Raw genomic sequence first — 56,809 nt, 5'->3', positions numbered from 1 at the left:
GGCGCCTTCTCGCTGACGCGCCAGGCCATCCAGCTGGGCTATGTGCCGCGTATGTTCATCCAGCACACCTCCAGCGAGGAGCAGGGGCAGATCTATATCGGTACGGTGAACTGGGCATTGATGGTCGGCGTGGTACTGCTGGTGATCGGCTTCGAGTCCTCGGGCGCACTGGCGGCGGCCTACGGTGTGGCCGTAACGGGCACCATGCTGATCACCACGCTGCTGTCGTCCGCGGTGGTGCTGCTGGCCTGGAAAACCCCGCGCTGGCTGGCCATTCCCATGTTGCTGGGCTTCCTGCTGGTCGACAGCCTGTATTTCGCCGCCAATGCGCCGAAGATCCTCCAGGGCGGTGCATTTCCGGTTGTCGCCGGGGTGGCGCTGTTCATCCTGATGACCACCTGGAAGCGCGGGCGCAAGATCATCGTCGAGCGCCTGGACGAAGCGGCGTTGCCGCTGGATTTGTTCATCGCCAGCCTGCAGGCCCAGCCGCCCCATCGTGTGCAGGGCACGGCGGTGTTCCTGTGTGCCCGTACCGATGCCGTGCCGCATGCGTTGCTGCACAACCTGTTGCACAACCAGGTACTGCACGAGCAGGTGGTGGTGCTGACCGTGGTGTCGGAGGACGAGCCACGGGTCAGTGCCGACAGACGCTGTCAGGTCGAAGCCTTCGGCGAAGGGTTCTTCCGTGTCACCTTGCATTTCGGCTTCATCGAGGAGCCCGATGTACCACTGGCCTTGAGCCTGTGCCAGCGTGAAGGATTGGACTTCAGCCCAATGCGCACCACCTATTTCCTCAGCCGCGAGACGGTGATCGCCACCCGGCGTATGGGCATGGCGCGGTGGCGCGAGCAATTGTTCGCGTTCTTGTTGAAGAATGCCAACAGCAACCTGAAGTACTTTCAGTTGCCGCTCAACCGGGTGATCGAATTGGGTACCCAGGTCGAGATGTGACGTGAGTACCGCTTAGGTTGGTGCGCATGAAGGCGATGGTCCGTTGTACCCAGCCATTCTGGGGCAGGCTGTCGTTCGAGGCTGTGTTTCAGTGGCCAGCCAACGTGCGCAACAGGAAGTCGGCGCGTTCGGCGACAGGGGTTTTGGGCAGCAGCGATACCTGGTAGCCGAGGGCAGGATAGACGCCCTGCAACTGCTCGTATTCCTCCAGCGCAGCCTGTATGCCGTGGCGCCGCTCTGCATCCTGCACATAGATCTCTGGCCAAGGCGGCGTGAGGAATACCTGCCGGTGATAACGGCAGGACTCGGCCACGGCCGCCAGCACGGGCTCGCCCGTAAGGCGCTCCAGGGCCGCGGCGGCATCGATCACGCCACGGTCGAAGAACACCCACTGCGTATTGTTCTGCGCAGCCGACCTGTAGTCGGCCAGGGCCATGTCCATGACCCTGCGCAGGAAGCCGACCAAGTCGAGCCAGGGCAGCGCCTGGCCCTGGTCGCGAACTTGCTGCTGCACCACGCGCCGTCCGGGCTCTTCGATCACAGCATGGCCGCGTCGCTTGAGCTGCGCCAGCAGCGTGGACTTGCCGCCACCCGAGCAGCCGGAAATAATCACGAAATTGTCCATGGACCACAGACTCCAGGGGATCTGAACCGAACCTTATACCGTTTCCTGGTTCCAGCGCCCGGCATAGTCCCGTGCGAACTGCGCGGCGATGCGCCCGGAACGGGAGCCGCGCTGGGTGGCCCAGCGGGTCGCCTGCAGGTGGGCCTGTTCCAGTGCATGCTCTGGAACGCCATAGGCGCCCAGCCATTGATCGACAGCGTTCAGGTACTCGTCCGGCGAGAAGCCATAGAACGAAATCCAGAGCCCGAAACGCTCCGACAACGACACCTTTTCCTCTACTTCCTCGCCAGGGTGCAGGGCGCCGTTTTCCCCGCGGGTCATGGATAGGTTGTCCGAGGCCCGTTCGGCGATCAGGTGCCGGCGGTTGGACGTGGCATAGATCAGCACGTTCGACGAGTGCTCCGCCACCGACCCGTCCAGCGCGGTCTTCAGGCGCTTGTAGCCGATATCGCCTTCTTCGAACGAGAGGTCGTCGCAGAACAGGATGAAATACCCGGGCTGTTGGCTGACGAGCTCGATGACTTCGGGCAGGTCGCCGATGTGCTCTTTGTCGATCTCCACCAGTTTGAGCCCCCGGGCATGAAACTCGTTCAGGCACGCCTTGACCAGGGAGGACTTGCCCGTGCCCCTGGCGCCGGTCAGCAACACATTGTTGGCCGGCTTGCCGTCCAGGAACTGCTGGGTGTTCTGGCGGATCAACGCCTTCTGGCGGTCGACGTTCTGCAACTGCTCGAAGGCGATGAGCGTCGGGCGCCTGACCGGCACCAGCTGGGCCCGCATCCTCCCCTGGCTGGCACGGTACTGCCATTGGTAGGCGATCGCGCCGGCATCGAAGGCCGGACCTGTTGCTGGTGGGAATGCACGCTCCAGCGAGTCGGCAATACGCTTGAGCTGTGCAACGGCCTCGAGGGTGAGTTCGGTGGAGGTGGCTAACGAGCTGGTCATGGTGGGCGGCACATCAGGTAGAGGAGGGAGGCAGCCATGATGCTAAGCTGGGGCATTTTCCGTCTAACGACTGATGGACGTTGATCGTCGAATCATGGACATCCTTGCAGGCAGCCCATCGCGGCGCTCCGGCGATCCGAAATACGCGCTTACCTTCAGGCTTACCTCAATGATCGCCACCGAACACTTCCTGCCGCCCGACCGGGAGATTGCCACGCTGGCCCTGGACCTGGCTGACGGGACTCACATCGACACCCATCGCCACACCCACGGCCAGTTGCTCTACACGACCCAGGGCACTCTGGTGGTCAATACCAACCAGGGCTGCTGGGTCGTGCCGTGCAACCATGGATTGTGGATTCCGGCAGAGATCGCCCATTGGACCCGCACCCTCGGCGCCACGCGCATCCGCACGCTCTATTTCAAGCCCCAGCGCACCCCGGGCATGCCAGGCGAATGCACGGTGTACAGGATTTCCAACCTGGTGAGGGAACTGATCATCGAGGCATCGACCATCGGGGTCGAGATTGCACAGGGGAGCCGCAATGCGCGGCTGATCGAGCTGTTGCTCGAGGAGCTGGCAGGGGCAGGGACCTCGGCCATCTACCTGCCGCGCCCGAAGGGACAGCGATTGCAAGCCTTGTGTCGGGACCTGGTGCAGAACCGAACACTCGACTGGGGCCTGGCCGAATGTGCCGAGGCACTCGGCGTCACCATCAAGACCGTGCAGCGCTGGTTCCACGAAGACGTCGGGATGAGCTTCGGGACCTGGCGCAAGCAGGCACGCCTGCTCATCGCCCTGGACAGGTTGGCCCAAGGCCATAACATCCTCGAGGTTTCGCTCGATGCCGGCTATTCGACGCCCAGCGCCTTCACCGCCATGTTCAAGCGCGAGTTCGGGTTACCGCCGCGCACCTTCCAGCAACCGCGTCGGTAGGCCTGGGCTGGCGCTGCGAGCATAAAGTTGGGCAGGGTTGGTATATTCGTTCTAGGTTTACTGGCGCAGGAAAACAACAATAAAAGGAGATTCCTTGCCATGAAACGAGCCCTCCGGCTGGCCCTGGCCAGCACCGCACTGACCGTCTGCGCCAACCTGCAGGCCGCGCCGACCTTCATCAATATCCTTACCGGTGGTACCAGCGGTGTCTATTACCCGATCGGGGTGGGCATATCGCAGATCTATGGTCATGGCATCGAGGGCAGCAAGGTATCGGTGCAGGCCACCAAGGCTTCGGTGGAGAACCTCAACCTGTTGCAGGCCGGCCGTGGCGAGCTGGCATTCGCGTTGGGCGATTCGGTGGCCGATGCCTGGAAAGGGGACGCTGAGGCGGGCTTCAAGACCCCTTTGAAAAAACTGCGAGCCATTGCCGGCACCTACCCTAACTACATCCAGGTCGTCGCCAGCAAGGAATCTGGCATCCGGTCACTGGATGACCTCAAAGGCAAGCGCATTTCAGTGGGGGCACCCAAGTCCGGAACCGAACTCAACGCCCGTGCGATTTTCAAGGCGGCGGGGTTGACCTACCAGGACATGGGCAAGGTCGAGTACTTGCCTTATGCCGAATCCGTCGAGCTGATCAAGAACCGCCAGCTCGACGCCACGTTGCAATCCTCGGGGCTGGGGCAGGCGGCCATTCGTGACCTGGCCGCGACCTTGCCGGTGGTGTTCGTGCCTATCCCTGCGCAGGTCGTGGCCAAGATCGGGAACGATGCCTACCAGCAAGCGACCATCCCTGCCGGGACATACGATGGACAGGAGGCAGAGGTGCCGACGGCGGCAATCATCAATGTCCTGGTCACCCGCCAGGATGTCAGTGATGAACTGGCCTACCAGATGACCCGCCTGCTGTTCGACAACCTCCCGCGGCTGGTCAATGCCCATGCCGCGGCAAAGGACATCCGAGCGGAAAACGCCGCCAAGCATTTGCCCATACCCCTGCACCCAGGCGCCGAGCGGTATTACAAGGAAAACCAGTTGCTGCCTTGAACACCTTGCCCAGCCCAGCAGGAGGCTCAGATGAGCGAAACCGCCCAAGGCCTGCAGGCCGCTACCGATCGATGGCCGACCTCGCTGTTCGTCGTGGCCTTGTCCTTCTCCATATTCCAGATCGCCACGGCGGCTTTTCCGTTGATATCGACACAGGTCCTGCGGGCGGTGCATGTGGGGTTCCTGTTGTTGGTGGTGTACCTGAGCTATGGCGGCCTCGGTCATCGCAGGCCTTGGCAGCCATTGGCCTGGGTGATAGGCCTGGTGGGCATGGGCACGGCGGTGTATCAATGGTATTTCGAAGGGGAGTTGATCCAGCGCTCCGGTGAGCTGACCACGGACGATCTGGTCGTCGGGTTGGTGGTGATCGGGCTGGTCTTCGAGGCCGCCCGCCGGGTCATGGGTGTTGCCTTACCGATCATCTGCGCGGCGTTCCTGGCCTATGGGCTGTACGGCCAGTACCTGCCGGGCGACCTGGCCCATCGTGGCTATGGCCTTGACCAGATCGTCAACCAGCTGGCCTTCGGAACCGAAGGGTTGTACGGCACGCCTACCTATGTGTCAGCCACCTACATCTACTTGTTCATCTTGTTCGGGGCCTTTCTCGAACAGGCCGGCATGATTCGCCTGTTCACCGATTTCGCCATGGGCCTGTTCGGGCATCGCAGCGGCGGGCCGGCCAAGGTGTCGGTGTTTTCTTCTGCGCTGATGGGCACCATCACCGGCTCCGGCGTGGCGAACGTGGTCACCACCGGGCAGTTCACCATCCCGTTGATGAAGCGCTTCGGCTACGCGCCAGCGTTCGCTGGGGGTGTTGAAGCGACATCCAGCATGGGCAGCCAGTTGATGCCACCGGTGATGGGGGCAGTGGCTTTCATCATGGCCGAGACGATCAACGTACCCTATGCCGAGGTGGCGAAGGCGGCCTTGATCCCGGCCTTGCTGTATTTCGGTTCGGTCTACTGGATGGTCCATCTGGAGGCGCGGCGCAGCCGCCTTCATGGGCTTCCCCGTGAACAGTGCCCAAGCGCCTGGGAGGCATTGCGCCAACGCTGGTTTCTGCTGGTGCCGCTGGTCGTACTGGTCGCGTTGCTGTTCTCCGGGCGTACACCCCTGTATTCGGGAATGGTCGGCCTTGCTCTCACGGCCATAGTCATCCTCGGGTCGGCGATTGTCCTGCGCGCTGGCAGCGGCTGGATGCGGGTGGCGTTCTGGGTCGCCTTGGGCATCCTTTGCTCGGGCTTTTTCCGTATGGGCATCGGCATCATCCTGTTGGTGATCGCAGCGCTGGCCATCGTCTGTTTCTTCATCCAGGGTGGCCGTGCGACACTTCGTGCCTGCGTCATGGCACTGGCCGAGGGAGCCCGTCACGCGGTGCCTGTGGGAATCGCCTGTGCGTTGGTCGGGGTGATCATCGGCATCATTTCGCTGACCGGCCTGGCGACGACTTTCGCCGGCTACATCCTCGATCTTGGGCGCGACAACCTGTTCCTGTCGTTGCTGCTGACCATGTTGACCTGCCTCGTGCTGGGCATGGGCATCCCGACCATCCCCAACTACATCATCACCAGCTCCATCGCCGCACCTGCCTTGCTTGAATTGGGCGTTCCGTTGATCGTTTCGCACATGTTCGTGTTCTACTTCGGCATCCTTGCCGACCTGACGCCACCGGTCGCCCTGGCATGCTTCGCGGCGGCTCCGATCGCGAGGGAAAAGGGCTTGCTGATCAGCTTCTGGGCCGTACGTATTGCATTGGCCGGTTTCGTGGTGCCGTTCATGGCCGTGTACGACCCGGCGCTGATGATGCAGGGCGACGACTGGAGCGGCACGCTCTACATGCTGGTCAAGGCGCTGCTCGCCGTGGCGCTCTGGGGCTGTGCCTCTATCGGCTACCTGCAGGCACCCATGCCATGGTGGGAGCGGTTGCTGGCGTTCCTGGCAGGCGTATCGCTGATCCTTGCATTGCCCATCAGCGATGAAATCGGCTTCCTGCTGGGCATTGGTGTGTTGGCCTGGCACGCCTGGCGGCATCGGGCACAGGCTCGGCAGCCGGCATGATCGGCCTTTGCCTTGGGCTTGCCGGGACGGTGTGGGTGCAACTGCCGGTGTCGACATTCACGTTGGCCTGGCAACACAGCGTCGAGAAAGTCCGGTGGGAGGAGGATTACCAGCTGACGCCGGCGGGCTTGGTGTTGACGCAAGCCAGAGTGCGCGGCAGCGGTGCTGGCATGGAGATCCCGGACGATGCCAGGCTGCAGGACGGCAGCTGGCACTACCAGCGTCGTTTGCCGCCCTTGCAGCCACTGCATGCCGGACGCACGCCTGAGGCTGGGGACTACCAGCTATGCGTCGCGGGTCGATGCCGAACGCTGTCGTATTGGTTGGGGCCACCGGACACGCGTGTTGCAGCCGTGGACTTCTGGGCCTGCGACACCACCGCAGGCAATGCTCGGAAGGCCGCAGCGCCCTGATCGACCTCAAGGCGCGGCGAGCCGGGCCTCACCTGACCACGTGCAGGTAATGCAGGTGACGCTCGTACTGGTCGAGAATATCGCCGATCACATCGTCACGGCCCCAACCCATGATGTCGTAGTCCTGGCCGCCTTCGCGCAGGTGCACTTCGGCGCGGAAGTACTTGCGCGCATCGGTTGCGTCCTCGGTATCACGCATGACGAAGCTGGGTGTGTTGAAGGCACGCGGGCGTACTTCATACAGGAATCGCCCCTCGCCGGCATGGGACAGTTCGAGGGTCACACGCCCGTCCTCGCGTTCGTTCACCGTTACCTCATAGCCTTGCTTGCGCAGCTCGACGGCCACCTCTTCGCAGGCGGGCTTGACCACCTCGGCGATGAAGCGGGTGACATGGGCCCGGCGCGGCATCATGGCGATATTGCGCAGGCGCCGCTGCCAGCCTCCGTGAGGCTGACGGGTGTGCCGAGGTGCAGGCAACGCCTGGTTGCGCAGGCCGCGGCGTGTCGCGTCCAGGTTCAAGGCCTTGAACAAGCCCCAGATCGCGGTCAGCAGGATGACCGCGAAGGGCAGCGCACTGGCGATGGTCGCCGTCTGCAGCGCCTTGAGCCCATTGGCCAGCAGCAGCGCGATGGCGACCGCACCGATGCTTACCGACCAGAAGATGCGTTGCCACAGCGGCGAATGGCCTTGCCCGGAGGAGGCCAGCATATCCACCACCAGCGCGCCGGAGTCGGCCGATGTGACGAAGAACACCACGACCATCAGCACGGCGATCAGTGAAACGATGCTGGAAAACGGGAACCGCTCGAGAAACACGAACAGTGCCAGGGAGCTGTCCTGGCCGACCACCGTCGACAACGCCTTCACGCCGTCGTTGAGGATCATGTGGATCGCCGAGTCGCCGAATACGGTCATCCACAGCAGGGTGAAACCTGCCGGCACGAACAATACGCCGCAGACGAACTCACGGATGGTCCGGCCGCGGGAAATGCGCGCGATGAACAGGCCGACGAAGGGCGACCAGGACAACCACCAGCCCCAATACAGCAAGGTCCAGCCGCCGATCCAGTCGGTGGGCTCGTAGGCGTAGAGGTTGAATGTCTTGTTGACGATATCCGAGAGGTAGGCCCCCGTGTTCTGGACGTAGGTCTGCAGCAGGAACACGGTCGGCCCGAGCAGCAGCACGAACAGCATCAGCACCACGGCCAGGCCCAGGTTGAGCTCGGAGAGGATGCGGATGCCCTTGTCCAGCCCGCTGGCCACCGACAGCGTGGCCAGGGCGCAGGTGGCGGTGATCAGGATCACCTGGACCGTCGGGTTCACCGGCAGGCCGAACACATGGTGAAAACCGCTGTTGATCTGCAGCACACCATAGCCCAGCGAGGTCGCCACGCCGAATACGGTGCCGAGGATGGCGAAGACATCCACGGCATGGCCGATCGGCCCGTGGATCCGCTCGCCGATCAATGGGTAGAGTGCCGAGCGCAAGGTCAGGGGCAGGCCGTTGCGAAAGCTGAAGTAGGCCAGGATCAGGGCGACGATGGCATAGATCGCCCAGGCGTGAAGCCCCCAGTGGAAGAAGGTGATCTTCATGGCTTCGCGCGCGGCGGCCACGGTACCGGGGTCACCTACCGGGGGGCTGGTGAAATGCATGACCGGTTCGGCCACGCCGAAGAACATGAGGCCGATGCCCATGCCGGCGGAAAAGAGCATGGCGAACCAGGTGCTCTTGCGGTAGTCCGGTTCGCTGTGGTCGGGGCCCAGCTTGATGTCGCCATAGCGGCTGACGGCGAGGAACACCACGCTGATCAATACCAGCGCCACGGTGAGGATGTAGAACCAGCTGGCATTGGTGACGATCCAGGCCTGGACGTGTTCGAACAGTGTTTGGGCATGTTCCTGGAATGCCGTGGCATACAGAACGAGCAGAAAGATGAGGATGGCGCTGCTGTAGAAGACGGGAGGGTTGAGGGTGCTCCTGGGTTTGGCGGCTGCAGTCATTGCGGCAGTTTTCTCCTTTTAAAACAGTGAGCATCGCGCACCTGGGCACGTAGGCATTTTCCAAGGCTAGCACCTTGAATGAACGCCGTTGCCAAGGCTGGCGAGCTCGAAGGAAGCAGAAACCGTACCTTCCATGGCGAAATTTCTCAAATGCCTTTCCCCTTCGGGGGACGAAAGACGCCCGGCTCTGGGGCCATTTTGGCGTTGCAGGGATGGCTGTGCCTGCTTTACTTCAAACGGGCTTCGCTTGTAATCGAGGCTGCCGGAAAGCCGTGTCCGGGGGCCCCGGCCTCGCCCTGTTTCTGAACGCTGGAGTAGCAGCATGTGGGCCAAGACACCTTCTGAAGTCGCCTCATGGGGCCTGTGTGCCTTGCTCATCATCAGCCTGGCCAGCACCGCCGGCTGTACTCGAAAAGCGAGCACTACGCGTTACGTCGCCGCCACCCAAGGTTCGAACTGCTTCGCCAAGGCATTGCCGACGACAGGCGAGGGCGGCCTGGCCTGGGGCGCGAGCCTTGGCATCGCCCGGCAGAAATCCCTCAACAATTGCATCCGCTACGCCGGCCGTTCCGGCGGTACGCCCAACACCTGCCAAGTGGTATTGGCGCGGTGCAAGCGCTAGCCGCTAGCCCCGCCGCGCCTCGGCGCGACAGCAAAGGCGCGACAAGTTGCCCGCTTGACTTTGCCAGGCGAGCGGTGAGTGCGTTAAACTTGACGCCGAGGTCAGTTTTTGTGGTCCCCACTCCGACCTTGCTTTCGGAACGTCAATGATTCCGCCCTCCGAGCTATCAAGTACCAGAATACGTCATGGGCAGGCGCGCTCTGCCCAGAGGATGAAGCATGACCAACCGTGATATTTCCCGGCGCGCCTTCCTGCAAGGCGGCGTGATCGCTGGCGTGGGGGTGACCCTCGCGCCGCTCGGCAGCCAGGCGTTCGCCGCCCTGATGGAAAACAGTGTCACCACTTCACCGCAGAAGTGGATGAGCCATGATGGCAAGGCACGCTTTCGCAACGATGCGCTGTCCAAGGTGTGCGGCAACAAGGTGTTCGCCCGCGATATCCGCGCCAAGGACATGCCCGGCTGGCCCCAGCAGCAGGGCCACGCCTTGTTGCTCAAGACCACCAAGGCCGACCGCATCTATGCAGGCCATGACCTGGCGTGGCTGGGCGCCGACCTGCAACCGGACCGTATCGTCACCGCGGCCGACCTGGAAAAGGACGGCATCGCCTGGCCCGAGGCCCATTCGCCGGACCCTTTGTTGCCACCTGGCAAGGTGCCGATGTTCATCGGCCACCCCGTGGCGATCCTGATCTGGCACGACTTCGAGCGTTTCCGCCAGGCCAAGCTCAAGCTGCAGTTCAACGACAAGGCGATCCGCTATGGCGCCCAGGCGCCGCTGTACCAGCGTGACCCCTATGGCAGCTTCCGTTTCGTGCGGGTCGGCGGCCAGACGCCGTTCGACGAGGACACGTTCTCCAGCCTGAAGAACTCCATGCTGTTCCCCACCATCCTTGCGCGCAAGCCGGTGTGGACCGCCGAGCCCAAGCAGCACGGCACCCTGACCGAGCAAGGGATGTTCTATGCCCAGCGCATGGATGAGCAGCTCAAGCAGCCGCCGCAGGACTGGTTGCTGTTCGACGAGCGCTACAAGACCCCATCGATCGAGCCTGCAGCGCTGGAGCCGGACAACGGCAACGGCTGGTACGACCCGGCCACCGGCACCCTGCATTTCGTCGTGGCCACCCAATGCCCGTTCGAAGTGGCGCAGGAATGCGTGCACATGATCAAGCCCTCGCGCTTCGCGCTGAACAACTTGAACATGCACCCCGGCTACACCGTCGGCTACGGCTCCAAGGACAACAACATCTTCGTGTTCTACGCGGCCGTCGCTGCCTTGTATGGGGCCGGTGTGCCGATCCGCCTGGCCAACGATCGCTACGAGCAGTTCCAGAGCGGCATCAAGCGCCACCCGTTCGACATCCGCTACCAGCTGGCCGTGGACAAGAACGACATGAGCTTCAAGATCTTCCGCGCCGACATGAGTGTCGACGGAGGCGGGCGCATCAACTACAGCCCGTCGGTGGCTGCAGTGGGGGCCACTGCCGCGCAGTCGATCTACTACATGCCGCAGAGCGACCTGGCGGTGACCGTCTACCACTCCCGAGGTGTCGAAGCCGGCTCCATGCGTGGCTACGGGACGCTGCAGAGCATGGCGGCCACCGAGATGATGGTCGATGAGGTCGCCAACCGCCTCGGCGTCGACGCCATCGAGCTGCGCCGCAAGAATGCGCTCAAGTCGGGTATGAAGAACACCCAGGGCGCCGTGCCCGCCGGTGCCCTGCGCCTGCATGAGATCCTCGACAAGGCCAGCGCACACGAGGTGTGGAAAAACCGCGACGCGCACAAGAAAGCGATGGAAGCCAAGGACCCGCACAATTGGTACGGCGTCGGCTTCGCCATTTGCCAGAAAGACTTCGGCACCGGTGCCGAAGCGCCCATGGCCAGCATCGAGTTCACCGCCGATGGCCGTATCAGCCTGCGCCACATCGGCACTGAGCTGGGCACCGGCATGTCGACCTCCCAGGCTTTCGTGGTCAGCGACTTCCTGGGGCGCCCGGCCGATGAGGTGACCACTGCCGAAACCCAATGGCCGGAGCTGAAACTGGCCACCAGCGGCAACCCCTACCTGATGAGCCAGGCCGAGCAGGATGCCGCGCTGCGCGATCCGCGCTGGGTCGGCAAGCTGGCCTCGCCATCCTCGGCGACCAACTCGGCCTTCTATTTCAGCCACGCCACCCGTGAAGCAGCGCGTGTGCTGTTCAACCATGGTCTGTGGCCAGCGGCGCTTTCGCTGTGGCGTCAGGGCCCGTATGGCGGCCAGGCCAACCCGCTGGTGGTGCGCCGCGAGAACGCGGTGTGGGTCAACGGCGAGCTCACCGGCAACGGCCTGTCGCCCATTCCGTTCGCGGAGCTGGCGAAAAAGGCCCATGAGATGGGCTTGGTCACAGGCGTCAGTGTGCACGCATTCAACCGCTGGAGCTGGGCTGAAGCCGACTTCGTCATCGACGGCGTGCGCGAGCGCCTGCCGCTCGATGCGCTGGCGGTCAAGTATGGCGACGGTGCCCCGAACGCGAAGAAGGCGCAGATGAACAGCGCCAACTACCACCTGCTGGACCGGCAGAACGCGGCCTACCCGGCCACCCAGCTGAACAACGCCATGGTGACCTACTACAGCCCGGTGGCGACGTTGGTGGAAGTGAAGGTGAACAAAGGCAGCGGCGAAGTCCAGGTGCTCAACCACCACAGTTGGGTGGAGTGCGGCCGGGTGCTGGTGCCGGAACTGGTCAAGGGCCAGCTCGAAGGCGGTATCGCCATGGGCATCGGCCATGCCTTGACCGAAGAGATGCCGCTGTACGAGGGCGGCCCGGGCGAGGGGAACTGGAACTTCAACCGCTATCGCCTGCCGATGGCCAAGGACGTGGCGGTGTGGAAGCAGACCAGCGAAATCCTGCCGCCGTTGTCGCCCACCGACCCCTCCAAGGGCATCGCCGAAGTGGTGATGATCCCGGTGGTCGGTGCCATTGGCAATGCCGTGGCCCATGCCATCGGCAAGCGTGTTCGCGACCTGCCCATCACTCCAGCCCGCGTCAAGGAGGCCCTCAATGGCTAACCGTCCGCTCCAGATGACCCTCAACGGTCAACCCGTCGGTCCGGCCGAGGTCCCCGAGGACCTGGCGATGATCGACTACCTGCACGAATACCAGAACCTCACCGGCTCGCGCCTGGGCTGCGGCCAGGGCATCTGCCACGCCTGCGTGGTGATCGTCGACAACCCCGACGGCACCAGCGAGGAAGTGCGCACCTGCATCACCGGCGCGCACTACTTCGAAGGCAAGAAAGTGCGCACCATCGAAGGCCATGCCAAGCATGACGAGGCTGGCAACCTCAGCGAACTGAACCCGATCCAGCAGAAGTTCGTCGACCGTTTCGCCTTCCAGTGCAGCTACTGCGCGCCGGGCTTCGTCAACGCCGCCACCGTGCTGGTGGAGAAGGCCCAGCGTCAGCCGCTGAAGAAAAGCGAACTGGAGGGGGCCATCGAAGCCAGCCTCGGCCATCACATCTGCCGCTGCACCGGGTACGTGCGTTACTACGACGCCACCCGCGAGGTGCTCAGCGACCTCGGCCTGGTCAAGGAGGGTTGAGCATGCTGCGAGTTCTTTCCGGCCTCGCCCTGGCCGTGGGCGCGGTGTTGTCGCTCGGGGCCCAGGCGGCCGACCAGGCCCAGGTCAAGCGTGGCGAATACCTGGCTCGCGCCGCCGACTGCATGGCCTGCCACACTGCCGAAGGTGGGGCACCGTTCGCCGGTGGCCTGCCGATCCATTCGCCGTTCGGCACCATCTACGGCACCAACATCACCTCGGACAAGCAGTACGGCATCGGTGACTACAGCAGCGACGAATTCTTCGCCGCCCTCACCGAGGGCAAGCGCAAGGACGGCGCCAACCTGTACCCGGCCATGCCCTATACCTCCTACCACTTGCTCAAGCGTGAAGACGCCGATGCCATCCATGCCTACCTGATGACGGTGCCGCCGATCAACCGGCCGGCGCCCGAAACCAGCCTGAGCTTCCCGTTCAACGTGCGCATGGGCCTTGCCGGATGGAACATGCTGTATGGCAAGAGCGTCCAGCTGCAGCCTACCGAAGGCAAGAGCGAGGCCTGGCAGCGCGGGCAATACATGGTGGAAGTGCTTGGCCATTGCGGTGAGTGCCATACCCCACGCAACAGTATCGGGGCCCTGGAGCAGGACAAGCGCCTGACCGGTGGCCTGCTCGGTGGCTACCTGGCGCCCAGCCTGCTGGCCCAGGACCTGGCCGAGCGTGGCTGGACCCAGCCGGACCTGACCACCTTCCTCAAGCACGGCATCAGCGCCCAGGGCAGCATGTTCAACGAGATGTTCCCGGTGGTGCACCACAGTACCCAGCACCTGGAGGATGCCGACCTGGCCGCGATGGCCACCTACCTGCTGGGTGACCAGCCGCCCGCGGCCAAGGTGGTGCAGGCCGTGCCGGTGGACAAGCTCGGCGAAAGCGCCCTGCGCGGCCGCCAGCAGTACCTCAACGTCTGCGCCGGCTGCCATGGCGTCGAAGGCGAGGGCAAGCCGCACATCGCGGTGGCCATGCAGGGCAATACCGTGCTGCGCCAGGCCGACTCGCGCAACCTGGCCAAGGTGATTCTCGAAGGCATCCGTGAGCAGCAGTTCACCGGGTTCGAGCGCATGCAGCCGATGCCGGGCTTTGCCGACAAGCTCGACGACCAGCAGGTCGCCGACCTGGTCAACTACCTGCGCGAGGCCTGGGGTGGTTTGCCGGGCGACTTCAGTGCGCAGCAGCTTGCGCACCTGAGCGCGGAGTGAGCCGTGCAGCATCTTGACCTGCAAGTGGTGCGCCAGGCCTTGCAATGGTCTGACGCCGGCCAACGTGTATGGCTGTGCAGCGTGCTCTTCACCTACGGCTCGGCGCCTCGTGCGCCGGGCTCGCTGCTGGCGGTCAACGACCAAGGGCAATGGGTGGGATCGTTGTCCGGTGGTTGTGTCGAGGAGGATTTCCTCGCACGGGTCGCCGAAGGCGAGTTCGCAGAGCCTGCCACCGTGGTGCGCTATGGCGATGGCAGTGACACACGTTCCAATATCCGCCTGCCCTGCGGTGGCGTGTTGGATGTACTGGTGGAGAACCTGCCAGCCGATTGCCAGGTACAGGCGCATTTACGTGAGTTGGAGTCGGCGCTGCTTGGACAGCGCCGGCTGCTTCGCGAAGTGGACCTGCACGATGGCCAGCGTCGCCTGAGCGACGACCACAGCCAGGGCCCAAGGGTGGCCTACGACACCGATACCGTTCGCCTGCGGGTAGGTGCGGCCCAGCGCCTGCTGCTGGCGGGGTATTCCAGCGTCGCGCATTTCTGCGCCGAGTTCGGCAAGGGGTTGGGGTTCGAGGTCATCCTCTGCGACCCGCGTGACGAGGTGCTCGAAGGCGTGGTGCTCGAGGGCATCGAGGTCCGTCGCGAGCTGCCTTCGGTGTTCATCGCCAATGGCGGTTGCCATGGCGACACGGCGGTGGTGGCGCTGACCCATGACCCGAAGATCGATGACCTGGCGATGCTCGAGGCCGTGCGCACCGAGGCGTTCTATATCGGCGTGATGGGCTCGCGCACCACCTCGGACAAACGCCGTGAGCGCCTGCAGCGCATCGGAGGCCTGGACGAGGGGCAATTGGCCCGCATCCATGCGCCCATCGGGTTGAACCTGGGCAGCAAGACACCTGCGGAAATCGCCTTGGCGGTACTCGCCGACATTCTGCGGACCCGTAGCGGCATCGCCCGCGAGGCGCTGTGACGGTCGTTGCGTTGGTCCTGGCGGCCGGACGCAGTGCGCGCTTTGGCGGTGACAAGCGTCGTGCTGTCCTGGCACAGGGTACCCGCGTGCTGGTGCAGAGCGTCGAACATGCTTTGGCGGTGTTCGGTGAGGTCAGGGTGGTGCTGCGGCCAGGTGAGGTGGCGCAGGACCTGGGGCTGCCAGCTGCCTGCCAGGTGGTGCACAGCCCTGATGCCGCCCTTGGCATGGGTCATAGCCTGGCGGCTGGGGTTGCCTCGCTCGGCGACAGCCCGGCAGAGGCGGTTGCCATCCTGCTGGGCGATATGCCTTGGATCGCTCCTTCAACGTTGCGCCAGTTGGCCGATGCCGCCTCGGCGGACAGCATCCGGTTGCCCCGTTACCAGGGCCAGCCAGGGCACCCGGTATTGTTTGGCCGTGCCTTCTGGCCACAGCTGATGCAACTGACGGGCGACGAAGGCGCACGGGCGGTAGTCCGGGCGCACCGGGCGCATTGCGCTTGGGTGGATGTGGAGGATGCGGGCGTGCTGCGCGACGTGGACACGCCGCAAGGGCTGCTGGACTGACCTCAAGGGCACGGACCTTGTAGGCGCGGGGGGCCGCCAAGTGTATCCGGCGCGCTCAGGCACTTTCACAGCAACCTGTGGACCTGCTAACGTGCGCAGGACCCCGTCGAGGCCCGTTTCTATGTCCATCGCAGACAACCTGATCGCCTTCACGTTCGCTGCCACGCTGCTGACCGTGACCCCAGGCCTGGACACCGCGCTTATCCTGAGAACGGCCACGGTAGAGAACAGGGCCCAGGCGTTGCGCGCAGCATTGGGCATCAATGCCGGCTGCCTGCTCTGGGGCGCGGCTGTCGCCTTCGGCCTGGGGGCACTGATCGCGGTCTCGGAACTGGCCTACAACCTGCTCAAGTATTGCGGCGCCGCCTACCTGTCATTCCTGGGCCTGAACATGCTGCTGCGCCCGCGCCAGGCGTTGTCACCAGGCAGAGCGCAGGGAGGGCCTGGTACCAATTGGTTCCTCAAGGGCATGCTGGGCAACCTGCTCAATCCCAAGGTCGGGATCTTCTACGTATCGTTCCTGCCGCAGTTCATTCCCCACGGGCAGCCATTGGTTGCCTGGACCTTCGGCCTGGTCGGCATCCATGTCATGCTCGGCCTGCTCTGGGCGATCTTCCTGATCGCCGCGACACAGCCGCTGGCTGCTGCACTGCGCCGTGGGCCGGTGATCAAGTGGATGGACCGTGCCACCGGCCTGGTGTTCGTGGCATTTGCCGCCCGCCTGGCCCTGAGTCGGCGTTAACCGGCGCCACCTTCAGCTGGGCAGTGCTCGATGGCTGGGCCGGTGGTATGCGTACGGCCTACATGGCGTATCGTCGATAGCGTACGCAAGGCGGTTCGGCGAGTCATTGGTTCAGCTTGATGGGTTGCCCTTCGATGCGGGTTTCCCCTGTGCTCTGGCTATGGATGGCGTCGGCCTTGAGCGTGATGGCCTGGGGTGTGAGGGTCAGGCTGCTGTTGCCGACGCGCAGGGTGATATGGGTGTTGGCCTGGATCTCGACATGCTTTTGCGTGACCGCCAGGGAATAGGCGCCTTGCATGATGGTCACCTCCGCATCCTGCTGGACGGTCTGGTACTGGTTACCACCGACGGCGATGCTGCGGTTGTTGCCGACGCTATGGGTCTCGTCCAGTTCCACCTCGGTGTCCAGGCAGCGTTCGGCGTGCACGAGCAGTTGCTCGGCGCCTTGTTTGTCGTCGAAACGGATGAAATTGGCCGCGTCGGAGCCGCTCTTGGTGGAGCGGGTGAGGAACCCGCTTTGGGTCTTGTTCTGTGGCAGAGACCACGGTGGCATGTTCTGGCTGTTGTAGAGGCTGCCGGTGACCAGGGGGCGGTCGGGATTGCCCTCGAGAAAGGAGACCACCACTTCGTCACCGACCCTGGGGATCTGGATGCTGCCGAAGCCGCCACTGGCCCAGGCCTGGGCGACACGCACCCAGCAGGAGCTGTTGTCGTCGTGCTGGCCGTAGCGGTCCCAGTGGAACTGCAGCTTCACCCGGCCGAGGCTGTCGGTGAAGATCTCCTCGCCGGGCGGGCCGACCACGATGGCGGTCTGTGGTCCATGCAGCAGTGGGCGCTCGGTAGTGGGCTGGGGGCGGTAGGGGATCTTGCTGCGGATGCAGGTGAAATGGTTGCGGTAGTAGGCCACGGCACTCTTGGCATGACGGTAGTTGTTGGCGCCTTCGTGGCGCAGCGCCAGGAGCAGGAAGCGCCGGTCATCGGGGCTGTCCTGGTCATGTTCGTAATGGTGTTGCAGCTCGAAGGTATGGCCTGTGCGCATGGCGCGGCAGTTGCTGCTGCCTGCGAAGACCTTGGCCTGCACCTCGAGGGCTTCCAGGCGGTTGCGCACCAGGCGTTCGCCCGCGTCATAGTCGCCATGGGTGTACTGGCCTGGGAAGTCGAAGATCTCGAAAGGCGCCACATCGCCTTGCTGGTTGAGGCTGTCCATGACTACCGGCAGCGCGTTACGCGGTTGCTTGTAGTCGAAGGTTTGTACCGCCATGCGACTGGACTGCAACTGGCGTGACCCGCTCCAGTGGGTGATGGCGTCGGCGGTCTCGGTGACCGATGTGCTGTGGAAACGAATCCTGGGCTGTTCGGGCACGGCGGTGAGCAAGGTGGAGTTGTCGCCTATCACCAGCGTGTGCTGTTCATGGCTGTGTTCGAAATAGTAGAACAGGCCTTCCTGGTCCAGCAGGCGCTGGACGAAGTTGAAGTCGCTCTCGCGGTACTGGGTGATGTAGCTGTGGGTCTTGAGCGGCCGGGTGAGGTTGAACTGGACGCTGGGCAGGGAGCCGTAGCCGGCGAACACCTGGGTAAGCACCTGCTCGACGGTCTGGTCCTGGAAGATACGTGAATCGAAGCGCCGGCTGAGCATCCAGAGCCAGGGCACCAAGGTCGCCGAATAATAGGCCAGGCCCCCGTCGCTGCCGCCGCTGGCGAAATCGTTGACATAGCCATGGATCAACCGCGCGCCGCCCTCGGCCAGCTCGATCTCCAGCAGGGCCGGCTTGCCGATCAGTGACTTGAGTTCGATATGCGCGTCCTGGCTGATCAGCGACAGGTCGTAGTGGAACAGTGTGGAAAGGCCTTCATTGCCGGCGAAGGTATCGACCAGCAGTTCCTGGTCGGCAGAGAGCGGCGTGGTCAGTTTGATCAGCCTTCGGTTCTGCGGGGCGAAGAGGGCGGCGATGTCTTCCATTAGCATGTCGTTTCTCCTGAGTAGCGGCGCGGGCCGATTGAAGGCACTGACCTATCGTTGCCTGCTGACGAGGTTGTTGAAAGCGATGAACAGGCGTGCGGCCCAAGAACGGGCGCGTATGGCTTGGATTTCTTCGAGGTTGGAGAAGGTGTAGCGCACGCCCTTGCGGCGTTCTTCTGCACGTAGGTGGGCTAGGCCGGCTACTGTGCGCCAGATGCTTATGATCACAATCGAAGGTAGGATTATGCACATCACAAGCGTCGCGGTGGGATATTCAGTCAACAACGGGCCAACAGCGCCACTGCTAAGAGTAGAAAGACCAGCCCAAACTGGAGAAACATAGTGGCTTCGGCGAGAAGTGACATGAACTCTTCCATCGCGTATCTCGTAAGGCAAAGTTTTCAATTTTAAACGGGAAGCTAGGACGTAAGTCATCCCGGTCAGAAGCTGTGCAGCGAAAAACAACAAAAAGCCTAGAAACCATCCCCACCTTGCGGAGGCGAGAGTGTAGGTATACGTGCCAAATATGAAGACGAACATAGAGAACAAATAGATTATGAGCTGCACGCAAAAATAACTATAACTATCACTTACATAAGCACACTGGCTTCTCGTCCAAAGTATGAAAGCAGAAGCAATTAGAGCAGGTGCAAGCAGCCACTCGGACTCCATGCAGGCAAGGAGCAGACAAGCGACTGTAAACATCATGCCGTAGCGAGTAGCCTTGAAAACTTCATAGGCCTCCGAAAATGGCATTTCACATCCTGCCTCTTGTTAGCCAATCACCATATTTTTTGTCTAGCCCGCGCTCGAGGAATATCTCTTGAGCTATTGTGCTAGCTATGAAAGACATGCCGATTACAATTACTAATGGGGCCCCAATTGAGCTAAGCGCTACCGTAGCCAACACGCCCCCAGCAAAGGCCGCTGCATTGGCGGATTGGCTATACGCAGACCGCTCCCAGAACTCACCTAATGACTGGGAAGCCCTGGCATCGATAACGGCTTGTGGGCCGAACGACAATAGAGCACCCACTGCATTGCTTGAAATAATCTTCGCGAATCCCTGCGAGCCATAGTTTCGTGGATCAAGCCCCACGCGACTGTTCAGCAATCGTTGAGTCTGGTGGACTGGCATGTGGAGATTGTTCCCCGCCCGCAACGACCTGATGTTGTAATAGGCCGCCCCCTTCATCACTGGGACCTGGAACTTGAGTGCACCGCCCACGTGCACCAATTTAATCCGGCGCTGAAACGACTTGCGGGCCGAGCGGCTGCCTGCACGCCCGCGCTCCGCGGCCCAGGCCTTGAGGTCTTTCTTCAGAGGTTCGGGCAGGTCCAGCAGGTCGATCAAGCGCTTGGTGTTCGACGCCGCATACACCAGGTGGATGACAGTGCCCAGCGTACTGGGGAGGCTGGCGGGAGAGAACCAGAGCGGCCCTATGGTCGGGATCGACTCGGCGCGTTCGCGCAAGGCTTCCAGCTCCTGGACAGTATTCCGGCCGGCGTTTTCCAGCCTGGCAAACAGGCTGAGCAGGAGTGTAAGCGACTCCTGGGCCTCGTCTGCCGACATCTCAGCGTCGGGCATCGCTAGTTCATTGGCCAGGAACATCGCTGCACTGTAGTCGTCGGTGTTATACCAGCCTTCGATGTCGATCAATGATGGGAAGGCTCGAGCGGCGACCAGTTCAGGCCAGGGCAATTCGCCTTTGCCGAGTAGGCCGCGGGGGTTTTCGCCCCAGGGATTGGTGCGTGTGCAAAGCGGGGGTATGTAATACATGGTCTGCATTCCTTACTGTGCATGTTGATACATGCCCTGCGTCCTGCAGGAGTGGGTCAGTGGTGTGCAGAGAAGTAGAAAATAGCGAGGAACTTCAGTCAATGAACTACACGTTGTTTTTGACTGGGTAAATTTTAATTGCGTATTTCGAAATGTAGGACGTTAATTGGCTTGTTGTAGGAATGGTCTTTGTTGTTGGTTTTGTTGCGCGTGGTGCTTGCCGTTTTTAAAAGGGTAGTGTTTGGGGATGGGGGTATAAGGGGCTAATTTGCAGCCCATCGCGGCACAAGGCCGCTACAGACCCATCGCGGCCTTGTGCCGCGATGGGGGGCGAAGCGACCCCAAGCTGTGGGGTGGTCAGTCCCAGGTCGGCGCCAGGCCGTCGGGGCTGACTTCACGGCCATTGCGCTCGAGCGTGGCGATACGTGCCATGTCTTCGTCGTCCAGGCGCAGGTTGCGGGCGAGCAGGTTGCTGGCCAGGTTCTCCGGCTTGGTGGAGGACGGGATGACCGCGTAACCCAATTGCAGGGCCCAGGCCAGGGCAACTTGTGCCACGGTGGCCTTGTGTTTGGCGGCGATCTCGGCCAGCAGCGGGTCCTTGAGCACCTTGCCGTAGGCCAGGGTCATGTAGGAAGTCACTGCAATGCCTTGCGCCTTCAGGAAGGCGGTCAGCTTGGCATTCTGCAGGTACGGGCTGAGCTCGATCTGGTTGGTCGCGATCTCGCCTTCGCCAACCACTTCGATGGCCTGACGGGTCAGCTCGATATTGAAGTTGGAGACGCCGATCTGGCGGGTCAGGCCTTGTTTCTTGGCTTCGGCCAGGGCGGTCATGTATTCGACCAGTTCGACGCCATTACCCGGCGCCGGCCAGTGGATCAGCAGCAGGTCGACATAGTCGGTGCGAAGCTTGGCCAGGCTTTCGCGCAGGCTGGGGATCAGCTTATCGGCCGCGTAGTTGTCGACCCAGATCTTGGTGGTAATGAACAGCTCGCTACGGGGCACGCCGCTTTCGGCGATGGCCTGGCCGACGTCGGCTTCGTTGCCGTAGATCTGCGCGGTGTCGATGACGCGGTAGCCCAGCTCCAGTGCGGACTTGACCGAGTCGATGACGGCCTGGCCGGTAAGGCGGAAGGTGCCGAGGCCGAAGGATGGAATGCTCATGGATCTGCTCCTGGTGAGTGAGGGGGAACCGAACCGAGCTTGGTCGCTGGGATTCGATCGCTCTTCGTGTGGGATGCAGTGTGCGGGTTTCGGGGGGATAGATTAAGGCAGGGCAGGGCCAAGGTCATTTGATTCACGATCAAGAATCAACAATCAAGTCGTGATTTTGTTGCAGGGAAATCGGCTTATCCAGTGCCGGCCTCTTCGCGGGTAAACCCGCTCCCACAAGGATCGCGTTACGCCCAAGACAATACAATAGCTGTTACCGCAAAAGGACCGACACAGAAAACGAAACGGCCCGCCATAGAGGCGGGCCGTCTGGCATCGCAGGCGACGATCAGCGACGACGGAACAGCGGCAGCGGCTCGTCGGTGGCGCCCTGGTAGGTCACCGAGAAGTCCTTCAGACCTTGCAGCGCGTCTTCCGGGTCCTTATCGGCGCGGATGGCGAAGGCGTCGAAGCCGCAGCGGGCCATGTAGAACAGCTGGTCGCGCAGCACGTCGCCGATGGCGCGCAGTTCACCCTTGAACTTGTAGCGGTCACGCAGCAGGCGCGCATTGGAATAGTTGCGCCCGTCTGTGAACGCGGGGAAGTTCAAGGCAATGACCTGGAAGTGCTGCACGTCGTCACCGATTTCCTCGGCTTCCTCGTCGCTGTCCAGCCATATGCCCAGGCCGCCGTCGCGGGCCTTGAGGGCATGGGCATGGTCGCGCCACATCTGCAGGGGGACGATGTAGTCGTCACAGTTGGTCAGCTCGTCGAACGAAGTGTCCTTGGGCAACAGGTGCCAGGTTTCGTCGACCAGTTGGTTGTTCTTAATGATTCGCTGCATAGACGCGTTCCTTGAAAGGGTCGATACCGATGCGCTGGTAGGTGTCGATGAAGCGTTCTTCCTCGGTACGTTGTTCTACGTACACGTCGATCAGCTTCTCGATCACGTCGGCCATTTCGTCCTGAGCGAAGGATGGGCCGAGGATCTTGCCCAGGCTGGCATCGCGCGCGGCATTGCCGCCCAGGGAAACCTGGTAGAACTCCTCGCCCTTCTTGTCCACGCCGAGGATGCCGATGTGGCCGACGTGGTGGTGACCGCAGGCGTTCATGCAACCGGAGATGTTCAGGTCGATCTCGCCGATGTCGAACAGGTAGTCCAGGTCGTCGAAGCGGCGCTGGATGGACTCGGCGATCGGGATCGACTTGGCGTTGGCCAGGGAGCAGTAGTCGCCGCCCGGGCAGCAGATGATGTCGGTCAACAGGCCAACGTTCGGCGTGGCGAAGCCCAGCTCGCGCAGTTCCAGCCACAGGGCGTGCAGCTGGCGCTGCTCGACATCGGCGAGGATGATGTTCTGCTCGTGGGACGTACGCAGGAAGCCGAAGCTGTAGCGCTCGGCGAGGTCGGCCACGGCGTCGAGCTGCTTGTCGCTGATGTCGCCCGGGGCGACGCCGGTGGGCTTGAGCGACAGGGTGACGGCCACATAGCCAGGTTTCTTGTGGGCGCGGGTGTTGCGCGCACGCCAGCGGGCGAAGCCTGGGTAGTCCTGGTCCAGCGAGGTGTAATCAACGTTGTCCAAGGCCAGGTAGGCCGGGTCGACGAAGTGGCGCGACACGCGCTGCAGTTCCGCTTCGGTCAGGGTGGTCGGGCCGCCGCGCAGGTGGACCATCTCGGCCTCGACCTTCTCGGCGAACACTTCAGGCGTCAGGGCCTTGACCAGGATCTTGATCCGCGCCTTGTACTTGTTGTCACGGCGACCGTAACGGTTGTACACGCGCAGGATGGCATCCAGGTAGCTGATCAGATCCTGCCAGGGCAGGAACTCATTGATGAACGAGCCCACCACTGGGGTACGGCCCAGGCCGCCGCCGACCAGGACACGGAAGCCCAGCTCGCCAGCCTCGTTGTACACAGGCTCCAGGCCGATGTCGTGCACTTCGATGGCCGCGCGGTCTTCTTTCGAGCCATTGATGGCAATCTTGAACTTGCGCGGCAGGTAGGCGAACTCCGGGTGGAAGGTGGTCCACTGGCGGACGATCTCGCACCACGGGCGGGGGTCGATCACCTCGTCGGCGGCAACGCCGGCGAACTGGTCGGTGGTGGTGTTGCGCAGGCAGTTGCCGCTGGTCTGGATCGCGTGCATCTGCACGGTGGCCAGCTCGGCCAGGATATCCGGGATGTCTTCCAGCGCCGGCCAGTTGTACTGCACGTTCTGGCGGGTACTGATGTGGGCGTAGCCCTTGTCGTAGTCGCGGGCGATCTTGGCCAGCACGCGGACCTGACGGGCGTTGAGCTGGCCATACGGCACGGCGACCCGCAGCATCGGGGCGAAACGCTGGATATAAAGGCCGTTCTGCAGGCGCAGAGGGCGGAATTCTTCTTCGCTCAGCTCACCGGCCAGGTAGCGGCGGGTCTGATCCCGGAACTGCTTGACGCGGTCCTCGATGATCCGCTGGTCGTACTCGTCGTATACGTACATATAAGTCCTGTCTCAGGCTGCAGGCAGCAATTCGCGCGCACGGCCGCGCACTCCGCATCGGAGCCGGGGCACGATATCAGGTTGTGTTTATGCGCTAAAGTGATGTTTTTGCATATGAAAAGAACCAATTGGACTAAGTGAGACTGACTGCCATTTGCTCGCGCAATCGCTGGGTCTGTTTATAATTCCGGGTTTGCTTCGCAGGGATGTATTCGCATGCTCAAGGCCTTGTGCCGGGGCTTGTGCCTGAGCCTGCCCCTGGCAGCGGCGAGCGCACAGGCCGCCTCCGTGGTATTCCTCAACCCCGGCTATTCCAATGAAACGTTCTGGGTGGGCTATTCGCGCTTCATGCAGGCGGCGGCCGATGAATTGGGCATGGACCTGCAGATCGAATACAGCGAGCGGCGGACTGACCTCGCTTTGACCCAGGCCAAGGCCGTGCTGGCAGGCCCCCGGCGGCCCGATTACCTGGTGCTGGTCAACGAACAGTACCTGGCCCCTGAAATCATCCGTCTGTCCCGAGGCCTTGGGGTCAAGCTGTTCCTGGTCAACAACGGCTTGACCCTGGCTCAGGCGCAGAGCGTCCAGGCCCAGCCGGACAAGTATGCGCCTTTGCTCGGCACCCTGACCGGCAACGATGAGCAGGCCGGGTACCAAATGTTGCGGGAGATGGTCGCGCTGTTACCGCCAGGTGCCAGCCCGGTGGACCTGGTGGCGTTCGCCGGGGTCAAGACCACGCCGGCGTCGCAGTTGCGCGAGCAGGGTATGCGCCGCGCCCTGGCCGACCTTCCCCAGGTGCGCCTGCGCCAGGTGGTCTACGGCGGCTGGAGCCGCCAGCGTGCCTACGAGCAGGCCCAGGTGCTGCAGGCGCGTTACCCGCGCACGCAACTGGTGTGGTCGGCCAACGACGAGATGGCCTTCGGGGCCATGCAGGCCTTCGAGGAGGCGGGGCGCAAGCCTGGCCGGGACGTGATCTTCAGTGCTATCAACAGCTCGCCCGAGGCCCTGCGCGCCCGTATCGAAGGGCGCCTGGGGGTGCTGATGGGCGGGCATTTCACCTTGGGCGGCTGGGCCATGGTGATGCTTCACGATGACGCCCAGGGGCTGGCGATCAACCGTGATGGGCTGGCCGAGCACAACATTCCGGTGCTGCAATTGATCGACCAGGCCAAGGCGCGGCGTTGGCTCGACCTGCTGCAGCAGGACGACCTGGGCGTCGATTTTCGCCGTTACAGCGCCCAGGGCCGCCCGGTCGACTTTCACTACCCTTTCCTGGCGTCGCCCGTCGAGTATTGAAAACCCTGCTTGAGGGAAGGGCATTGCTGGTCTTAACTGCTGGTTGAAGTGCATTCCCATAACCACTACAAGAGGCAATGCAATGGGAAATTCGACCAAGTTGCGCAAAGCTGACAGCAGTGTCGACGCCTGGGCGATCCTCTGCCTGATCATCCTCGTCGTCGTGGCCGCCGTGTATTGGGTCAGCCACCAGTAACGCCGAACCTAAGACCATGGGCAAAACCAGAACCGCCCGCGGAAGGGATATCCGCGGGCGGCATGCGTTCTAGCGAGCGGTCAGGTGCAGGGCCAGTTGTACCAGGCCCACCAGCACGAGGATGAAAACCAGGGTGAACAAGGTGCCCAGCACGATGAAGTGGCTGGCCTTGCCGTGGGTGAAGTCGCGGGCGCGGTTCTTGCCGCTTTGCACGCCGAAGGCAGCGGCGAGGATGCTTTGCAGCATCTGCCAGAAGGTGGGGGCTTTGCCTGGGTCTTTGTCGTCCATGAAGGGCTCCTTGAAACAGAGGCAATCAGGGACAGTGTAGACAGGTGTATGGGGGCTGCCTTGCAGCCCTTTCGCGGCACAAGGCCGCTCCTACAAGGCTGGCGCATCCTCCTGTAGAGCGGCCTTGTGCCGCGAACGGGCCGCAAAACGGCCCCCGTACACGATCAGCTGTCGTAACCCAGGTTAGGCGCCAGCCAGCGCTCGCTCACGCTGACGTCCTGCCCCTTGCGCACGCTGTAGCGCTCGATCTGGTCCTTGTCGACCTTGCCCACGGCGAAATACTGGGCCTGAGGATGGGCAAAGTACCAGCCGCTCACGGCCGCCGCCGGGAACATGGCGAAGTGCTCGGTCAGGTATACGCCGCTCGGGCCGGTCTGGCCGATGGCGGTGCCATCGAGCAGGCGGAATAGCGTGGCCTTCTCGGTATGGTCCGGGCAGGCCGGATACCCCGGGGCAGGGCGGATGCCGCTGTACTGCTCCTTGATCAGCGCCTCGTTGTCCAACTGCTCGTCCTTGGCATAGCCCCAGTACTGCTTGCGCACTTGCTCGTGCAGCCATTCGGCGCAGGCCTCTGCGAGGCGGTCGGCCAGGGCCTTGACCATGATCGAGTTGTAGTCGTCGCCCTTGTCCTGGTAGGCCTTGGCCACTTCCTCGGCGCCGATGCCGGCGGTGGTGATGAAGCCGCCGACATAGTCGGTCAGGCCGCTGTCCTTGGGCGCGACGAAGTCGGCCAGGGAGAAGTTGGGCTTGCCGTCCGGCTTGATGGTCTGCTGGCGCAGGTGGTGCAGGGTGGCCAGTTTCTCGCCGTTGTCACCGTACACCTCGATGTCATCATGGGCGACCTGGTTGGCTGGCCAGAAGCCGAACACTGCCCGGGCACTGATCAGCTTCTCGTCGATCAGCTTGTCGAGCATCTCGCGGGCGTCCTTGTACAGCGCCGTGGCGGCTTCGCCGACCACTTCGTCGGTGAGGATGCGCGGGAACTTGCCGGCCAGGTCCCAGGAGATGAAGAACGGTGTCCAGTCGATGTATTCGGCCAGCACGCGCAGGTCGATGTCTTCCAGCACCTTGACGCCGGTGAAGGAGGGCACCGCCGGGGTGTAGCCAGCCCAGTCGTATTGCGGCTTGGCGGCGATGGCCTGGTCGTAGCCCAGGCGTTCGGTCCGGGCGCTGCGGTTGGCGGTGCGCTCGCGCACTTCCACGTATTCCTGGCGGGTCTTCTCGACGAAGGCCGGCTTGAGTTCCTTGGACAACAGCTGGGTGGCCACGCCCACCGCGCGCGAGGCGTCGGTGACGTAGACCACGGCGTCATTGCTGTACTTGGGCTCGATCTTGACGGCAGTGTGTGCCTTGGATGTGGTGGCGCCGCCGATCATCAGCGGCAGGTCGAAGCCTTGGCGCTGCATCTCGCGGGCGACATGGACCATCTCGTCCAGCGATGGGGTGATCAGGCCGGAGAGGCCGATGATGTCGCAGTTCTGCTCGCGGGCGGTCTGCAGGATCTTCTCGGCGGGCACCATCACGCCCAGGTCGACGATGTCGTAGCCGTTGCAACCGAGCACCACGCCGACGATGTTCTTGCCGATGTCGTGCACATCGCCCTTGACCGTGGCCATGAGGATCTTGCCCTTGGCCTCGGGGGTGTCGCCTTTCTCGGCCTCGATGAAGGGGATCAGGTGGGCCACGGCCTGCTTCATCACCCGGGCGGACTTGACCACTTGGGGCAGGAACATCTTGCCGGCGCCGAACAGGTCGCCGACCACGTTCATGCCGCTCATCAGCGGCCCTTCGATGACCTCGATGGGGCGCGCGCACTGTTGGCGGCACTCCTCGGTGTCCTCGACGATGAAGGCGGTGATGCCCTTGACCAACGCGTGCTCAAGACGCTTTTCCACCGGCAGCGTGCGCCATTCTTCGTTTTCCACTTCCTTGGCCGCGCCGCCGCCCTTGTAGTCGTCGGCGATGGCCAGCAGGGCGTCGGTGCCGTGCGGGGTGCGGTTGAGCACCACGTCCTCGACCTTCTCGCGCAGCGCGGCGGGGATCTCGTCGTAGATCTCCAGCTGGCCGGCGTTGACGATGCCCATGGTCAGGCCGTTCTTGATGGCGTGGTAGAGGAATACCGAGTGGATCGCCTCGCGCACCGGGTTGTTGCCGCGGAAGGAGAACGACACGTTGGACACGCCGCCGCTCGACAAGGCGAATGGCAGATGGTCGCGAATGTAGGCGCAGGCCTCGATGAAGTCCACGGCATAGTTGTTGTGTTCCTCGATCCCGGTGGCCACGGCGAAGATGTTCGGGTCGAAGATGATGTCTTCTGGTGGGAAGCCCACTTCATTGACCAGGATGTCGTAGCTGCGCTGGCAGATTTCCTTCTTGCGCGCGGCGGTGTCGGCCTGGCCGACTTCGTCGAACGCCATCACCACTACCGCGGCGCCATAGCGCTTGCACAGGCGGGCGTGATGCTTGAACTGCTCGACGCCTTCCTTCATCGAGATCGAGTTGACGATGCCCTTGCCCTGGATGCACTTGAGGCCCGCTTCGATCACCTCCCACTTGGAGGAGTCGATCATGATCGGCACCCGGGAGATGTCCGGCTCGCCGGCGATCAGGTTGAGGAAACGGACCATGGCAGCCTTCGAATCGAGCATGCCTTCGTCCATGTTGATGTCGATCACCTGGGCGCCGGCCTCGACCTGCTGCAGGGCCACTTCCAGGGCTTCGGTGTAGTTCTCTTCACGGATCAGCCGGGCGAACTTGGCGGAGCCGGTGATGTTGGTGCGCTCGCCGACGTTGACGAACAGCGACTGGCGATCGATGGTGAATGGCTCCAGGCCCGACAAGCGGCAGGCCTTGGGGATGTCCGGGATCTGACGGGGCTTGTACTTGGCCACGGCCTCGGCGATGGCCTGGATGTGCGGTGGGGTGGTGCCGCAGCAGCCGCCGATGATATTGAGGAAGCCGCTGGCGGCGAACTCCTCGACCACCGCGGCCATTTCCGCCGGGGTTTCGTCGTATTCGCCGAAGGCGTTGGGCAGGCCGGCATTGGGGTGGGCCGAGACGTGGGTGTCGGCCTTGGTGGCCAGCTCTTCCAGGTACGGGCGCAGGTCCTTGGCGCCCAGGGCGCAGTTCAGGCCCACCGAGATCGGCTTGGCGTGGCGCACCGAGTTCCAGAACGCCTCGGTGGTCTGCCCGGACAGGGTGCGGCCGGAGGCATCGGTGATGGTGCCGGAGATCATGATCGGCAGCTCGACGCCGTCTTCCTCGAACACCTGCTGCACGGCGAAGATCGCTGCCTTGGCGTTGAGGGTGTCGAAGATGGTCTCGATCAGCAGCAGGTCGGCGCCGCCCTCGATCAGGCCACGGGTGGCCTCGGTGTAGTTCTTCACCAGCTCGTCGAAGGTGACGTTGCGGTAGCCTGGGTCGTTGACGTCCGGCGAGATCGAGCAGGTGCGGCTGGTCGGGCCGAGCACACCGGCGACGAAACGGGGTTTGTCCGGGGTTTCCAGGGTCTTGGCGTCGGCGACCTGGCGGGCGATGCGCGCACCTTCGACGTTCAGTTCGTACACCAGCGCTTCCATGCCGTAGTCGGCCTGGGAAATTTGCGTGGCGTTGAAGGTGTTGGTCTCGAGGATATCGGCGCCGGCGTCGAGGTAGGCCTTCTCGATCGAGGCGATGACATCGGGGCGGGTGAGCAACAGCAAATCGTTGTTGCCCTTGACGTCGCTTGGCCAATCGGCGAAGCGCGTGCCACGATAGTCGTGTTCCTCCAGACGGTAGCTTTGGATCATAGTACCCATGCCGCCGTCGAGGATCAGTATGCGCTCCTTGAGTGCGTGCTGGAGTGCTTGGAAACGAGCGCTGCGGTCGGACATAGGAACTACCTGGTCGGGCAAATTTCGGAAGGTGCTGAATAATAACAAAGCTGCACGGATTTTAGACGTGTTGGCCATTTGCATGAATTTGCTTCATGTTGATGGGCACGTAGCAAGCACCCAGGGACCGGACAGGCAAATCGTGATGGCTTTCAAGAACCAGGACATTCGGCACATGGTGCATCGTTTACTTGCTGGCGCCTTCGCCCTGCTCATCAGTGGCGTGGCGGCCGGGCAAGCCCCCCAATCGAGCTCGGCGATTTCGTACACCCGGGACATCCAACCTATCTTCACCGAGAAATGCGTGGCCTGCCATGCATGCAACGACGCGGCCTGCCAGCTCAAGCTGGAAAGCCCCGAAGGCGCGGTGCGCGGCGCGTCCAAGACGCCGGTGTACCAAGGCGAGCGCAGCAAGGCCGTGCCGACCACGCGCCTGTTCTACGATGCCCACAGCGAGGAGGCCTGGCGCAAGAAGGGTTTCTATTCGGTACTCGACAACCAGGGCAGCCAGGCGGCCTTGATGGCGCGCATGCTCGAGCTGGGTCACCGTACACCGCTCACGCCCAATGCCAAGCTGCCCGAGGAGATCGTCCTGGGCCTGAACCGCAACAACATGTGCCCCTTGCCCCAGGAGTTCGATGCCTACGCCGGCGCCCACCCGAAGGAGGGCATGCCGCTGGCGGTCACCGGCCTGACCGATACCGAGTACCAGACGATGCAACGCTGGCTGGCTGCCGGTGCGCCGGTCGAATACCAGCCGATCCAGCCAAGCCCGGCCGAGGCCAGGCAGATCGCCGAATGGGAAGAGCTGTTCAACCGCCCCGGCTCCACCGAGGCGCTGGTCGGCCGTTGGCTGTACGAGCACCTGTTCCTGGCGCACATCCATTTCGTTGGCGGTGAGCCAGGCCACTTCTTCCAGTGGGTGCGTTCGCGCACGCCCAGCGGCCAGCCGGTCGACCTGATCGCCACGCGCCGCCCCAACGACCCGCCGGGCACCGATTTCTACTATCGCCTGGTTCCGGTGCAGGGCGTGATCGTGCACAAGACCCACATCACCTACCCGATGGGCCCGCAGAAGCTAAAGCGGGTCAAGCAGCTGTTCTACAGCGGCGACTGGCACGCCACCGCCTTGCCCGGCTACGGCCCGCGCCACCGCTCCAACCCGTTCGAGACCTTCGAAGCGATCCCGGCGGTGGCGCGCTACCAGTTCATGCTGGATAACGCCGAGTACTTCGTGCGCACCTTCATCCGCGGCCCGGTGTGCCGTGGGCAGATCGCCACCGATGTGATCCGGGACAACTTCTGGGCGCTGTTCCAGGAGCCGGCGCACGACCGTTATGTCACCGATGCCCAGTACCGCGGCGAGGCCACGCCATTGCTGGCGATGCCCGGGCAGATCGACGACGTGGGCAGCGTGCTGAGCCTCTGGCACGCCTACCGCGACAAGCGCAACGAGTACGAGAAGCTGCGCCGCAAGGCTTATGCCGACATGCCGGCACCAGGCTGGTCTACCTTGTGGGCCGGCAACGACAACGCGTTGCTGACCATCTTCCGCCACTTCGACAGCGCTGCAGTGAGCAAGGGCCTGATCGGTGACGTGCCGCTGACCATCTGGCTGTTCGACTACCCGTTGTTCGAGCGTACCTATTACCAGCTGGCGGTGAACTTCGACGTATTCGGCAACGTTTCGCACCAGTTGCAGACGCGCCTGTACTTCGACCTGATCCGCAACGGCGCCGAGGTCAACTTCCTGCGCCTGATGCCGGCCGACCAACGTGGCGCGATCCTCGGCGACTGGTACCAGAACAGTGGCAAGGTGAAGATGTGGCTGGACTACGAGGACATCGACACCAGCACCCCGAGCGGCCTGGTGCTCGATACCAAGAACCCCAAGCGTGACTTTGGCCTGAAGCTGCTGCAGCGTACCGGCAGCCTCAATGCTGCCCCTGACCCGATCAACCGCTGCCAGGGCGCCCACTGCTCGCGCGCGCAGATGAGCGCCGAGTTCCAGGACGCCGAGCAGAGCCTCAGCCGCTTGGTATCGCGCCCGGCCGCTGGGCTCAAGGTGATCGGCCAGTTGCCGGAGGCGACCATGCTGCGCATCGAAGGGCAGGGCGGCCAGCGTCAGGTCTACAGCCTGCTGCGCAACCGTGCCCACAGCAACGTGGCCTTCCTGCTGGGCGAAGCCTACCGCTACCAGCCAGGGCTGGACACCCTGACGCTGTACCCTGGCGTGCTCAGCAGCTACCCGAACTTCATCTTCAATATCCCCACCCGGGATGTGCCGGAGTTCGTCGAAGACATGGAGGCAGCCCGCGACGATACCGCCAAGTTCGAACGGATCGTCCAGCGTTGGGGCATACGCCGCAGCCACCCGCAGTTCTGGCGCTACTTCCATGACCTGAACACCTTCATCAAGGAGACCGAGCCGGTGGAGGCGGGGGTGCTGGACATGAATCGCTACGAGAACCTTTGATCGATTGCCGGGGAGGGCGCCTGACCTTTCCCGGCTTTTCGCAGTCGGACCCCTGGGTGGTTCCGGATGCAAATGGGGCTGCGTTGCAGCCCATCGCGGGACAAGCCCGCTCCTACAGGGATCGCCACAAACCTTGTGGGAGCGGGCTTGTCCCGCGATCGAGCGCGAAGCGCTCGCCTACCTGCACCGGGCCTCAATGCACCGAAAACCGCAGGAACCGACATGCTGTATTCGCTTCAGGCTCTCCGGGCGTTCGCCGCCTGGGTGGTTGTGTGCCACCACTTCATGCAGATCTTCTTCGACTTCCATGCCACCGGCCCCATCGGCCAACTGCTTGCCGACCGGGGCGCTGTTGGCGTGGACATCTTCTTCGTCATCAGTGGCCTGGTGATCTATCTCTCGACCCGCGACAAACCCATGGCGCCCGGGCAGTTCCTGCTCAACCGGGTATTGCGCATCGTGCCAGCCTACTGGTTCTACACGCTGCTCATGGGCGCGCTGATGCTGGTGGCCAGCCGCTGGATGCCGCACCAGGTGTTCGATTGGCAGCACCTGCTGCTGTCATTGCTGTTCATACCGGCCGAGAACCCCGGCGGCTACGGCTTGTACCCGACCCTCAACGTCGGTTGGACACTGAATTTCGAGATGTTCTTCTACCTGCTGTTCGGCCTGGCCTTCCTGGTGCGTCGGCGCCACCACCTGTTGCTCGTCACTGGCGCACTGTTGTTGGTCAGCGAGGTGCTGGGGCGGGTCGGGGTGCTCAGCCGCTTCTACAACAACGGCATCATCTATGAGTTCCTGCTGGGTATCGGCATCGGCGTGCTGTATCGCCGGGGCCTGGTGCGCGAAGGGCTGTGGCTGCCACTGCTGGTGCTTGGCCTGGCCGGCTTGGCCCTCTATCACCTGGATGCCTCGGTACGCTTGCTGCACTGGGGCCTGCCCAGCGCGCTGGTGGTGCTGGCCTTCGTCGCGCTCGAGCCGTACTTCCACGGCAACCAGGCACTCAAGGCCCTGGGCGACTGCTCCTATTCGGTGTACCTGATGCATGTGCTGGTGCTGTATGGCGGCTGGTTCGCCAGCCAACGCCTGGGCCTGGACCCCTACGGCGTGTTCGCCGCCTGTGTGCTGTCCATTGGACTAATGTCGTGGCTCAGCTACCAGTGGCTCGAACGTGGCCTGCACCGGCGCCTGCAGGCCTGGCTGCAGGCGCGCGGGGAGCAACGGCAGGCGTTCGCGCTTTCCCGAGTCAAATACTAGGACTTTGTTCGAAGGCCAGGTTGGCGTACACTTGGCCGCAAGTCTGTGAGGAACTTCCATGAGCGCTATAACCATTACCGACGCCGCCCATGATTACCTGGCCGATCTGCTCTCCAAGCAGAACACCCCGGGTATCGGCATTCGTATTTTCATCACCCAGCCGGGTACCCAGTACGCCGAAACCTGCATCGCCTACTGCAAGCCGGGCGAAGAGAAGCCCGATGATACCGCCGTCGGCCTGAAGAGCTTCACCGCCTACATCGACGCGGTCAGCGAGCCGTTCCTCGAGGACGCGCTGGTCGACTACGCCACCGACCGCATGGGCGGCCAGCTGACCATCAAAGCGCCGAACGCCAAGGTGCCGATGGTCAACGAGGACAGCCCGCTCAACGAGCGCATCAACTACTACCTGCAGACCGAGATCAACCCGGGCCTGGCCAGCCACGGCGGTGCTGTGAGCCTGGTGGACGTGGTCGACGACGGCATCGCCGTGCTGCAGTTCGGTGGTGGTTGCCAGGGCTGCGGCCAGGCCGACGTCACCCTCAAGGACGGTATCGAGCGCACCCTGCTCGAGCGTATTCCGGAGCTCAAGGGCGTGCGCGACGTGACCGACCACAGCAACAAGGAAAACGCGTACTACTGATCCTGTTCGCCGGTCAACAGCCTGGGGCTGCTGTGCAGCCCTTTCGCGGCGCAAGGCCGCTCCTACAGAAGCTGCGCCGCGCCAGGGCTGGACAGGTTTTTTGATATTGTGGGAGCGGGCTTGTCCCGCGATGGGGACTGGCGCCGCTATCAGGTACGCTGCGCAAGCGCGCCCATGGCCATGAACAGCGCGGCGATGGCCCGGGCTTCATGCAGTTCGCCACGCGCCACCAAGGCAGGGACCTCGGCCAAGGGCACTGTCACGCATTCCAAGGGCTCAGGCTCGTCACCCCCATCATTGCTGCAGGGGCTGAGCTGTTCGGCCAGTACCACCCGGCAGCGGTGGCACAGATGCCCAGGCGCCAGGGTCAGCTCGCCCAGCTCGGTCAGGCGGGTGGCACGCAGGCCCACTTCTTCCCCCAATTCCCGCTGCGCCGCATCCAGGTAGCTTTCCCCCGTGTCGGCTCCGCCCTTGGGCAGGCCGAGGATGGTTCCTTCCACACCCACGGCGTATTCACGAACCATCAGCACATGCGCAGGATCAGGCATGACCACCAGCAGCACCGAGCGGTAGCCGGTGCCGCGCAAGCGCTCGTACACCCGGCGCTGCCCATTGCTGAACTGCAGGTGCAGGGCTTCGATCTGGAAATGGCTGCTTTCGGCCAGCAGTTCGGTCTTGAGAATGGTAGGGCTCTGGCGCATGGCGGGGCCTCTGCAAACGGTAGGCGTCAGCGCTACTGTGCGCCGCCTGCCGGCGCCTGCCATCGTCCGAGCGGACGATGGCAGCCACACGGCGTCAGCCGAGAGTGGCGACGCTGCGCAGGATCAAGCGCACGAGCATGGTCTGGCGGGTGACGCCGGTCTTGGAGAAGGTCGAGCGCAGGTGCGCCCGTGAGGTGTTGCGGCTGATGCCCAACTCCTCGGAGGCTTCGTCCAGGGTCAGGCCGTTGGCCAACAGCATGGCCAGCTGGGTTTCGGCAGGGGTGAAGTCGAACAGCGCGCGGACGATTTCCTGGGGCGCCGAGGATTGCTGCTCCGGGTCACTGATGAAGATCACCACCGTCGGGCACTGCTTGCCTTCGCTCCATGCGGCCAGGGGCACCGAACGCACGATGATGCCGAGGTCTGCGCGCCCGGACGGGCGCTTGACGCGCATGGCCTCGACCACCGAGGGCTGGTTGCCTTTCTGGGAGAGCATGGCCTGGCGCACCAGGCGGCGAAACTCCTGGGTGTCGCGAGCGCTGCCGACCTGCAGGCCGTCATTGACCTGCTTGATCCCGTCCTTCTCCTGCAGCAGCCGTTCGGCCACCTGGTTGGTCTGCAGAACCTTGCCGGTCTCGTCGAGAATGATGGTGCCCACGGCCATCTGGTCGACGGCACCGGCATACAGGTTGCGTTCGGTTTCGATGCGGTTGAGCTGCATATGCACCTTGACCGAACGTTCCAGGTGCGGGATGAAACGCGCCAGCAAATGCTTCTCCGTGTCGACGAAGGCTGGGTCGTCGCGCCCGCGGCTGATGCGCAGGCGGCATTGGGCGCCGTCGCTGGTATTGATGTCCACGCCCAGGATATGGAACACGTCCACCGGCTCCAGGAAGTTGCGGAAGAACTCCGACTGCTTGAGCTCGGCATCCGGCAGGTAGTCGGCCAGGGCGACCACCTCGCGGTTGGGCAGGCCGACGAACGGGTCCAGGGCGTAAAAATGCTTGTTGTAGGAGGTGGTGGCTTCCGTGGACGTGCCGTTGGTGCTGACCATCAGGCCATCGACCTGGCTGCTGGGCGGGCGCAGGATGAACGTCACGTGCTTGCTGTGCAGAAGGCTGTTGAGCTGCGTGAGGAAGGTCACCCAGGGGATGTTCTCCAAGGGGCCCTGGTAGAGCTGGCCGACCAGCTCGCTGAAGTCTTCGAGCGTGAGACTCTGCATGGGTGGGTACCGATTTTCTTGTTATTAGCATTGGCGTCGGCGAGCATAAACGGCGTCCTTGTCCGCGCGCAATGTCATGTTGCAAGGCCCGGCCAACGGTCGGAATCGACTGTGCCGGGCTGTGCCAGGGGTGTCGCTGTCAGGCGCGCTCGCCGCTGCGTACCACGAACTGTTTGCTGTCACGGGTGTCCGCGGCCAGCAGTTCGACATCGGTATAGAACTGCTCGTACCAGCGGCGCAGCTGGTACACCGGGCCGTCGCCGTCGCACAGCAGTGGGTTGTCGACGCGGGTCTTGGTGTGCCAGATGGCCACGTCCTCATAGAACGCCGCCTGGGCCTGTTGCACATAAGCCTTGGCGATGGCCTGGTTCTCTTCCTCGCTCAGCCCCGGGATCTTCTTCACCAGCACGCCATAACGCAGGGTGAAGCTGTTCAGGTCGATCGGCACATGGCAGTTGAGGAGGATCGAATGGATCGGCTGGCCGCCCATGGCGCCGGTCATCTCGGTGATCTGGTAGGCCGGGCCATAGTAGGTGGCCACGGTGTTCAACTCGCTGTCGCCAGACAGGCGCTCGCTGCGTGCACGCATGATCTGGGACGCGGTGTGGTCCTCGAAGACGTTGCTGAATTCATCGACCGGCGCGCCATGCACGGTGCCGAAGTGCGCCATGTCGGCCACGTTGTCGATCAGCTCGCGGCAGTTGGTGTCGATCTTCAGCTCGGCGATTTCCCAGTGCGCCCAGGCTTCGTCGTAGCAGGCATCGATGCGCGGGATGGCCTGTTCGGCGATCGGCGGGTTGCCTTGCGGGTCGTTCCAGACGAACAACAGGTGGTTCTGCTCCATGATCGGCCAGCGCTTGATCTTGGCCCGTGGCGGGATGCGCTTGGCGTAGGGGATGTCGTCGCACACGCCCTCGGCGTTCCAGCGCCAGCTGTGGAAGGGGCAGCGGATGGCGTTGCCTTCGATGCAGCCGGTGCTCAGGTCGGCGCCCATGTGCGGGCAATAGCCGTCGAGGATGTTCAGTTGGCCGTCCTCGCCCTGGAAGGCCACCAGGCGGGTGCCGAACACGTCCAGGCGATGGGCCTTGCCATCGCGGTACTGGGCGGCCAGGCCCAGGCAGTGCCAACCGCGCGCGTAGCGGTCCTCCAGCAGTTTGGCTTCGATACGGTGCAGCGTGCTCATGTTGTTGTTCTCCGTGCTGTGTAGGGGCCGCCGACTGTTTCGCGCCATTGCGGTCACTGGCGACATGTCTGGCTGTACCAAGTCGATTCTGCCGCCCATGGCGTAGCGGTCATCGTCTGAACGGACGATGGCTGGCGTCGGCCGGGCCGATCTACTGGCAGCCATCAGCCACGGGCAGGAGAACAAGATGGCGGGACAGGTAGCAGTGATCACCGGCGCGGCCAGCGGTATCGGCCGGGGCCTGGCCGAGCATGCGGCGCAGCTGGGCCTGCGCCTGGTGCTGGCGGATGTCGATGAGCGCAGCCTCGTGGCCTTGGCCGCATCGCTGCAGGGACAAGGGGCTGACGTGCTGGCCTGCGTCACCGACGTGGGCGATGCCGAACAGGTCGCGCGGTTGCGCGACGCGGCGGTGGCGCGCTTCGGCGGCGTCGACCTGTTGTTCAATAACGCCGGCGTGATGCAGACCGGCTACAGCTGGGAAATCGACGCTGCGCAGTGGCAGCGCATGCTCGACATCAACCTGCGCGGGGTGATCAACGGCGTGCGCTGTTTCGTGCCGCTGCTGCTGGCCCAGGGGCGCCCGGCCCATGTGATCAACACCGCCTCGCTGGCCGGCCTGATCAGCAGCCCGATGCTCGGCCCCTACAACGTGACCAAGCAAGCGGTGGTGGCGTTGTCCGAGACCTTGCACTACGAGCTGCTGCAACTGGGGGCGCCGGTGTCGGTCTCGGTGCTGTGTCCGGGGCCGGTGGCCAGCGCCATCATGGCCTCGGATTCGGCAGGCGAGGGCCCTGCGGCATCGCTGAACGCCATGCTCGACTCCAGCATCCGCGCCGGCATGGCGCCGCGTGAGCTGGCCGCCCTGGTGTTCGAGGCGATCGCCCAGCAGCGTTTCTGGATTCTCCCACACAAGGACTTCAAGCCCGCCCTGGAACTGCGCCTGCGCAGCATCCTCGAGGAAACCAACCCAGTTTTTGCCATGGTCGATGTACAAGGAGAGACCCATGCCGCTCGATAGCCAGCTTGCCGCCGTGCTCCAGGGCTTCACCGCCCAGGGTGAGCCCGACTACGCCAGCCTCGACGCCCGTCAGTATCGCCTGCATGCCGACAACCTGATGCCGCCGTTGCCGGGGGCCGACATGGCGGAGGTCCGCGAGCTGCAGGTCGCAGGTGCCGCAGGCATGCTGGCGGCACGCCTGTATCGGCCGGTGGCGCGGGACGGCTTGCCGCTGCTGGTGTTTTTCCATGGCGGGGGCTTTGTCATCGGCAACCTGGATACCCACGACAACCTGTGTCGTACCCTGGCCCTGGAAACCAGCGCTGTGGTGGTGTCGGTGGCGTATCGCCTGGCACCGGAGGCACGCTTTCCGGCAGCCCCGGAGGACTGCTACGCCGCGACGCGCTGGCTGGTGGAACATGCCCAGGACCTTGGCGTGGATGGCAGCCGCGTGGCGCTCGCCGGTGACAGCGCCGGGGGCAACCTGGCCATCGCGGTCAGCCGTCTTGCCCGTGAGCGACGAGGGCCGGCCATCCGTCATCAGTGCTTGTTCTACCCGGTCACGGACGCCGCCTGCGACAGCCCTTCCTATGCCGACTTCGCCGAAGGCTACCTGCTGTCCCGGGCCATGATGGGCTGGTTCTGGGCGCAGTACCTGGAGCATCCCGGGCAGGGCGACGACCCCCTGGCTTCGCCCCTGCGCGATGAATACCTGCAAGGGCTGCCGCCCACCACCTTGCTGACCGCCGAGTACGACCCCTTGCGCGATGAAGGCGAGGCCTTCGCCGAGCGCCTGCAGGCCGCAGGTGTGGCGGTGCGCCTGGCGCGTTGCGAGGGCATGGTGCATGGGTTCGTCAGCATGGCGCCGTTCGTCGAGGCGGCGGCCCGTGCCTTGCAGGGCGCCTGCGCCGATCTCCGCCGGGCATTGTACTGAGCGTTGTCGCCTCGTCCGTTTGGACGAGGCGGGCGGCGCGCGGCAATTCTAGTCTGGCTTCACACGTCCCCCTCCTGCGTAGAGGAATGGCCATGAAAACAACAACAAGATGCTGCCTGACCCTGATCGTGTGTGCCTTCGCTGCCATCTATGTGGCTGCGTTGACACGCCCCCTGCCCATGCCATTGAGCGTGGCCTATTACTGCCAGCCCAACTTCCAGCCCTGCTACATGCCGGTGCCCAGCGCCATGCGCCTGCTGCCCTGAGCGCTCAGGCGGCGAGGTGGAGCAGCAGGCGCACCTGGTTGCGGATCTGCGCTTCTTCGGCGGGTACCAGGCAATAGGCCAGGCATAGCCGGCTCACCAGGGCAACGCAGTCGGCCAGGCTGGCAGCACCGCCGTGGCCGGCGGCACAGGCCTCGAACGGTCCGGCCAGCACCTGCTGCCACAGCGGCGCGATGTCCTCGAGGATGTAGGCGAATACCTCGGGGCTGGCCGCCTTGGCCAGGTAGCCCTGGTGAAAACCACCCCGATGCTGGTCGCGGTAGCGCACGGCGAAGCACAGGCATTCCTCCAGGTAGCGCTCGAAGTTGTCTTCGAAGGCGCTCAATTGCTGCTGCATGGCGCTGAAGAACGCGGCGTTCTCGCTGCTGATCACGGCCTGGACCAGCTCGTGCTTGTTTGCGAAGTAACGGTACAGCGTGCGCCGGGAAATATTCGCGCGGCGGGCCACGTCATCGATGGCGAAGCCGTCTGGGCCCAGTTCGATCATCGCAGCCAGTGCGCATTCCAGGATCTGCTGGCGCCCTTGCTCGGCGCTGTCCATGCGGCTGGCGTCACCCCAGCGCAGTTGTCGGGTCATGGCGACACACCTTCATCTGTTCTCGATCGACCGCGATTGTCGCAGCAAATGGCACGGCTGCAAATTTTTGTGACATGCAATGACTCAAATTGTAAATGATGTGACATAGTGGTTTTCCATGGAATGCCATGCGGCCCTGTGGCCGCCAACGGGGAGGTGCATCGATGAACAATGACAACACCCATGCCGTGCACTGGGATGCCGTGTACGACGTGGTCGTGGTCGGCTCTGGGGCCGGAGCCATGACCGCGGCGCTACGGGCCCATGACCAGGGCCTGTCGGTACTGATGGTGGAAAAGGCGGCTGAGTACGGGGGCACCACGGCGATTTCCGGCGGGGGTATCTGGATCCCGTGCAACGACCAGATCGAAGGGCTCGGCGGCAGCGACTCACGGGAAGAAGCCCAAGCCTACTTGCGTGCGACTGTAGGTGAGGATTACGACCCAGCGCGGATGGAGGCCTACCTGGAGCAGGGGCCGAGGATGGTCGGCTACCTGGCCGCCCAGGCCCAGACCTACTTCCGTGCAGTGCCGCGCTACCCTGATTACTACCCCGAGCTCGAGGGCGGCAAGCCTGGCTATCGCACCATGGAGCCGGCCAGCTTCGATGCGGCGCGCCTGGGCGAGGAATTCCAACGCCTGCGTGCGCCGTCGCCCGCGACCTTGATCGCCGGGCGCATTGCCATGACCCAGGTGGAGGCCCATACCATCCTGGCCAAGGAACCCGGCTGGCTCTGGCTCACCGCGCGCCTGGGCCTTGGCTACATGGCCGACCTGCGTTGGCGCCGGCGCACGCCCCGGGATCGACGCCTGACCCTGGGCAACGCCTTGGTCGCCAGCCTGCGTGTGGCGATGCTGGCGCGGGGTATCGAGTTGTGGTTGCAGACGCCGATGCGCGCCTTGCACAGCCATGACGGCAAGGTCAGCGGCGTGCTGGTCGAACGCCAGGGCAGGCCGCTGAATGTGCGGGCCGCATTCGGCGTCATCCTGGGGTGCGGTGGTTTCGAGGCCAACCAGTTGATGCGTGAGCAGTACCTGCCCGGCCCGACCCGTGCCGAATGGACTGCGGCACCGCCGATCAACAATGGCGACGGGATCCGCGCGGGCCTGGAGCAGGGCGCCGGAGTGGCGTTGATGAGCCATACCTGGGGCGCACCCACCGTGCACGTGCCGGGCGAGGAGAAGCAGCGCGCGCTGTTCGTCGAGCGGGCATTCCCCCGCTGCATCATGGTCAACGGCAACGGCCGGCGGTTCGTCAACGAGGCCGCGCCCTATCCGGATATCATCTACGCGATGTACACCGACCAGCAGCTCAGCGGGGCCAATGTGCCGGCGTGGCTGATCTTCGATGCCGAATACCGCAAGCGCTACCCTTGCGGCGTGCTATTGCCTGGCTCGGTACAGCCGGACAGCAAGATCCCCGAGGGCTGGCTGGACAAAGTGATCTACCGCGCCGACAGCCTGGCGGCATTGGCGGGCAAGATCGGGGTGGATGCCGCGGGGTTGGAGCAGAGCGTCCGCCGCCTCAACCAGCAGGCCGCCCAGGGTGTCGACGAGGACTTCGGCAAGGGCGCCAGCCTGTTCGACCGTTACTACGGCGACAGCAACTGCAAGCCCAACCCTTGCCTGGGGCCGCTGGAGCGGGCGCCTTACTATGCGCTGCGTATCGATGCCGGAGAACTGGGCACCAAGGGGGGGCTGTGCACCGATGCCGATGCTCGCGTGCTGCGCCCTGACGGCTCGGTGATCGAGGGTCTGTACGCTATCGGCAACACCAGTGCGGCACTGATGGGCAAGACCTACCCAGGCCCAGGCTCGACCATCGGCCCGGCCATGACCTTCGGCTACATCGCGGCGAACCACCTGGCGCGCCAGGTACCCATCGAACAGCCCGACATACTGACCGAGGGCGCCGTGCGTTGACCCAATCGCGGGGCAAGCCCGCTCCCACAGGCATCGCGCAGTGTGCCTGCGCAGCGCCACACCTGTGGGAGATTCTATGGTGCTGGACAAGCTCAAAGTGGCTTCGATTGGTTTAATACTTCTCGGCCGTGCCAATACGGCCCAGGCTCCGCTTGCTTGGTAGGAGCTGGCGACAGCCTGCGATGGGCCGCAAAGCGGCCCCTTGAGTCTGAAGAGGCTCCACCGTTCGGGGCTTGGGGCTGCTTTGCAGCCCATCGCAGGCTGTCGCCAGCTCCCACCGAAGACTTGCGGAGTCCCTGTGGGAGCGGGCTTGTCCCGCGATCGGCGCCGCCCTTGCCAGGCGCCTCTGTAGGTCAACCGAACGTGGTCCCCGCCAGCATGCCGCCGTCGATGATGAACTCCGAGCCCGTGCAATAGCTGGACTCGTCGCTGGCCAGGAACAGCACCAGGTTGGCGACTTCTTCCGGCTGGCCGATACGCGGGATCGGCAAGCCCTTGTAGACCTGCGCCGGGTCGAAGTCGGCCATTTCCGGCGGTCGCGCCATCACGGTGTCGATTCCTCCCGGGGGCACCGAATTCATTGTGGTCCGGTGCACCAGGAGTCCCTTGCGCTTGCTACAGCCGGTCGTTCTTGGCACCCTTTGCCGGCCAATTCATGTCGCCAACACAGCGAAAGAAGGAACCGCCAAGGTGAGCTGGGAAAAAGTCGGGAAGGCCCTCGTGGGCGTGCTGGTCGTCGCGACCTCGGTCGCGGCGCTTTATGCGCTGCTCAAGGACGACGCTGGTCTGGAGGCGCGCCTGACCTACGCCTACCTGACCTACCCCAGCCAGTTCAGCGAACGCATCAGTACAACCAATGACCTGCTCAAGTACGAACGCCTGCACGAGCAGGTGAGCGCCATCGGCAAGGGGGCGCTCAGCCACCAACAGGTCGACAAGCTCGTCGAGCTGGCCCAGGCGCCTTACCTGCAGTTGTTCGCCAAGCCTTTTGAAGCAGGCTTGGTGGACCATCGCACCGGGCTGCTCATCGAATTGCGCAACAAGGGCCAAACCCCATTGAAGAAGGTGCAGATCCGCCTGCCGGCCAAGGGGCTGGTGCAGATTCGCGACGATGCCGGTAACGATACCATCGTCCAGGCACCGACCAGCGTGATCGAGATCGACGCCATCAGGCGCGAGGGGGCGAGCAAGGTGTGGGTCTATTTTGACTCGGACTATTCACTGATCCGTCAGGGCGGGATCAGCATCCGCCATGACGGCGGCGCGGCCGATGTGCAGATCTACCGGGAGTTCGTCGGCTTTCCGGCCTGGGCCGGGCGCTATGGCCGGGAACTGGTAGCAGCACTGGCCGTGCTGGTCGTGGCCGTGCTCGGGCTGGGGGCGGTGTGCTTCCGGCAGCGGCGCAGGGCCTGCGGCGATGGGCTTGCCCGCCGGTAGGCCAACGGTTCTCCTGCTGGCCTCGCAAGGCGGGCGTTACTGCAGGCTTGCCTGCAGCGCCTCGATGAAGGTTTCTTCTGCGCGGCTCATGCGCTGCTCACGGTTCCACAGCAGGTGGATGTCCACATCGGCGATGCCCTCCAGCGGCGGCAGCTTCCACAGCAGCCCCGCCTCCACATCCGGGGCTACCACATGCTCGGGCAGGCAGCCGATACCAAACCCTGCGATCACCAGGCGGCGCACTTCTTCGAGGCTTGGCGAGGAGGCGATGACGCGCCCGGCGAAGCCCTGTTGATCGCGGAAGATGGTCAGCGGCGAGAGCATGCCGCCGATCTGGTCGCTGCTGAAGCTGACGAAGCTTTCTTGCTGCAGATCGCCCTCCAACTGGCCGAACAGCCGGTGGTGCTTGCCGCAGAAGAAGGCGTAGCGCTGGCGATGGAACAGCCGCTGCTCCAGGCGTGGCTGCGGGCGCCGGTTCAGGCTCAGGCCGGCGGTGGCGGTCTTCTCCTGCAGGGCCGCGACGATGTCGGCGCTGCGCATCACCTCGATCTCGAGCTCGACCCGGGGATATTGGTGGTGGAACCGAGCCAGGCATTCGTCGAAGCGGGCATCGACCACGCGGCTGACCATCAGCAGGCGCACCTTGCCCACCAGCTCGGTGGCCGGTTGTTCCAGCAGGCTGCCGATCTGCGCCATCTGGCCATATATCTCGCCGGCCAGCTGGAACAGTTGCTCGCCTACCTCAGTGAGCACGAAGCGCGGCCCGCGGCGGGCGATGAGCTGGCGCCCGAGCTGCTCCTCGAGGCGCTTGAGCGCCTGGCTCACGGCAGGCTGGGTCAGGTGCAGGCGCGCGGCGGCGCGGCTGATGGACAGCTCTTGCCCGATCACGCGGAAAGTGCGCAGCAGGTTCCAATCGAGGCGGTCGGTGAGCAGGCGGTCGGACATGGCGAAGGATAAGTGGGGCTAATGGTAGAAAGGGTAACCAGAAAGCGGGTCGATCATGGCTCAGGGCTGACAGTCGGCGCCTGGGCCCCGCCTCGGCGTACATGCTTGACCAACACCTTCTCCAGCAGCGCCCACATCGCAGGGTCGGTACTGAATGCCACATTGAAGCGCATCCAGCCCGTGGCCTGGGTATCGACCATGAACAGCTGCCCGGGGCCCAGCATGATGCCTTGCTCCAGGGCATCGTCCAGCAGCGCGGCACTGTCAGGCAGGGCAGGGTGGCGGGTCCAGATGTACATGCCTTCGTCCGACTCGATGAACAACTCGAAGCCCAACCGGTGCAGATGGCGGCCCACGTCCTGGTGCGCCTGCGCCAGGCGCTGGCGCAGGCGCTTGAGGTGCTTGCGCCAGCGGCCATCGATGATGGCCGCATACACCACGCGCTCCATCACCTGCGAGGTGGTGAGCCCCGAACGCATCTTCAGGTGCAGCAATTGCTGCATCAGGTCGGCGTTGGCCAGCAGGTAGCCGACCCGTACGTTGGGTGAAATGCTCTTGGAATAACTGCCGACGTAAACGACCTGTTGCAGTGGGTCGAGGCTGGCCAGGCACGGCTGTGGCTCGGCGATCATGTCGGCGTAGAGGTTGTTTTCCACCAAGCGGAAGTTGTGCCGCGTGGCCAGTTGCAACAGGCGATGCAGTTGCGCCAGCGGTGTGCGCGAACACGTCGGGCTGTGCAGGTGGGGCTGGGTGAAGAAGACCGTGGGCCGGTGATGGGCCAGCAGGCGCTCCAGCAGGTCCAGGTCGTACCCACTCGGGGTTCGTGGCACACCCATCAAGGTAGCGCCCTGGGTGCGCAGGATGCTCATCAGGTTGGGATAGCCGGGGTCATCCACCAGCACCACATCCCCTGGGCGTACCAGGGTACGCACGGCCAGGTCCAAGGCCTGGCTGGCGCCATGGGTCAGCATCAACTGCGCCGGATTGGCGACGATCGACAGTTCCTGTTGCAGGTTCTGTGCGGTCAGGGCACGCAGCTCCGGCAGGCCCATCGGGTCGCCGTAGCCGGAAAGCTCCAGCGGGCTGCCGGCCACCTGGCGCAGGCCGCGGCGCAGCCCGTCCTCGTACATCCAGTCGTTGGGCAGCCAGCCGCAGCCAGGCTTGAACGGCAGTTGGCGGGTTTCGAAGATCTGTTGCAGGTACCACTCGGAATTGAACGTCGGCCGAGTGGTGCCAAGCGCTTGGCCCTGGGTGTCCAGCAGCTCGCCCGCCGCACGATTGACGAAGAACCCCGCATTGCCGCGGCTGACCAGCAGGCCTTGGGCGACCAGGCGATCATAGGCCTCGACCACGGTGAAGGTGCTCACCGAATAGGTCGCGGCAAAGGCGCGGATCGATGGGACCTTGGCGCCGGGCTTGAGGGTCTGGTTGTCGATCAGCTCGCGCAACCCGTCGATGATCTGGTTGACCAGCGGGGTGGACGAGTCCGGATGTAGCTGGAGCATTGGGGTGCCTTCAGGTGTGCGTATCGCAAGGTGGCGCGTGCGGTCGATTCGCGTGGCGAACCAACCGTTCAGCTCCCCGGCGTCGGCAAGGTGTCGCAGGTGTATTGCATTGGCGGCCTGTACAGTGCAGTGCGTTTTTCATGCCACTGTGCATGGCTCTGTGTGCCAGACATTTTTACATTACGTGTCAGATATCGCCACAGCATACCTGTCAGCGTCATGCACAATCATAAATTCGCTGCTTTACCGTCGAGGTCCGCCTCGCACCTTCATTGCGGCGCGCCGAGCCGCCGAAGCCCGGCCGGCATACCGTTCAGTTCGTCCGCAGGTTTGCCTCCGGACGCGTAAGCAGGCCGCCACGGAAGGCCTGCGTGTGCCTGGCGCACACCTCCTGCCCGCTTGAGTACTGATGTCAGGTGAGACCGATAGCCATCGGGGTTTCACAGTTTTTCCTTGGATAAAAAGAAGCACGGGGTACATAACTGATGGACGCAACATCCACATCCACCACTGCGAAAGGCGAGCACGAGAGCAAGCTCAGCGCCTCGCTCAAGTCGCGTCACCTGACGATGATGTCGATCGCCGGGGTCATCGGCGGCGCCTTGTTCGTCGGCTCCGGCAGCGTGATCCACAGCGCTGGCCCCGCCGCGGTCCTGGCGTACCTGGCCGGTGGCATCCTGGTGGTGCTGATCATGCGCATGCTGGGTGAGATGGCGACTTCCTCGCCGGATACCGGCTCGTTCTCCACCTACGCCGACCGCGCCATCGGGCGCTGGGCCGGTTTCACCATCGGCTGGCTGTACTGGTGGTACTGGGTCATCCTCATGGCCTGGGAAGCGTACGTGGCGGGCAAGATCCTGCATGGCTGGTTCCCGGGTGTCAGCGTCAACGTGTTCGTGCTGGCCACGACACTGCTGCTGATCACGGTCAACTTCTTCAACGTCAAGCACTATGGCGAGTTCGAGTTCTGGTTCGCCTTGATCAAGGTGGTGGCCATCGTCTGCTTCCTGATCGTGTGCACCGCGGCGGTATTCAATGTCTGGCAATTCGGTGAGGTGCGTGGCATCAGCCACCTGACGGCCGAAGGTTTCATGCCCAATGGCATCACCACGGTGATCGGCGCGCTGCTGGGGGTGATGTTCGCCTTCCTCGGTGCCGAGATCGTCACCATCGCTGCCTCGGAATCCAAGGACCCCTCCACCCAGATCGTCAAGGCCACCAACTCGGTGGTGTGGCGTGTATGCCTGTTCTACGTAGGCTCGATCTTCCTGATCGTCTGCCTGGTGCCATGGAACGACCCGCACCTGGGCGAGTCCGGCTATGGCGCCTACCGTCGTACCCTGGAGCTGCTGGGTGTGCCATACGCCGAGCTGCTGATGAACTTCGTGGTGCTGACCTCGGTAAGCAGTTGCCTGATCTCCGGCCACTACACCGCGTCGCGCATGTTGTTCTCCCTGGGCCAGCGTGGCGACGCACCTTCGTTCTTCAAGATCACCCGGGCCGGCACCGGTGTGCCTGTGTACGCGATCATGGGGTCGTGCGCGGTAGCGATCTTCTGCGCCCTGATCAATTTCAGCGAAACCCTGCGCCCGAAGGATGTGCTGGAAACGCTGATGAACACCACCGGCATGATCGCCCTGTTGGTGTACCTGGTGATCGCCTTCTCGCAGTTGCGCATGCGTCGCAAGCTGCAGGCCGAAGGCAAGGAGATCCGCCTACAGATGTGGCTGTTCCCTTGGCTGACCTACCTGGTGATCGCCTTCATCGTGGTCTGCCTGGTGGTGATGGCGTTCATGCCTGACTACCAGATCCTGGTGATCTCCACGGGTATCGCGGCTGCTATCGTGGTGGCCATGGGCGTGGTCCACCAGATCCGTACCAGCAAGCGCCACTGAGGCGTCCTGTAGCACAACGCGGCCGGCTCCCCTTGGGGACCCGGCCGCGTTTCATTTCTGCCTGTCGACCTTGCTGACCACGGTGAGCCAGCGGGTAAAGCGATGCACGCTGATCGGCAGGTCGGCTTGCAGGTCGGCCAGGGCCTGGTCGCTGTCGTCCTGGGGGAGGTCGTAGGGAACGCGTAGGCCTTGCAGGGTCTCCCGGTCGAACAGCAGCACGCCCTGGCGATGGCGGGCCAGGCGCTCGAGGGTAGTGACCAGGGGCTGGCCAGCCGCTGGTAGGCGCTGCAGGTGCCAGGCCGCTTGCAGCATGCCGGTGTCCACCACCTCCAGCGTGCCGGGCTCGCCCGCGCTGAAGCGCAGTTGCTGGCCACGGCTCAGCGACAGGTGCCGCCCGGCTCCTAGTAGTTCGACCCTGCCATGCAGCACGCTGACCTGGGTGGCGTTGCCCAGGTGCTCGATGATCAGGCGGGCATCCAGTGGGCGCAAGGTACCTTCGGGTGTGCCGACCCGGAACGGGCGCGGGTCGCCTGGGGCCACCTCCAGCAACACCTGGCCAGCGAGCAGTTGCAGGTGGCGCTGCTGGGCATCGAACTCCACATCCACCGAGGAGCTGGCATCCAGGGTCAGCAGGCTGCCGTCTTCCAGCTGGCGGGTGAGGCGGTGCTGGCTGTCGGTGGACAGGTCAGCCAGCTCGAAGCCTTGGCCCATCCAGGGCGAGGCAAGCAATGCACAGGCCGCGACCAGGGCGAGAATGGCCAGGGGCAGGGCGAGGCGGGGGAGCAGGTTCATAGGCGGTGGGGCGCATCTTCCTTGGAGGGTCACCTAAGGATAGACGCTGAGACCCATTTACCGGGGCTGTATGGCAAGTCGCGATTCAATGCACCGTTTGGCGTTGCTTCACACAGGCCTGTGCCTGCAAGGCCAGAGCATCCAGGCGTTCATCGCGCTGTTTTTCCGCATCGAGCATGGCCTCGTCGCCGTGCTGCTTGACCAGGTAGGCGTGGATCTGCCGTACCTCGGTGGTGCGGTAGATCGGTGCGATGTCCAGGCGGCCGACCAAGGCGCCGCTGGCCTGCCCGGTACTGCTCATCAATACCTGGGAGCCCGCGGCGGCGACGACCTGCAGGCCCATCGCCTCGAACCAAGGCACCTGGCCTGCGAAGGCATTGAGCTCGACACAGGCGTGGCGTGCCTGGATGTCGGCCAACAGCGCACGGGCGATGCCTTGGCGGCGATGGCTGGGCTGCACGGCGAGGAAGGTCAGGACACACGCCTGGTCATTGTCCTGGGCGGGCAGGGCCAGGGCGAAACCGAGCAACTGGTCCGGCGCTTCGGCATCCAGGGCGAGGGTCAACTCCACCGCCAGGCCGCGTGTGCCGTCCAGCGCCTGCAGGTATTGGTGCACTTCCAGGCCGACGCCGTACTGGTACAGCGGATACAACGGGTTGTCCGCGGTGATGGCCACGCTGCTCAGCTCGCCGACATGATCGATCACCAGTTGACGGATCTGGTTCTGGAAGGATTCGGGGGGCACGCCGTCGAGACGGCTGAGGATGAACATCGGGCAAGCTCCAGCTAGGGTCGAATCGTGCCGCGCCGCACAGCGCGGGGTGCACAGTCTAACCCAGGCCGGCGTGCATCCGCGCGCGATCCTGGCGTCTGGCCGAATCCTCGTGGACGGCTATGCTTTTCGCTGCGTCGAGCCGTCCAGGCGCTTGCCAGAAGTCCGGTTTTTCCAAAGGAGAAGGCTCCATGAAATCCATGACACTGCTGATGATCGCGACTGTCTTGAGCGTTGCCGCCCACGCCGAATCCGGCCCCGAAACCAACTGCGCCGCCAAGATCAAGGAACTTGAGGACATCCACAGGACCGATGGCCAGGCCTTGCATGGCGGCATGGCCCAGGACTACCAGAAACTGCTCACCCAGGCCAAGGATGCCCAGGCCGCCGGCGATATGATCAAATGCCAGGCTTCGGCCGACCGCGCCAAGACCATCTACAACAAGGCGCGAGGCAGATAGCGCATCCTTCTGGTTTCGCCACCCCTCACTCGTGCTGTGCACGTGCGGGGTGGGCGAAGCCGGGCGCCAGGGCGTTCCGGTATGGCCCTGGTCTCGGGTAAGCTTTGCGCTACAGCGATAGCTCCAAGAGATTGCGCATGCCCCAGACTACCCTTGCCCTTGATTGCCTGCTCGAGCAACGCCAGGTCGAAGACTGGGCCCCACGTCTGGAAGGAGCCGCCCGTGGCCTATGATGTGGATGATCGGCTGGTGGTCGGCGTGGCGTCCAGCGCGGTTTTCGACCTCAGCGAGTCCGACGCCGTGTTCCGCCGCGAGGGCGAGGCGCAGTACCGCAAGTACCAGGAGCAGCACCTGCACACGCCCTTGGGCAAGGGCATCGCCTATCCCTTCATCAAGCGCCTGTTGGCGCTCAATGACTTGCGCGAAGACCCCAACGACCCGTTGGTCGAGGTGGTATTGCTGTCGCAGAACGACCCGGACACCGGCCTGCGGGTGATGAAGACCATCGAGCATTACGGTCTGAACATGACCCGGGCGATCTTCATGCAGGGGCGGTCGCCTTATGAATATATCCCGGCGCTGAACATCGCCCTGTTCCTCTCTGCCGACAAGAAACATGTGGATGCTGCGATCCAGGCTGGCTACCCGGCTGGCCAGGTGCTCGATTCGCAGTTCGACGATGACGAAAGCGATGACAGCCTGCGCATCGCCTTCGACTTCGATGGCGTGCTGGCCGGTGACGAGTCGGAAGCCGTGATGCAGCGCGATGGCCTGGTGGGCTTTCATGCCCACGAGGTGACCAATGTCACCCAGCCCCACAACCCAGGGCCGCTCAAGGAATTCTTCGTGCGGATCGCGAGGATCCAGGCGATCGAAGAGCAGTACAAGCTCAAGCATGAGGGCTACGAGAACCGCCTGCGGGTCTCCATTGTCACCGCCCGCAACGCGCCATCCCACGAGCGCGCCCTCAACACGCTCAAGAGCTGGGGCGTGATGGCCAACGATGCATTCTTCCTGGGCGGCATCGAAAAGCGCCGGGTGCTGCAGGTGCTCAAGCCGCACATCTTCTTCGACGACCAGTCCGGGCACCTGAAGGGTACCCGCACCGTGGTGCCTTCGGTGCACATCCCGTTCGGCGTCACCAACCAGACCGGGTAGGCGGCGGGCTGCACTCTGTGGGCGCAGGCTTGCCTTGCGAACACCGGCCGAGCCGGTGCTCCAGCGAGTCGAATGGTTCGCGGGTAAACCCGCTCCCACAGATGTGGTATGGCCCGCGGGGAGGCCTTAGAACCAGCGGTCGTTGCGTTTGCGTCCGCGGGTCAAGGCCGGCAGGATCAGGCCGGCGAGCAGGCCAGCACCGGCGATGCTGCCGCCGTACACCATGTAGCGCATCATCACCTGCTTGTTCTCGTCACCCAGGCGTGCCTGGGTATCGCGCAGGGACGACTGGGCCTGGTCGAGCTGTTCGTTGAGCGACTTGTTGCGCGCTTCCAGCTCGTCGATCAGTGCCTTGCGCGAGTCGAGGGTTTCCTGCATGCCTTGCACGCGGTTCTTCCAGCTGTCATCGATGGTCTTGAGCTGGTCGGACAGCTGCGCCACCTTGGCATCCAGTGCCGGCAGGCGCTCGGCCTGGCCGGGTACCGACTGCAGGTCGCTGGTGAGGATCCACACCAGGTCGCCGTTCTGGCCTCGCACCTGGCTGTAGTTGCCCTGGGTGTCGACCAGAGTGACCTTCTGCCCGGCCTTGACCGAGCCGACGATGCGGTGGCCGTTGGTCGGGCCGCTGCGCACATAGGTGCTCAGGCTGTCGCTGACCCAGCGCGCGTCGCTGGCCGGTTCTTCGGCATGTACGGGGCCGGCGAGGGCAACCAGGGCGGCGGCGAACAGGGTGGCAAGGGCAGGGGAGGCAGGGCGGAAGTCGGGCATGGTGGTCTTCGCTGAAACAGGACAAAAGAAGGCCCGGTGACTGGGCCGATGAACCGGTCGGTGGTTTGACCGTCAGCGAAAGACCGTTTTTATCGAAGCAGGTTCACTGCTTGGTGTAGGAAATGTCTGCAGGATGTTGCGGCGGGGGGACCGAAGGGTTGCCGGTTCCGGCCCTATCGCCGGCAAGCCGGCTCCCACCCGCCCTGCGCTGCCTTCTCAAGCAGCGCTTGCCTGTGGGAGCCGGCTTGCCTGCGATGCAAGAAGGCAGTCAGGCGAGGCTGCCCCTATGAATGGCCTAAGGCCTCAGGTCACGACCTGATAGCACGGCACATACGCCGCCCCACCCGGCAACTTCATCCGGTGCTGGTCGACGAACGCTTGCAGCAATCGGCCCAGCGGATCCAGCACGGCGCTGTCACCGCGGATCTGGTACGGCCCGTGTTCCTCGATCAGGCGAATGCCCTTGTCCTTGACGTTGCCCGCCACCACCCCGGAAAACGCCCGGCGCAGGTTGGCCGCCAGCTCATGGGGTGGCAGCTCCCGGCGCAGGTCCAGGTTGGCCATGTTTTCGTGGGTCGGGTCGAACGGGCGCTGGAAGCCCTCTTCGATCTTGAGCAGCCAGTTGAAGTGGAAGGCGTCATTGCGTTCGCGCCGGAACTGCTTGACCGCCATGAGCCCCTCGACCATGTGCCGGGCGACCTCGGCCGGGTCGTCGATGATGATCTTGTAGTGGCGCTGGGCTGTTTCGCCCAGGGTAGCGCCGACGAAGGCGTGCAGCTGTTGCAGGTAGGCCTCGGCGCTGCGTGGGCCGGTGAGGATGACCGGGAAGGGCAGGTCCTGGTTGTCTGGGTGCATGAGGATACCCAGCAGGTACAGGAATTCCTCGGCGGTACCCGCGCCGCCGGGGAAGATGATGATGCCGTGGCCGACCCGCACGAAGGCCTCCAGGCGCTTCTCGATGTCCGGCAGGATCACCAGTTCGTTGACGATCGGGTTGGGCGCCTCGGCGGCGATGATGCCCGGCTCGGTCAGGCCCAGGTAGCGGCTGCCATGCATGCGCTGCTTGGCGTGGGCGATGGTCGCACCTTTCATCGGGCCTTTCATCACGCCCGGGCCGCAACCGGTGCAGACGTCCAGCTTGCGCAGGCCCAGCTCGTGGCCGACCTTCTTGGTGTACTGGTATTCCTCGCTGCTGATCGAGTGGCCACCCCAGCACACCACCATCTTCGGCTCGACGCCTGGGCGCAGGGTGCGGGCGTTGCGCAGCAGGTGGAAGACATAGTCGGTGATGCCCTGGGAACTCTCCAGGTCGATACGCTGGCTGGCCAGCTCGCTTTCGGTGTAGACGATGTCGCGCAGGGCGCTGAAGAGCATCTCGCGGGTGCTGGCGATCATCTCGCCATCGACGAAGGCGTCGGCGGGGGCGTTGAGCAGCTCCAGGCGCACGCCACGGTCTTGCTGGTGGATGCGTACCTCGAAGTCCTGGTAGGCCTCGAGGATGGTCTTGGCATTGTCGACATGGGCGCCGGTGTTGAGAATGGCCAGGGCGCACTGGCGGAACAGGGTGTACAGACTGCCGGTACCGACTTCGCTCAGTTGCTGGACTTCACGTTGCGACAGCGTCTCCAGGCTGCCTTTGGGGCTGACGGATGCGTTGATGACATTGCGTTGGGGCATCTAAGTCTTTCCTGTGCGTGTAAAACTCCTACTTGGATACCACCATACCGACAAATGTGCGCGGCAACGAGGGGGGCACCGAAAAAGCCTAGCCAAGCAGACGTTGCACACCCAGGGTGATCGCCAGGCCGCCGCCGATCAGCCAGAGGTTCAGCAGCGCCCCGGTGAGCAAGGCGCGTGGGCCTGCCTGGCGGATCTGGCTGAGGCGAGTTTCCATGCCCAGGGCCGTCATGGCCATGGTCAGGGCGAAGGTGTCCAGGCTGTTGATCGAGGTGACCAGCGGCGCAGGCAGTACCTGCAACGAGTTGATCAGCACCAGCAGCAGGAAACCGAAGGCGAACCAGGGCACTGCGATACGACCGCCACCCTGGGCCTGGCCTGGTTTGCGCGAGCGGCTGATCCACACGCCGACCACCAGCAGCACCGGCACCAGCAGCAGGACCCGGGTCATCTTGACGATGGTGGCGATATGGGTGGCTTGTGGGCTCACGTTGCTGGCCGCACCTACGACCTGGGCCACCTCATGCAGGGTGCCACCGAAGAACAGGCCCACGCCCAGGGTGTCGAGCGGTACCCAGCCGGCGTTCACTATCAGCGGATAGAGGAACATCGACAGCGTACCGAACAGCACCACGCTGCCCACGGCCATGGCGGCCTTGTGCGGTTGCGAGCGCAGCGCCGACTCGAACGCCAGCACTGCCGCCGCGCCGCAGATCGCGCTGCCGGCGGCTGTGAGCAGGGCGGTGTCGCGGTCCAGCTTCATTACCTTTATGCCGACCCACAGGCCGACCAGCAGCGTGCTGACGACCACCAACAACGAGACGGTGAGCCCCGACCAGCCCACCTGGACGATTTCCTGCAGGCTGACGCGCAGGCCGAAGAAGGCCACCGCCAGGCGCAACAGGTTGCGCGCGGAAAAGTTCACGCCGGCCGCCCAGCTCGCCGGCAGGCCGTGGCGCAAGGCATTGCCATACACGGCACCCGTGACGATACCGACAATGAGTGGGCTGATGCCCAGCCCGGCGATGGCGGGCAAGGCTGCCACCTGGGTGACCGCGAAGGCGAACAGCGCAACGAACAGGATGCCATTGAGCCGCCCACGGGTGGAGTGGGTGGGCTCAAGAGCCGGGGTGGCAGGGGCCGTGGCCATGGTAGGACCTCCGAACGGTGACGAGATGAGGTCTACGTTAATTCAGTTATAAGCTTATAAAAAATCGTACTTTGAGATGCAAAGTATCCGTTTAGCTGATATTTTTGCGAAATGACCCCTGAGCAACTGATAACATTCGCCACGGTTGCCGAACACGGCAACATCAGCCATGCCGCGAACGCACTGCATTTGTCCCAGCCGGCCGTCTCGGGCCAGCTCAAGCTGTTGCAGGAAGCCTTCGGCGAGCCGTTGTACCAACGCGCGGGCCGTGGCGTACGCCTGACCGCAGCTGGTGAACAGTTGCTTGGGCATGCCGAGCGCCTGCGCGACACCTTCCGCCAGGCCCAGGCCCTGCGTGATGCCATGCGCGGCCTTGAGCGCGGCACGTTGCGCATTGGTGCGAGCACCACGCCGGCCAGCTACCTGCTGCCATACCTGCTCGCGGACTTCCATGGGCGCTACCCGGATGTGGTGGTCACCACCACCAATGGCAACACCTCGGAAATCGTTGCGGCGCTGGAAACCCTCGACATTGCCCTGATCGAAGGCCCCCCTGGCCAGGAGCTGGCGTTGGGCACCGAAGTCACGGCCTGGCGCGAAGATGAGATCGTCGCCATCGTCCCGAGCAACCACCCCTTGGCGAGCGCTGGCCAGACGCAACCGCTCGACGTGCTGGGGGCTTACCCAGTGGTGCTGCGCGAAAGCGGTTCGGGTGTGCGGCAATTGGTGGAGCGCGCCTTCGCCCGCGAGGGCGTGGCGATGCGCGTGGCGCTGGAGATCGCCGGGGTGGAGGGGGTGAAGGAGGCGGTCAGGGCGGGGATGGGTATCGGCTTTGTGTCTGCGATGTCGATCCGTCATGAAGACAATGCCCTGCACCGCCTGGGCATCGCGCCACAACCCCTGACACGCCATTTCTCGATCCTGATGCCCCATGCCGCGACACCTTCGCGGGCGGCGGCGCGGTTCATGGCGCTGTGCTTGGGCCGATAGGGGCTCATGGCCGGCATACGCGGGTCTTGCAGATGCGGGCTGGTCCCGGAGCCCAACGCTACCTCGGATGTCTTCTCTCTTTGCGGTATCTATAGCCAAGCCTTGCACAATGCTTGGGTGGCCTCCTATCAGGAATGCCTGTACGTGTGCAGTACGGGTGTGGGCGATGATCGAGGATTGGCATTCAGTCCTGGAGAACTTCATGGATACATCGCTTTTCAGTTGCACGCCTACGGTCAAGGTCTTCGATAACCGCGGCTTGACCGTTCGAGATATCGAGTTCCACCGCCATCCCGACTCACCGAGAACGACGGACAGGCGCCTCACCCATCATCAACACGATGCGCGCAGTTTCCTTGTGCAGAGCGCTGACCCATGGCTGCATGCCCGTGGATTGGCGAATTTCACTTACTGGACGGATCTTGCCGGTACCGCATTGCGCACCCGCAGTGTCGATGCGGGCACTTCGATAACCCTCAGGGATGTCGCCGGGCGCCCTTTCATGGAGGTGGCCCAGGTTGCTACCGACGAAGACGGTAGCGACGACCTGAGCCTCGCAGTCACCCGTACCTGGCAGTACGAGGCCCCGTCCCAGGCCGGCCGACCGCTGGGCGTGACGGAGCAGGTGGCCGACAGCGAGGCGCGGATTGCCGAGCGGTTCGTCTGGGCACCGGTTACGCAACAGGCACGGGACCATAATCTGCTCGGGCAGGTGACCCGCCATTACGACCCGGCCGGGCTGTTGAAAACGACCAGCATCAGCCTGAGCGGTGTGCCGAGCTCAACGACCCGGCAGCTGCTCAAGGATGCCGACCATCCTGATATCGTCGCCGACTGGCAGGGCGAAGAGGCGGCGGAATGGGATACTCGACTGGCCCCCGAGACCTATACGACCCAGACCACGGCAGACGCCACGGGCGCGATGCTGACGACCCTGGATGCCGCAGGCAACCTGCAACGGGTGGCCTACGACGTGACCGGCCAGCTCAGTGGCAGTTGGCTGACGATCGCGGGCAAGGCCGAGCAGGCGATCGTCCAGTCCGTAAGTTATTCCGCCGCCGGGCAGAAGCTGCGCGAGGTGCATGGCAACGGTGTGGTGACCACCTACATCTACGAGCCCGACACCCAGCGCCTGTCGTCGATCAAGACCGAGCGCCAGGGCACTGGCGCGAAGGTGCTGCAGGATCTGCGCTATGCCTACGACCCGGTGGGCAACGTGCTGAAGATCCGCAACGACGCCGAGGCCACCCAGTTCTGGCGCAACCAGAAAGTGGTGCCGGAAAACACCTACAGCTACGACAGCCTCTACCAACTGGCCAGTGCCACGGGCCGCGAAATGGCCAACGCCGGCCAACCAGGCGGC

The 56,809-nt window shown here is 63.8% G+C and carries 48 protein-coding genes and 1 pseudogene (1 of these 49 cut by a window edge); 26 read left to right on the top strand and 23 right to left on the bottom strand.

The genetic code is table 11. The annotated features are described in order from the left end of the window. Positions 1–951, top strand: the final stretch of a protein-coding gene (locus ACNFCI_RS02930; RefSeq protein WP_368829291.1) for a potassium transporter Kup. It extends 951 nt beyond the left edge of the window; only the last 951 of its 1,902 coding nucleotides appear in the window; the start codon falls outside the window, past its left edge; the stop codon is at positions 949–951. 88 nt (positions 952–1,039) lie between these two features. Here the strand turns inward: ACNFCI_RS02930 and ACNFCI_RS02925 are convergent, their stop codons facing one another. Together ACNFCI_RS02925 and ACNFCI_RS02920 are read right to left on the bottom strand one after the other, a co-directional pair. Further along, positions 1,040–1,576 (bottom strand): AAA family ATPase, encoded by a 537-nt coding sequence (locus ACNFCI_RS02925; RefSeq protein WP_368829290.1) that lies wholly within the window; start codon positions 1,574–1,576, stop codon positions 1,040–1,042. A 33-nt stretch (positions 1,577–1,609) separates the two neighbouring features. After that, positions 1,610–2,521, bottom strand: a complete 912-nt coding sequence (locus ACNFCI_RS02920; RefSeq protein ID WP_084858847.1) for an ATP-binding protein — start codon at positions 2,519–2,521, stop codon at positions 1,610–1,612. Between the two features lie 169 nt (positions 2,522–2,690). Here ACNFCI_RS02920 and ACNFCI_RS02915 point away from each other — a divergent pair, with 169 nt between their 5' ends. The 4 genes from ACNFCI_RS02915 (at position 2,691) to ACNFCI_RS02900 (ending at position 6,979) form a co-directional block, all read left to right on the top strand. After that, entirely contained in the window at positions 2,691–3,458 is a 768-nt protein-coding gene (locus tag ACNFCI_RS02915; RefSeq protein ID WP_416767375.1) for an AraC family transcriptional regulator, read from the top strand. Between the two features lie 99 nt (positions 3,459–3,557). Next, entirely contained in the window at positions 3,558–4,508 is a 951-nt protein-coding gene (locus ACNFCI_RS02910) for a TAXI family TRAP transporter solute-binding subunit (protein ID WP_324812603.1), read from the top strand. Positions 4,509–4,538: 30 nt separating this feature from the next. Further along, the gene (locus tag ACNFCI_RS02905) at positions 4,539–6,566 is read left to right on the top strand and encodes a TRAP transporter permease (protein WP_368829288.1); all 2,028 of its coding nucleotides are present in this window, start codon (positions 4,539–4,541) and stop codon (positions 6,564–6,566) included. Beyond that, positions 6,563–6,979, top strand: coding sequence for a DUF1850 domain-containing protein (locus tag ACNFCI_RS02900; RefSeq protein ID WP_368829287.1), 417 nt, complete (start codon positions 6,563–6,565; stop codon positions 6,977–6,979). Before ACNFCI_RS02905 ends, ACNFCI_RS02900 begins: the two co-directional genes overlap by 4 nt. A gap of 28 nt (positions 6,980–7,007) precedes the next feature. Here ACNFCI_RS02900 and ACNFCI_RS02895 read toward each other — a convergent pair whose 3' ends face one another. Beyond that, positions 7,008–8,981 (bottom strand): BCCT family transporter, encoded by a 1,974-nt coding sequence (locus tag ACNFCI_RS02895; protein WP_368829286.1) that lies wholly within the window; start codon positions 8,979–8,981, stop codon positions 7,008–7,010. A gap of 322 nt (positions 8,982–9,303) precedes the next feature. Here ACNFCI_RS02895 and ACNFCI_RS02890 point away from each other — a divergent pair, with 322 nt between their 5' ends. The 7 genes from ACNFCI_RS02890 to ACNFCI_RS02860 all read left to right on the top strand — a co-directional run bounded on the left by ACNFCI_RS02890 (position 9,304) and on the right by ACNFCI_RS02860 (position 16,679). After that, on the top strand, positions 9,304–9,603 hold the full coding sequence (locus ACNFCI_RS02890; protein WP_368829285.1) for a hypothetical protein: 300 nt from the start codon (positions 9,304–9,306) through the stop codon (positions 9,601–9,603). A gap of 218 nt (positions 9,604–9,821) precedes the next feature. Next, positions 9,822–12,653, top strand: a complete 2,832-nt coding sequence (locus tag ACNFCI_RS02885; RefSeq protein ID WP_084858840.1) for a xanthine dehydrogenase family protein molybdopterin-binding subunit — start codon at positions 9,822–9,824, stop codon at positions 12,651–12,653. After that, positions 12,646–13,185 carry a (2Fe-2S)-binding protein gene (locus ACNFCI_RS02880; protein WP_084858839.1) on the top strand — a complete coding sequence of 180 codons (540 nt, stop codon included), beginning with the start codon at positions 12,646–12,648 and terminating at the stop codon, positions 13,183–13,185. The genes ACNFCI_RS02885 and ACNFCI_RS02880 overlap by 8 nt, the downstream gene beginning before the upstream one ends. Before the next feature lie 2 nt (positions 13,186–13,187). Next, positions 13,188–14,399, top strand: coding sequence for a cytochrome c (locus tag ACNFCI_RS02875; RefSeq protein WP_368829284.1), 1,212 nt, complete (start codon positions 13,188–13,190; stop codon positions 14,397–14,399). A gap of 3 nt (positions 14,400–14,402) precedes the next feature. After that, on the top strand, positions 14,403–15,374 hold the full coding sequence (locus ACNFCI_RS02870; RefSeq protein ID WP_368829283.1) for an XdhC family protein: 972 nt from the start codon (positions 14,403–14,405) through the stop codon (positions 15,372–15,374). Then, positions 15,371–15,937, top strand: coding sequence for a nucleotidyltransferase family protein (locus ACNFCI_RS02865; protein ID WP_084858836.1), 567 nt, complete (start codon positions 15,371–15,373; stop codon positions 15,935–15,937). Before ACNFCI_RS02870 ends, ACNFCI_RS02865 begins: the two co-directional genes overlap by 4 nt. Positions 15,938–16,058: 121 nt before the next feature. Continuing rightward, on the top strand, positions 16,059–16,679 hold the full coding sequence (locus ACNFCI_RS02860) for a LysE family translocator (protein ID WP_368829282.1): 621 nt from the start codon (positions 16,059–16,061) through the stop codon (positions 16,677–16,679). A 103-nt stretch (positions 16,680–16,782) separates the two neighbouring features. Here ACNFCI_RS02860 and ACNFCI_RS02855 read toward each other — a convergent pair whose 3' ends face one another. The 6 genes from ACNFCI_RS02855 to ACNFCI_RS02830 form a co-directional block, all read right to left on the bottom strand. Next, a complete protein-coding gene (locus ACNFCI_RS02855) occupies positions 16,783–18,645 on the bottom strand; it encodes a type VI secretion system tip protein VgrG (protein ID WP_368829281.1) in 1,863 nt (620 codons plus the stop codon). 45 nt (positions 18,646–18,690) lie between these two features. Then, on the bottom strand, positions 18,691–19,395 hold the full coding sequence (locus tag ACNFCI_RS02850; RefSeq protein ID WP_324816640.1) for a hypothetical protein: 705 nt from the start codon (positions 19,393–19,395) through the stop codon (positions 18,691–18,693). Position 19,396: 1 nt separating this feature from the next. Then, the gene (locus ACNFCI_RS02845; RefSeq protein ID WP_368829280.1) at positions 19,397–20,419 is read right to left on the bottom strand and encodes a hypothetical protein; all 1,023 of its coding nucleotides are present in this window, start codon (positions 20,417–20,419) and stop codon (positions 19,397–19,399) included. A 357-nt stretch (positions 20,420–20,776) separates the two neighbouring features. Beyond that, complete coding sequence (gene dkgB / locus ACNFCI_RS02840) at positions 20,777–21,580, bottom strand: 2,5-didehydrogluconate reductase DkgB (protein WP_084858831.1); 804 nt, start codon at positions 21,578–21,580, stop codon at positions 20,777–20,779. Positions 21,581–21,917: 337 nt separating this feature from the next. After that, positions 21,918–22,412: a DUF934 domain-containing protein gene (locus ACNFCI_RS02835; protein ID WP_084858830.1), complete on the bottom strand. Its 495-nt coding sequence runs from the start codon at positions 22,410–22,412 to the stop codon at positions 21,918–21,920. Then, a complete protein-coding gene (locus ACNFCI_RS02830; protein WP_084858829.1) occupies positions 22,396–24,048 on the bottom strand; it encodes a nitrite/sulfite reductase in 1,653 nt (550 codons plus the stop codon). Before ACNFCI_RS02830 ends, ACNFCI_RS02835 begins: the two co-directional genes overlap by 17 nt. Before the next feature lie 216 nt (positions 24,049–24,264). Here ACNFCI_RS02830 and ACNFCI_RS02825 point away from each other — a divergent pair, with 216 nt between their 5' ends. Further along, complete coding sequence (locus tag ACNFCI_RS02825; protein WP_368829279.1) at positions 24,265–25,344, top strand: ABC transporter substrate-binding protein; 1,080 nt, start codon at positions 24,265–24,267, stop codon at positions 25,342–25,344. A gap of 265 nt (positions 25,345–25,609) precedes the next feature. Here ACNFCI_RS02825 and ACNFCI_RS02820 read toward each other — a convergent pair whose 3' ends face one another. Both ACNFCI_RS02820 and metH read right to left on the bottom strand, forming a co-directional pair. Further along, positions 25,610–25,828, bottom strand: a complete 219-nt coding sequence (locus ACNFCI_RS02820; RefSeq protein ID WP_084858827.1) for a DUF2970 domain-containing protein — start codon at positions 25,826–25,828, stop codon at positions 25,610–25,612. Between the two features lie 164 nt (positions 25,829–25,992). After that, positions 25,993–29,700: a methionine synthase gene (gene metH / locus ACNFCI_RS02815; RefSeq protein WP_368829278.1), complete on the bottom strand. Its 3,708-nt coding sequence runs from the start codon at positions 29,698–29,700 to the stop codon at positions 25,993–25,995. Between the two features lie 175 nt (positions 29,701–29,875). Between metH and ACNFCI_RS02810 the strand changes: the two genes are divergently transcribed. From ACNFCI_RS02810 to nfuA, 3 genes are all read left to right on the top strand, one after another. After that, positions 29,876–32,176, top strand: a complete 2,301-nt coding sequence (locus ACNFCI_RS02810; protein WP_084858911.1) for a fatty acid cis/trans isomerase — start codon at positions 29,876–29,878, stop codon at positions 32,174–32,176. 222 nt (positions 32,177–32,398) lie between these two features. Continuing rightward, positions 32,399–33,433: an acyltransferase family protein gene (locus ACNFCI_RS02805; RefSeq protein WP_368829277.1), complete on the top strand. Its 1,035-nt coding sequence runs from the start codon at positions 32,399–32,401 to the stop codon at positions 33,431–33,433. 58 nt (positions 33,434–33,491) lie between these two features. Further along, positions 33,492–34,076, top strand: a complete 585-nt coding sequence (nfuA, locus tag ACNFCI_RS02800) for a Fe-S biogenesis protein NfuA (RefSeq protein ID WP_043206916.1) — start codon at positions 33,492–33,494, stop codon at positions 34,074–34,076. 149 nt (positions 34,077–34,225) lie between these two features. Here the strand turns inward: nfuA and nudE are convergent, their stop codons facing one another. The 3 genes from nudE to ACNFCI_RS02785 all read right to left on the bottom strand — a co-directional run bounded on the left by nudE (position 34,226) and on the right by ACNFCI_RS02785 (position 37,182). Further along, positions 34,226–34,777: an ADP compounds hydrolase NudE gene (nudE, locus tag ACNFCI_RS02795; RefSeq protein ID WP_084858824.1), complete on the bottom strand. Its 552-nt coding sequence runs from the start codon at positions 34,775–34,777 to the stop codon at positions 34,226–34,228. A 94-nt stretch (positions 34,778–34,871) separates the two neighbouring features. Beyond that, positions 34,872–35,999, bottom strand: coding sequence for a helix-turn-helix transcriptional regulator (locus ACNFCI_RS02790; RefSeq protein ID WP_084858823.1), 1,128 nt, complete (start codon positions 35,997–35,999; stop codon positions 34,872–34,874). Between the two features lie 139 nt (positions 36,000–36,138). Then, the gene (locus tag ACNFCI_RS02785; protein ID WP_368829276.1) at positions 36,139–37,182 is read right to left on the bottom strand and encodes a Rieske 2Fe-2S domain-containing protein; all 1,044 of its coding nucleotides are present in this window, start codon (positions 37,180–37,182) and stop codon (positions 36,139–36,141) included. Positions 37,183–37,369: 187 nt separating this feature from the next. Here ACNFCI_RS02785 and ACNFCI_RS02780 point away from each other — a divergent pair, with 187 nt between their 5' ends. The 3 genes from ACNFCI_RS02780 (at position 37,370) to ACNFCI_RS02770 (ending at position 39,379) form a co-directional block, all read left to right on the top strand. After that, on the top strand, positions 37,370–38,200 hold the full coding sequence (locus tag ACNFCI_RS02780; protein ID WP_084858910.1) for an SDR family NAD(P)-dependent oxidoreductase: 831 nt from the start codon (positions 37,370–37,372) through the stop codon (positions 38,198–38,200). Then, positions 38,187–39,113 (top strand): alpha/beta hydrolase, encoded by a 927-nt coding sequence (locus ACNFCI_RS02775; protein WP_368829275.1) that lies wholly within the window; start codon positions 38,187–38,189, stop codon positions 39,111–39,113. Before ACNFCI_RS02780 ends, ACNFCI_RS02775 begins: the two co-directional genes overlap by 14 nt. A gap of 92 nt (positions 39,114–39,205) precedes the next feature. Further along, positions 39,206–39,379, top strand: coding sequence for a hypothetical protein (locus ACNFCI_RS02770; RefSeq protein ID WP_172403065.1), 174 nt, complete (start codon positions 39,206–39,208; stop codon positions 39,377–39,379). A 4-nt stretch (positions 39,380–39,383) separates the two neighbouring features. Here the strand turns inward: ACNFCI_RS02770 and ACNFCI_RS02765 are convergent, their stop codons facing one another. Further along, positions 39,384–39,974, bottom strand: a complete 591-nt coding sequence (locus tag ACNFCI_RS02765; RefSeq protein WP_084858820.1) for a TetR/AcrR family transcriptional regulator — start codon at positions 39,972–39,974, stop codon at positions 39,384–39,386. Between the two features lie 164 nt (positions 39,975–40,138). Between ACNFCI_RS02765 and ACNFCI_RS02760 the strand changes: the two genes are divergently transcribed. Beyond that, entirely contained in the window at positions 40,139–41,896 is a 1,758-nt protein-coding gene (locus tag ACNFCI_RS02760) for an FAD-dependent oxidoreductase (RefSeq protein ID WP_368829274.1), read from the top strand. A gap of 353 nt (positions 41,897–42,249) precedes the next feature. On the opposite strand, the gene ACNFCI_RS02755 is transcribed toward ACNFCI_RS02760, so the two are convergent. Then, entirely contained in the window at positions 42,250–42,477 is a 228-nt protein-coding gene (locus ACNFCI_RS02755; protein WP_368829273.1) for an SDR family oxidoreductase, read from the bottom strand. 109 nt (positions 42,478–42,586) lie between these two features. On the opposite strand from ACNFCI_RS02755, the gene ACNFCI_RS02750 reads away from it, so the two are divergent. Continuing rightward, positions 42,587–43,333 carry a hypothetical protein gene (locus ACNFCI_RS02750; protein WP_084858817.1) on the top strand — a complete coding sequence of 249 codons (747 nt, stop codon included), beginning with the start codon at positions 42,587–42,589 and terminating at the stop codon, positions 43,331–43,333. A gap of 36 nt (positions 43,334–43,369) precedes the next feature. On the opposite strand, the gene ACNFCI_RS02745 is transcribed toward ACNFCI_RS02750, so the two are convergent. Together ACNFCI_RS02745 and ACNFCI_RS02740 are read right to left on the bottom strand one after the other, a co-directional pair. After that, on the bottom strand, positions 43,370–44,278 hold the full coding sequence (locus ACNFCI_RS02745; protein WP_368829272.1) for a LysR family transcriptional regulator: 909 nt from the start codon (positions 44,276–44,278) through the stop codon (positions 43,370–43,372). Positions 44,279–44,331: 53 nt separating this feature from the next. Then, positions 44,332–45,783: a PLP-dependent aminotransferase family protein gene (locus ACNFCI_RS02740; protein WP_368829271.1), complete on the bottom strand. Its 1,452-nt coding sequence runs from the start codon at positions 45,781–45,783 to the stop codon at positions 44,332–44,334. 485 nt (positions 45,784–46,268) lie between these two features. On the opposite strand from ACNFCI_RS02740, the gene ACNFCI_RS02735 reads away from it, so the two are divergent. Next, on the top strand, positions 46,269–47,678 hold the full coding sequence (locus tag ACNFCI_RS02735; protein WP_084858814.1) for an amino acid permease: 1,410 nt from the start codon (positions 46,269–46,271) through the stop codon (positions 47,676–47,678). 51 nt (positions 47,679–47,729) lie between these two features. Here the strand turns inward: ACNFCI_RS02735 and ACNFCI_RS02730 are convergent, their stop codons facing one another. Both ACNFCI_RS02730 and ACNFCI_RS02725 read right to left on the bottom strand, forming a co-directional pair. After that, positions 47,730–48,470, bottom strand: coding sequence for a FecR family protein (locus ACNFCI_RS02730; RefSeq protein ID WP_368829270.1), 741 nt, complete (start codon positions 48,468–48,470; stop codon positions 47,730–47,732). 85 nt (positions 48,471–48,555) lie between these two features. Beyond that, positions 48,556–49,242: a GNAT family N-acetyltransferase gene (locus tag ACNFCI_RS02725; protein ID WP_084858812.1), complete on the bottom strand. Its 687-nt coding sequence runs from the start codon at positions 49,240–49,242 to the stop codon at positions 48,556–48,558. Positions 49,243–49,433: 191 nt separating this feature from the next. Between ACNFCI_RS02725 and ACNFCI_RS02720 the strand changes: the two genes are divergently transcribed. Further along, a complete protein-coding gene (locus ACNFCI_RS02720; RefSeq protein ID WP_084858811.1) occupies positions 49,434–49,703 on the top strand; it encodes a hypothetical protein in 270 nt (89 codons plus the stop codon). Between the two features lie 222 nt (positions 49,704–49,925). Then, the gene (locus ACNFCI_RS02715) at positions 49,926–50,861 is read left to right on the top strand and encodes a 5'-nucleotidase (protein ID WP_084858810.1); all 936 of its coding nucleotides are present in this window, start codon (positions 49,926–49,928) and stop codon (positions 50,859–50,861) included. A 126-nt stretch (positions 50,862–50,987) separates the two neighbouring features. Here the strand turns inward: ACNFCI_RS02715 and ACNFCI_RS02710 are convergent, their stop codons facing one another. The 3 genes from ACNFCI_RS02710 to ACNFCI_RS02700 form a co-directional block, all read right to left on the bottom strand. Beyond that, the gene (locus tag ACNFCI_RS02710) at positions 50,988–51,629 is read right to left on the bottom strand and encodes a TIGR04211 family SH3 domain-containing protein (RefSeq protein ID WP_084858809.1); all 642 of its coding nucleotides are present in this window, start codon (positions 51,627–51,629) and stop codon (positions 50,988–50,990) included. Between the two features lie 303 nt (positions 51,630–51,932). Next, positions 51,933–53,306, bottom strand: coding sequence for a nucleotide 5'-monophosphate nucleosidase PpnN (ppnN, locus tag ACNFCI_RS02705; RefSeq protein ID WP_084858808.1), 1,374 nt, complete (start codon positions 53,304–53,306; stop codon positions 51,933–51,935). Positions 53,307–53,394: 88 nt separating this feature from the next. Then, positions 53,395–54,456 carry a YeiH family protein gene (locus tag ACNFCI_RS02700; protein ID WP_368829269.1) on the bottom strand — a complete coding sequence of 354 codons (1,062 nt, stop codon included), beginning with the start codon at positions 54,454–54,456 and terminating at the stop codon, positions 53,395–53,397. A gap of 111 nt (positions 54,457–54,567) precedes the next feature. Between ACNFCI_RS02700 and ACNFCI_RS02695 the strand changes: the two genes are divergently transcribed. Next, the gene (locus ACNFCI_RS02695; protein WP_368829268.1) at positions 54,568–55,446 is read left to right on the top strand and encodes a LysR family transcriptional regulator; all 879 of its coding nucleotides are present in this window, start codon (positions 54,568–54,570) and stop codon (positions 55,444–55,446) included. Between the two features lie 202 nt (positions 55,447–55,648). Continuing rightward, positions 55,649–56,809: pseudogene (locus ACNFCI_RS02690) on the top strand (RHS repeat protein); the annotation flags it as partial.

Origin of the sequence: Pseudomonas sp. NY15356 (assembly GCF_048068175.1) — a bacterium.
Classification (GTDB): Bacteria; Pseudomonadota; Gammaproteobacteria; order Pseudomonadales; family Pseudomonadaceae; genus Aquipseudomonas; species Aquipseudomonas putida_K.
The sequence above is the reverse complement of the archived record's forward strand: the minus strand, read 5'-3'. Positions and strand labels throughout refer to the sequence as shown.

What these genes read in the sequence shown, in the direction of transcription:
- ACNFCI_RS02745 (WP_368829272.1), bottom strand. Translation starts at nt 44,278, where the DNA reads ATGTCCGACCGCCTGCTCACCGACCGCCTCGATTGGAACCTGCTGCGC.
- ACNFCI_RS02905 (WP_368829288.1), top strand. Translation starts at nt 4,539, where the DNA reads ATGAGCGAAACCGCCCAAGGCCTGCAGGCCGCTACCGATCGATGGCCG.
- ACNFCI_RS02820 (WP_084858827.1), bottom strand. Translation starts at nt 25,828, where the DNA reads ATGGACGACAAAGACCCAGGCAAAGCCCCCACCTTCTGGCAGATGCTG.
- ACNFCI_RS02825 (WP_368829279.1), top strand. Translation starts at nt 24,265, where the DNA reads ATGCTCAAGGCCTTGTGCCGGGGCTTGTGCCTGAGCCTGCCCCTGGCA.
- dkgB (WP_084858831.1), bottom strand. Translation starts at nt 21,580, where the DNA reads ATGAGCATTCCATCCTTCGGCCTCGGCACCTTCCGCCTTACCGGCCAG.
- ACNFCI_RS02915 (WP_416767375.1), top strand. Translation starts at nt 2,691, where the DNA reads ATGATCGCCACCGAACACTTCCTGCCGCCCGACCGGGAGATTGCCACG.
- ACNFCI_RS02775 (WP_368829275.1), top strand. Translation starts at nt 38,187, where the DNA reads ATGCCGCTCGATAGCCAGCTTGCCGCCGTGCTCCAGGGCTTCACCGCC.
- ACNFCI_RS02845 (WP_368829280.1), bottom strand. Translation starts at nt 20,419, where the DNA reads ATGTATTACATACCCCCGCTTTGCACACGCACCAATCCCTGGGGCGAA.
- ACNFCI_RS02910 (WP_324812603.1), top strand. Translation starts at nt 3,558, where the DNA reads ATGAAACGAGCCCTCCGGCTGGCCCTGGCCAGCACCGCACTGACCGTC.
- ACNFCI_RS02725 (WP_084858812.1), bottom strand. Translation starts at nt 49,242, where the DNA reads ATGTTCATCCTCAGCCGTCTCGACGGCGTGCCCCCCGAATCCTTCCAG.
- ACNFCI_RS02720 (WP_084858811.1), top strand. Translation starts at nt 49,434, where the DNA reads ATGAAATCCATGACACTGCTGATGATCGCGACTGTCTTGAGCGTTGCC.
- ACNFCI_RS02855 (WP_368829281.1), bottom strand. Translation starts at nt 18,645, where the DNA reads ATGCTAATGGAAGACATCGCCGCCCTCTTCGCCCCGCAGAACCGAAGG.
- ACNFCI_RS02920 (WP_084858847.1), bottom strand. Translation starts at nt 2,521, where the DNA reads ATGACCAGCTCGTTAGCCACCTCCACCGAACTCACCCTCGAGGCCGTT.
- ACNFCI_RS02765 (WP_084858820.1), bottom strand. Translation starts at nt 39,974, where the DNA reads ATGACCCGACAACTGCGCTGGGGTGACGCCAGCCGCATGGACAGCGCC.
- ACNFCI_RS02780 (WP_084858910.1), top strand. Translation starts at nt 37,370, where the DNA reads ATGGCGGGACAGGTAGCAGTGATCACCGGCGCGGCCAGCGGTATCGGC.
- ACNFCI_RS02925 (WP_368829290.1), bottom strand. Translation starts at nt 1,576, where the DNA reads ATGGACAATTTCGTGATTATTTCCGGCTGCTCGGGTGGCGGCAAGTCC.
- ACNFCI_RS02805 (WP_368829277.1), top strand. Translation starts at nt 32,399, where the DNA reads ATGCTGTATTCGCTTCAGGCTCTCCGGGCGTTCGCCGCCTGGGTGGTT.
- ACNFCI_RS02790 (WP_084858823.1), bottom strand. Translation starts at nt 35,999, where the DNA reads ATGCAGAGTCTCACGCTCGAAGACTTCAGCGAGCTGGTCGGCCAGCTC.
- ACNFCI_RS02890 (WP_368829285.1), top strand. Translation starts at nt 9,304, where the DNA reads ATGTGGGCCAAGACACCTTCTGAAGTCGCCTCATGGGGCCTGTGTGCC.
- ACNFCI_RS02880 (WP_084858839.1), top strand. Translation starts at nt 12,646, where the DNA reads ATGGCTAACCGTCCGCTCCAGATGACCCTCAACGGTCAACCCGTCGGT.
- ACNFCI_RS02860 (WP_368829282.1), top strand. Translation starts at nt 16,059, where the DNA reads ATGTCCATCGCAGACAACCTGATCGCCTTCACGTTCGCTGCCACGCTG.
- ACNFCI_RS02875 (WP_368829284.1), top strand. Translation starts at nt 13,188, where the DNA reads ATGCTGCGAGTTCTTTCCGGCCTCGCCCTGGCCGTGGGCGCGGTGTTG.
- ACNFCI_RS02700 (WP_368829269.1), bottom strand. Translation starts at nt 54,456, where the DNA reads ATGGCCACGGCCCCTGCCACCCCGGCTCTTGAGCCCACCCACTCCACC.
- ACNFCI_RS02740 (WP_368829271.1), bottom strand. Translation starts at nt 45,783, where the DNA reads ATGCTCCAGCTACATCCGGACTCGTCCACCCCGCTGGTCAACCAGATC.
- ACNFCI_RS02695 (WP_368829268.1), top strand. Translation starts at nt 54,568, where the DNA reads ATGACCCCTGAGCAACTGATAACATTCGCCACGGTTGCCGAACACGGC.
- nudE (WP_084858824.1), bottom strand. Translation starts at nt 34,777, where the DNA reads ATGCGCCAGAGCCCTACCATTCTCAAGACCGAACTGCTGGCCGAAAGC.
- ACNFCI_RS02770 (WP_172403065.1), top strand. Translation starts at nt 39,206, where the DNA reads ATGAAAACAACAACAAGATGCTGCCTGACCCTGATCGTGTGTGCCTTC.
- ACNFCI_RS02830 (WP_084858829.1), bottom strand. Translation starts at nt 24,048, where the DNA reads ATGTACGTATACGACGAGTACGACCAGCGGATCATCGAGGACCGCGTC.
- ACNFCI_RS02755 (WP_368829273.1), bottom strand. Translation starts at nt 42,477, where the DNA reads ATGAATTCGGTGCCCCCGGGAGGAATCGACACCGTGATGGCGCGACCG.
- nfuA (WP_043206916.1), top strand. Translation starts at nt 33,492, where the DNA reads ATGAGCGCTATAACCATTACCGACGCCGCCCATGATTACCTGGCCGAT.
- metH (WP_368829278.1), bottom strand. Translation starts at nt 29,700, where the DNA reads ATGTCCGACCGCAGCGCTCGTTTCCAAGCACTCCAGCACGCACTCAAG.
- ACNFCI_RS02785 (WP_368829276.1), bottom strand. Translation starts at nt 37,182, where the DNA reads ATGAGCACGCTGCACCGTATCGAAGCCAAACTGCTGGAGGACCGCTAC.
- ACNFCI_RS02835 (WP_084858830.1), bottom strand. Translation starts at nt 22,412, where the DNA reads ATGCAGCGAATCATTAAGAACAACCAACTGGTCGACGAAACCTGGCAC.
- ACNFCI_RS02810 (WP_084858911.1), top strand. Translation starts at nt 29,876, where the DNA reads ATGGTGCATCGTTTACTTGCTGGCGCCTTCGCCCTGCTCATCAGTGGC.
- ACNFCI_RS02895 (WP_368829286.1), bottom strand. Translation starts at nt 8,981, where the DNA reads ATGACTGCAGCCGCCAAACCCAGGAGCACCCTCAACCCTCCCGTCTTC.
- ACNFCI_RS02885 (WP_084858840.1), top strand. Translation starts at nt 9,822, where the DNA reads ATGACCAACCGTGATATTTCCCGGCGCGCCTTCCTGCAAGGCGGCGTG.
- ACNFCI_RS02760 (WP_368829274.1), top strand. Translation starts at nt 40,139, where the DNA reads ATGAACAATGACAACACCCATGCCGTGCACTGGGATGCCGTGTACGAC.
- ACNFCI_RS02900 (WP_368829287.1), top strand. Translation starts at nt 6,563, where the DNA reads ATGATCGGCCTTTGCCTTGGGCTTGCCGGGACGGTGTGGGTGCAACTG.
- ACNFCI_RS02730 (WP_368829270.1), bottom strand. Translation starts at nt 48,470, where the DNA reads ATGAACCTGCTCCCCCGCCTCGCCCTGCCCCTGGCCATTCTCGCCCTG.
- ACNFCI_RS02710 (WP_084858809.1), bottom strand. Translation starts at nt 51,629, where the DNA reads ATGCCCGACTTCCGCCCTGCCTCCCCTGCCCTTGCCACCCTGTTCGCC.
- ppnN (WP_084858808.1), bottom strand. Translation starts at nt 53,306, where the DNA reads ATGCCCCAACGCAATGTCATCAACGCATCCGTCAGCCCCAAAGGCAGC.
- ACNFCI_RS02850 (WP_324816640.1), bottom strand. Translation starts at nt 19,395, where the DNA reads ATGCCATTTTCGGAGGCCTATGAAGTTTTCAAGGCTACTCGCTACGGC.
- ACNFCI_RS02735 (WP_084858814.1), top strand. Translation starts at nt 46,269, where the DNA reads ATGGACGCAACATCCACATCCACCACTGCGAAAGGCGAGCACGAGAGC.